General features: G+C 67.1%; 50 protein-coding genes (1 of these 50 running past the window's edge). 26 read left to right on the top strand and 24 right to left on the bottom strand.

All coding sequences use genetic code 11. The annotated features are described in order from the left end of the window. Both AB0L70_RS19815 and AB0L70_RS19810 read left to right on the top strand, forming a co-directional pair. On the top strand, positions 1-141 hold the end of the coding sequence (locus AB0L70_RS19815) for an MFS transporter (RefSeq protein ID WP_363686008.1). Its footprint begins 1,110 nt before the window's first position; only the last 141 of its 1,251 coding nucleotides appear in the window; the start codon falls outside the window, past its left edge; it ends in the stop codon at positions 139-141. Further along, on the top strand, positions 138-614 hold the full coding sequence (locus AB0L70_RS19810) for a helix-turn-helix domain-containing protein (RefSeq protein ID WP_363686006.1): 477 nt from the start codon (positions 138-140) through the stop codon (positions 612-614). The genes AB0L70_RS19815 and AB0L70_RS19810 overlap by 4 nt, the downstream gene beginning before the upstream one ends. 42 nt (positions 615-656) lie before the next feature. Here the strand turns inward: AB0L70_RS19810 and AB0L70_RS19805 are convergent, their stop codons facing one another. Beyond that, a complete protein-coding gene (locus tag AB0L70_RS19805; RefSeq protein ID WP_363686004.1) occupies positions 657-3,653 on the bottom strand; it encodes a S8 family serine peptidase in 2,997 nt (998 codons plus the stop codon). A 208-nt stretch (positions 3,654-3,861) separates the two neighbouring features. Between AB0L70_RS19805 and AB0L70_RS19800 the strand changes: the two genes are divergently transcribed. From AB0L70_RS19800 to AB0L70_RS19790, 3 genes are all read left to right on the top strand, one after another. Then, positions 3,862-5,616 carry a glycosyl hydrolase family 18 protein gene (locus tag AB0L70_RS19800; RefSeq protein WP_363686002.1) on the top strand — a complete coding sequence of 585 codons (1,755 nt, stop codon included), beginning with the start codon at positions 3,862-3,864 and terminating at the stop codon, positions 5,614-5,616. A gap of 102 nt (positions 5,617-5,718) precedes the next feature. After that, positions 5,719-7,380, top strand: coding sequence for an FAD-dependent oxidoreductase (locus tag AB0L70_RS19795; RefSeq protein WP_363685999.1), 1,662 nt, complete (start codon positions 5,719-5,721; stop codon positions 7,378-7,380). Then, positions 7,380-8,846: an ATP-binding protein gene (locus AB0L70_RS19790; RefSeq protein WP_363685997.1), complete on the top strand. Its 1,467-nt coding sequence runs from the start codon at positions 7,380-7,382 to the stop codon at positions 8,844-8,846. The genes AB0L70_RS19795 and AB0L70_RS19790 overlap by 1 nt, the downstream gene beginning before the upstream one ends. Here the strand turns inward: AB0L70_RS19790 and AB0L70_RS19785 are convergent. After that, positions 8,835-9,734 carry an alpha/beta fold hydrolase gene (locus AB0L70_RS19785; RefSeq protein WP_363685995.1) on the bottom strand — a complete coding sequence of 300 codons (900 nt, stop codon included), beginning with the start codon at positions 9,732-9,734 and terminating at the stop codon, positions 8,835-8,837. The genes AB0L70_RS19790 and AB0L70_RS19785 overlap by 12 nt on opposite strands. Positions 9,735-9,789: 55 nt before the next feature. On the opposite strand from AB0L70_RS19785, the gene AB0L70_RS19780 reads away from it, so the two are divergent. Continuing rightward, positions 9,790-10,323, top strand: a complete 534-nt coding sequence (locus AB0L70_RS19780) for a helix-turn-helix domain-containing protein (RefSeq protein ID WP_363685993.1) — start codon at positions 9,790-9,792, stop codon at positions 10,321-10,323. 65 nt (positions 10,324-10,388) lie between these two features. After that, on the top strand, positions 10,389-10,679 hold the full coding sequence (locus AB0L70_RS19775) for an antibiotic biosynthesis monooxygenase (RefSeq protein WP_363685991.1): 291 nt from the start codon (positions 10,389-10,391) through the stop codon (positions 10,677-10,679). Here AB0L70_RS19775 and AB0L70_RS19770 read toward each other — a convergent pair. From AB0L70_RS19770 to AB0L70_RS19740, 7 genes are all read right to left on the bottom strand, one after another. Beyond that, on the bottom strand, positions 10,676-11,389 hold the full coding sequence (locus AB0L70_RS19770) for a poly-gamma-glutamate hydrolase family protein (protein WP_363685989.1): 714 nt from the start codon (positions 11,387-11,389) through the stop codon (positions 10,676-10,678). The genes AB0L70_RS19775 and AB0L70_RS19770 overlap by 4 nt on opposite strands. A 146-nt stretch (positions 11,390-11,535) precedes the next feature. Then, the gene (locus tag AB0L70_RS19765) at positions 11,536-12,474 is read right to left on the bottom strand and encodes a sugar kinase (RefSeq protein WP_363685987.1); all 939 of its coding nucleotides are present in this window, start codon (positions 12,472-12,474) and stop codon (positions 11,536-11,538) included. 19 nt (positions 12,475-12,493) lie between these two features. Then, positions 12,494-13,114: a bifunctional 4-hydroxy-2-oxoglutarate aldolase/2-dehydro-3-deoxy-phosphogluconate aldolase gene (locus AB0L70_RS19760; RefSeq protein WP_363685985.1), complete on the bottom strand. Its 621-nt coding sequence runs from the start codon at positions 13,112-13,114 to the stop codon at positions 12,494-12,496. 25 nt (positions 13,115-13,139) lie between these two features. Next, complete coding sequence (locus AB0L70_RS19755) at positions 13,140-13,943, bottom strand: hypothetical protein (protein WP_363685983.1); 804 nt, start codon at positions 13,941-13,943, stop codon at positions 13,140-13,142. Further along, on the bottom strand, positions 13,937-15,082 hold the full coding sequence (gene dgoD, locus AB0L70_RS19750) for a galactonate dehydratase (RefSeq protein ID WP_363685981.1): 1,146 nt from the start codon (positions 15,080-15,082) through the stop codon (positions 13,937-13,939). Before dgoD ends, AB0L70_RS19755 begins: the two co-directional genes overlap by 7 nt. Beyond that, the gene (locus tag AB0L70_RS19745) at positions 15,079-15,813 is read right to left on the bottom strand and encodes a FadR/GntR family transcriptional regulator (protein ID WP_363685979.1); all 735 of its coding nucleotides are present in this window, start codon (positions 15,811-15,813) and stop codon (positions 15,079-15,081) included. The genes dgoD and AB0L70_RS19745 overlap by 4 nt, the downstream gene beginning before the upstream one ends. A gap of 13 nt (positions 15,814-15,826) precedes the next feature. Further along, the gene (locus AB0L70_RS19740; protein ID WP_363685977.1) at positions 15,827-16,597 is read right to left on the bottom strand and encodes an SDR family oxidoreductase; all 771 of its coding nucleotides are present in this window, start codon (positions 16,595-16,597) and stop codon (positions 15,827-15,829) included. Between the two features lie 183 nt (positions 16,598-16,780). On the opposite strand from AB0L70_RS19740, the gene AB0L70_RS19735 reads away from it, so the two are divergent. The 5 genes from AB0L70_RS19735 to AB0L70_RS19715 are packed head-to-tail and all read left to right on the top strand — an operon-like array spanning position 16,781 to position 23,875. Next, positions 16,781-18,064 carry a substrate-binding domain-containing protein gene (locus AB0L70_RS19735; RefSeq protein ID WP_363685975.1) on the top strand — a complete coding sequence of 428 codons (1,284 nt, stop codon included), beginning with the start codon at positions 16,781-16,783 and terminating at the stop codon, positions 18,062-18,064. Further along, positions 18,061-18,975 (top strand): sugar ABC transporter permease, encoded by a 915-nt coding sequence (locus AB0L70_RS19730; protein ID WP_363685973.1) that lies wholly within the window; start codon positions 18,061-18,063, stop codon positions 18,973-18,975. Before AB0L70_RS19735 ends, AB0L70_RS19730 begins: the two co-directional genes overlap by 4 nt. Further along, complete coding sequence (locus AB0L70_RS19725; RefSeq protein WP_363685970.1) at positions 18,972-19,793, top strand: carbohydrate ABC transporter permease; 822 nt, start codon at positions 18,972-18,974, stop codon at positions 19,791-19,793. Before AB0L70_RS19730 ends, AB0L70_RS19725 begins: the two co-directional genes overlap by 4 nt. Further along, positions 19,790-21,766: an alpha-galactosidase gene (locus AB0L70_RS19720; protein ID WP_363685968.1), complete on the top strand. Its 1,977-nt coding sequence runs from the start codon at positions 19,790-19,792 to the stop codon at positions 21,764-21,766. Before AB0L70_RS19725 ends, AB0L70_RS19720 begins: the two co-directional genes overlap by 4 nt. A 36-nt stretch (positions 21,767-21,802) precedes the next feature. Then, positions 21,803-23,875 carry an NPCBM/NEW2 domain-containing protein gene (locus AB0L70_RS19715; protein ID WP_363685966.1) on the top strand — a complete coding sequence of 691 codons (2,073 nt, stop codon included), beginning with the start codon at positions 21,803-21,805 and terminating at the stop codon, positions 23,873-23,875. Between the two features lie 34 nt (positions 23,876-23,909). Here AB0L70_RS19715 and AB0L70_RS19710 read toward each other — a convergent pair whose 3' ends face one another. After that, entirely contained in the window at positions 23,910-25,505 is a 1,596-nt protein-coding gene (locus AB0L70_RS19710; RefSeq protein ID WP_363685964.1) for a family 20 glycosylhydrolase, read from the bottom strand. A 114-nt stretch (positions 25,506-25,619) separates the two neighbouring features. On the opposite strand from AB0L70_RS19710, the gene AB0L70_RS19705 reads away from it, so the two are divergent. Further along, on the top strand, positions 25,620-26,120 hold the full coding sequence (locus AB0L70_RS19705) for a SigE family RNA polymerase sigma factor (protein ID WP_363685962.1): 501 nt from the start codon (positions 25,620-25,622) through the stop codon (positions 26,118-26,120). Then, on the top strand, positions 26,117-27,298 hold the full coding sequence (locus AB0L70_RS19700) for a hypothetical protein (RefSeq protein ID WP_363685960.1): 1,182 nt from the start codon (positions 26,117-26,119) through the stop codon (positions 27,296-27,298). The genes AB0L70_RS19705 and AB0L70_RS19700 overlap by 4 nt, the downstream gene beginning before the upstream one ends. On the opposite strand, the gene AB0L70_RS19695 is transcribed toward AB0L70_RS19700, so the two are convergent. From AB0L70_RS19695 to AB0L70_RS19665, 7 genes are all read right to left on the bottom strand, one after another. Then, positions 27,283-28,680, bottom strand: a complete 1,398-nt coding sequence (locus tag AB0L70_RS19695) for a GH1 family beta-glucosidase (protein ID WP_363685958.1) — start codon at positions 28,678-28,680, stop codon at positions 27,283-27,285. The genes AB0L70_RS19700 and AB0L70_RS19695 overlap by 16 nt on opposite strands. A 14-nt stretch (positions 28,681-28,694) precedes the next feature. Next, positions 28,695-29,699, bottom strand: coding sequence for an ABC transporter ATP-binding protein (locus AB0L70_RS19690; protein ID WP_363685956.1), 1,005 nt, complete (start codon positions 29,697-29,699; stop codon positions 28,695-28,697). Then, positions 29,696-30,727, bottom strand: a complete 1,032-nt coding sequence (locus AB0L70_RS19685; RefSeq protein WP_363685954.1) for an ABC transporter permease — start codon at positions 30,725-30,727, stop codon at positions 29,696-29,698. Before AB0L70_RS19685 ends, AB0L70_RS19690 begins: the two co-directional genes overlap by 4 nt. Before the next feature lie 3 nt (positions 30,728-30,730). Then, positions 30,731-31,711 carry an ABC transporter permease gene (locus tag AB0L70_RS19680; protein WP_363685952.1) on the bottom strand — a complete coding sequence of 327 codons (981 nt, stop codon included), beginning with the start codon at positions 31,709-31,711 and terminating at the stop codon, positions 30,731-30,733. Further along, positions 31,708-32,748, bottom strand: coding sequence for an ABC transporter ATP-binding protein (locus AB0L70_RS19675; protein ID WP_363685950.1), 1,041 nt, complete (start codon positions 32,746-32,748; stop codon positions 31,708-31,710). Before AB0L70_RS19675 ends, AB0L70_RS19680 begins: the two co-directional genes overlap by 4 nt. A gap of 92 nt (positions 32,749-32,840) precedes the next feature. After that, positions 32,841-34,532, bottom strand: coding sequence for an ABC transporter substrate-binding protein (locus AB0L70_RS19670; protein ID WP_363685948.1), 1,692 nt, complete (start codon positions 34,530-34,532; stop codon positions 32,841-32,843). A 165-nt stretch (positions 34,533-34,697) separates the two neighbouring features. Continuing rightward, complete coding sequence (locus AB0L70_RS19665; protein ID WP_363685946.1) at positions 34,698-35,741, bottom strand: LacI family DNA-binding transcriptional regulator; 1,044 nt, start codon at positions 35,739-35,741, stop codon at positions 34,698-34,700. A 282-nt stretch (positions 35,742-36,023) separates the two neighbouring features. On the opposite strand from AB0L70_RS19665, the gene AB0L70_RS19660 reads away from it, so the two are divergent. After that, complete coding sequence (locus AB0L70_RS19660; RefSeq protein WP_363685944.1) at positions 36,024-37,187, top strand: ROK family transcriptional regulator; 1,164 nt, start codon at positions 36,024-36,026, stop codon at positions 37,185-37,187. A 4-nt stretch (positions 37,188-37,191) separates the two neighbouring features. Here the strand turns inward: AB0L70_RS19660 and AB0L70_RS19655 are convergent, their stop codons facing one another. Next, a complete protein-coding gene (locus tag AB0L70_RS19655; protein WP_363685942.1) occupies positions 37,192-38,424 on the bottom strand; it encodes a family 16 glycosylhydrolase in 1,233 nt (410 codons plus the stop codon). A 235-nt stretch (positions 38,425-38,659) separates the two neighbouring features. Between AB0L70_RS19655 and AB0L70_RS19650 the strand changes: the two genes are divergently transcribed. From AB0L70_RS19650 to AB0L70_RS19635, 4 genes are all read left to right on the top strand, one after another. Then, positions 38,660-40,558, top strand: a complete 1,899-nt coding sequence (locus AB0L70_RS19650; RefSeq protein WP_363685940.1) for a ricin-type beta-trefoil lectin domain protein — start codon at positions 38,660-38,662, stop codon at positions 40,556-40,558. Further along, complete coding sequence (locus AB0L70_RS19645; protein WP_363685938.1) at positions 40,558-41,928, top strand: ricin-type beta-trefoil lectin domain protein; 1,371 nt, start codon at positions 40,558-40,560, stop codon at positions 41,926-41,928. The genes AB0L70_RS19650 and AB0L70_RS19645 overlap by 1 nt, the downstream gene beginning before the upstream one ends. Positions 41,929-42,077: 149 nt before the next feature. Then, positions 42,078-42,899 carry a MerR family transcriptional regulator gene (locus AB0L70_RS19640; RefSeq protein ID WP_363685936.1) on the top strand — a complete coding sequence of 274 codons (822 nt, stop codon included), beginning with the start codon at positions 42,078-42,080 and terminating at the stop codon, positions 42,897-42,899. 3 nt (positions 42,900-42,902) lie between these two features. Beyond that, positions 42,903-43,256, top strand: a complete 354-nt coding sequence (locus AB0L70_RS19635; RefSeq protein WP_363685934.1) for a VOC family protein — start codon at positions 42,903-42,905, stop codon at positions 43,254-43,256. Between the two features lie 316 nt (positions 43,257-43,572). On the opposite strand, the gene AB0L70_RS19630 is transcribed toward AB0L70_RS19635, so the two are convergent. Next, positions 43,573-43,878, bottom strand: coding sequence for a metalloregulator ArsR/SmtB family transcription factor (locus AB0L70_RS19630; RefSeq protein ID WP_363685932.1), 306 nt, complete (start codon positions 43,876-43,878; stop codon positions 43,573-43,575). Positions 43,879-43,900: 22 nt separating this feature from the next. After that, positions 43,901-44,476 (bottom strand): TetR family transcriptional regulator, encoded by a 576-nt coding sequence (locus AB0L70_RS19625; protein WP_363685930.1) that lies wholly within the window; start codon positions 44,474-44,476, stop codon positions 43,901-43,903. Between the two features lie 33 nt (positions 44,477-44,509). On the opposite strand from AB0L70_RS19625, the gene AB0L70_RS19620 reads away from it, so the two are divergent. The 3 genes from AB0L70_RS19620 (at position 44,510) to AB0L70_RS19610 (ending at position 46,710) form a co-directional block, all read left to right on the top strand. After that, entirely contained in the window at positions 44,510-45,259 is a 750-nt protein-coding gene (locus tag AB0L70_RS19620) for an SDR family oxidoreductase (RefSeq protein WP_363685928.1), read from the top strand. A 102-nt stretch (positions 45,260-45,361) separates the two neighbouring features. Continuing rightward, complete coding sequence (locus AB0L70_RS19615) at positions 45,362-46,036, top strand: DedA family protein (protein ID WP_363685926.1); 675 nt, start codon at positions 45,362-45,364, stop codon at positions 46,034-46,036. 59 nt (positions 46,037-46,095) lie between these two features. Continuing rightward, on the top strand, positions 46,096-46,710 hold the full coding sequence (locus AB0L70_RS19610) for an NAD(P)H-dependent oxidoreductase (RefSeq protein WP_363685924.1): 615 nt from the start codon (positions 46,096-46,098) through the stop codon (positions 46,708-46,710). Between the two features lie 6 nt (positions 46,711-46,716). Here AB0L70_RS19610 and AB0L70_RS19605 read toward each other — a convergent pair whose 3' ends face one another. From AB0L70_RS19605 to AB0L70_RS19595, 3 genes are all read right to left on the bottom strand, one after another. Continuing rightward, positions 46,717-49,197, bottom strand: a complete 2,481-nt coding sequence (locus AB0L70_RS19605; RefSeq protein ID WP_363685922.1) for an FtsX-like permease family protein — start codon at positions 49,195-49,197, stop codon at positions 46,717-46,719. Then, on the bottom strand, positions 49,194-49,991 hold the full coding sequence (locus AB0L70_RS19600) for an ABC transporter ATP-binding protein (protein ID WP_363685920.1): 798 nt from the start codon (positions 49,989-49,991) through the stop codon (positions 49,194-49,196). Before AB0L70_RS19600 ends, AB0L70_RS19605 begins: the two co-directional genes overlap by 4 nt. Positions 49,992-50,065: 74 nt before the next feature. Further along, a complete protein-coding gene (locus AB0L70_RS19595) occupies positions 50,066-50,662 on the bottom strand; it encodes a TetR/AcrR family transcriptional regulator (protein ID WP_363685918.1) in 597 nt (198 codons plus the stop codon). 103 nt (positions 50,663-50,765) lie between these two features. Between AB0L70_RS19595 and AB0L70_RS19590 the strand changes: the two genes are divergently transcribed. The 4 genes from AB0L70_RS19590 (at position 50,766) to AB0L70_RS19575 (ending at position 55,151) form a co-directional block, all read left to right on the top strand. Next, complete coding sequence (locus AB0L70_RS19590) at positions 50,766-51,785, top strand: hypothetical protein (protein WP_363685916.1); 1,020 nt, start codon at positions 50,766-50,768, stop codon at positions 51,783-51,785. Positions 51,786-51,968: 183 nt separating this feature from the next. Then, positions 51,969-53,357, top strand: a complete 1,389-nt coding sequence (locus tag AB0L70_RS19585) for an extracellular solute-binding protein (RefSeq protein ID WP_363685914.1) — start codon at positions 51,969-51,971, stop codon at positions 53,355-53,357. Positions 53,358-53,385: 28 nt separating this feature from the next. After that, a complete protein-coding gene (locus AB0L70_RS19580) occupies positions 53,386-54,327 on the top strand; it encodes a sugar ABC transporter permease (protein WP_363685912.1) in 942 nt (313 codons plus the stop codon). Beyond that, positions 54,324-55,151: a carbohydrate ABC transporter permease gene (locus tag AB0L70_RS19575; RefSeq protein ID WP_363685910.1), complete on the top strand. Its 828-nt coding sequence runs from the start codon at positions 54,324-54,326 to the stop codon at positions 55,149-55,151. Before AB0L70_RS19580 ends, AB0L70_RS19575 begins: the two co-directional genes overlap by 4 nt. 1,722 nt (positions 55,152-56,873) lie before the next feature. On the opposite strand, the gene AB0L70_RS19570 is transcribed toward AB0L70_RS19575, so the two are convergent. Further along, positions 56,874-57,671, bottom strand: a 798-nt coding sequence (locus AB0L70_RS19570; protein WP_363685908.1) for a DUF222 domain-containing protein, incomplete at its 5' end; no start/stop codon positions are given.

Raw genomic sequence — 57,671 nt, 5'->3', positions numbered from 1 at the left:
CTGGTCGCGACCGCCTCAGGACTCGGTACGGCGTTGCTGCTCGGCGTGATCGTGATCGGTAGCCTGGCGCTGCTCGTGATCGCAGCCGCGGGTGCGCTAGCCGTGCAGAGCGGCCGAGAGTTGGTGGAGGAGGCGCGATGACCACGCGTACGGCGAACCGGCCGAACTGCTCGATCGCCCGGACGCTCGAGCTGGTCGGCGACCGGTGGAGCTTTCTGATCCTGCGTGAGGCCCACCTCGGGACCACCCGGTTCGCCGACTTCCGCGACTACCTCCACATCGCGCCGAACATCCTGACGAACCGGCTGGCCGCGCTGATCGAGGCCGGCCTGCTGGAGAAGCGCGAGTACCACGAGGAGGGGCAGCGGACCCGGTCGTCGTACCACCTGACGGCGGCCGGTGTGGACCTGAAGCTCGTGCTCGCGGCCCTGCAGCAGTGGGGCGATGTGCACGTACCGCGTGCGGACGGTCCGACCGTGGTCCGGCGGAGCACTGCGTCCAGGGAGCTGGTCGACGTCGGCTTCGTCGACAAGGACGGCCACGTGGTCCCCGATGAGGACGTGGTCTTCGAGCCCGTTGCTGGTGGACCGGCCGACCGCAGTGTCTGGCGCTGAGAACGGCGGACCCGTTGAGGACGGGTCCGCCGTTTACTCGTCCTAGTTGATCGTCACCACTGTGCCCGCGCGGTTCGGGAACTCGACGAAGCCGGTGGAGCGCTGACCGGTCGGCAGCCCGGACCAGGACGCCGTGACCTGGAAGGGCGTGAATGCGGCCGGTGCGGTCGACGGGCTGACCTGCAGTGCGCCACCCGACGTGGACGTCACCACGTTGGTCTGCATCGTGTACTGCGTGGTGTCTGCACCCGGCGGGTTGGACAGGGTGATCGCGAGAACACCCCAGACCCCAGGAGCCGGTGCCGCAACGCTGGCCGACGCCTGGTTGGAGCCGTCACCGACGAACGACAGCAGCTGCATCTGGCCGTTCACGACCTTGTAGAGCACCAGCCAGATGCTGCCGGCCGGGTCCACGGTCTTGATGTTCCACTGCACCGCCTTGGAGTCCGCGGTGACAGTGACCGGGTAGTTCGGCAGGTCCGCATCCGCAGCACCAGCCGGTACGGCGCCCGGCACCAGCGGAGCCGAAACCACACCGTAGGAGCGGATCGGCGTACCCGCCTTCCCCGCGGTCGCTTCGAAGGACACCGAGCCGGTCGCACCGCTGCCCGACACCGCAGTCGGAGCGAGGACAGAGGTCGGTACGACGGCAATCGGGCTACGGACCGTCTTGCCTGCGCCCTGCCAGGTCAGCCAGCCGCTGGTGGTGTCACCCGACGGCGCGGTGTCCTGCGTGAGCTTCACCTTGAACGTCTTGGTCTGACCGGCCTCGGTGAAGTTGAGAATCGACGGCGTCACCACTGCCTTCATCCCAGGCACTGAAACGGTCGCCCGGTACAGCCCTGGCGTCACTGCGGTGACGCGACGGGTGATGGTCTGCGTTCCGAGCAGTTGGCCGACCGCGATCGACGGAGTGTTGTAGTCACTCGGGTCGATGGCGGGTGCGCCCGTACCGGTGTTGACTCCGCTGCCCTCGAGGTAGCCCAGCCAGTCAGCGTCACCGGAGTCGTAGACCAACCCCGGGTCGAGCATCTTGGCCGGTTGGACCTCGCCGGCGCCACGGTCGAACGGGTTGCTGTTCACTGCGCCCGTGGACGTGAGGACGTCGCCAGCTGTAGTCATGAGTGCCGACTTGACGGCCATGGGCGACCAGTCCGGGTGCTTGGCCAAGTACAGCGCCGCCAGACCGGCCACGTGCGGAGCGGCCATCGACGTACCCGAGTAGAACGCGTAGCTCTGGCCGGCGTTCGTCGGCGGAGCGACTGCGGCCAGTACGTTCACACCAGGTGCGGCGAGGTCCGGCTTCAGCAGGTCACCGTTGCTCGACACCGACGGTCCACGCGACGAGAAGTCGGCCATCTGCGGGTAGGGCTCGTTGACGCCAGTCTTGTTGCCGGGCAGGAGTTCTGCCGTCTCATTGCCCCCAGCCGCATACGCCTTGACGGTCAGAGCGTCGGGGACGTTCAGGTGCACAGTCGGTACGACGTGCGAGTCACCCAGCGCGTCCTGGTCGAACAGGTTCAGCAGCACCAGCCCAACGCCACCAGCACGCTTTACCTCGGCGGACTTGTCCACTCGGGCACCCACACCGCGCTCACACACCACGATCTTGCCGGCGGTCTTAGCCGGGTCGAGCGTGTCCGGCAGACAACCCAGTGCATCCGAGTCGCTAACGCCAGCAGCCTTCACAGCAGGCCCATTGACCAGAGCCTTGTTGCCGGTCGGCAGTGCGATGCTCGTGCTGATCCCGGCGTACTTCTGCCCGTTGCCAAGCACCACAGTCCCCGCGTACGGCGCTGTCGTGCTGGCGCCGACCGTGGTCACCCACGGCGAGGTGTTGTCGAGCGTGGACGCCTCCGGACCCGAGTTGCCACCGGCCGCGGACACGAAGATGCCGGCCGATGCCGCGGACAGGAACGCGAGCTGGACCGGGTCGGTGTGCGCGGACTCGAAGATCGAACCAACCGAGTAGTTGATGACGTCGACGCCATCGGCCACGGCCTGGTCGATCGCGGCCAGGATGTCCGAGGTGAAGCCGCCGGAGTTCACGCCGTCCTTGCCTTCCCAGAGTGCCTTGTAGACGGCGATCTTGGCGCCCGGCGCCACTCCGGACACAGCGCCGAAGTTGATGCCGCCCACTGCGACATCGACGCCGGCGTTGCCCGCGGCAGTCGAGGCGGTGTGGCTGCCGTGGCCTTCACCGTCACGTGGGGAGACGTAGTCGGCCCGCCCCTCCGGCGGGACGACGCTGAGCCAGCCGTCACCGAAGTACTTGGCGCTGATCAGCTTGGTGTTGCAGAGGTCCGCGGTGAACTGTTCACCAGCCTCACAGCTGCCGGTGAACGTGTCGCCGTCGGCCTTCTGCATAACGGTTTCGGTGCCGGAGCGGTACGGCCGGTACGGGTCCGCAGCAGTCGCTGGCTTGGTGCCGAGCTTGGGCCCGGAGAAGGATGCGCTCTCGGGCCAGATGCCGGTGTCGACGACGCCGACCACGACGCCCTTGCCAGCTGCCGCCGTACCGCCGAGTGCTTTCCAGACTCCGGTCTTGCCGGACAGCTTCAGGAAGTCGGTCGACTTGCGGTCATCCAATGCGACGCGCAGCTGGTCGGGGGCGACAGAGACCACGCCAGGCGTCTTGCTGAGCTCGTTGACCTGCTGGGAGGTCAATGAGGCAGTGAAGGCGTTCAGTGCGGTCGAGTAGTCGTGGGAGACCTTGGCGCCGACGCGGGACGCGACCTCTGCGTGCTTGCCGGCCAGGAAAGTGCTGTAGCGCTTGGCGTCGGTGCTGTTGACCTGCACCTTGCGGCCGGCGGCGGGCTTGGTCGCCTTGAGACCGCTCTGGCCACCTTGGTACGTCGCAACCGGGTTGTCGGCCAGAGTGACGACGTACCGGCCGGGTGCGAACTTCGGCAGCCCCATCGGGGTGGTTGCCGGTGCGGCGATGGTTTGTGCGGTGCCTGGTGGAGTCACCAGGGCGGTGGTGATCAGCACGGCGCCGGCGAGTAGAGCGGCGCGCCGGCGCAGGTTGGGATGGTTCACGAATTGCCTCCACGAGGGACGGGCGGGGTCGCGAAGAGCCTGCCAATCCACCGCAGCGACTACACCGTTTTGGCTTCAACTAGCCGCTGGCCAAAACCTGCCACTCACCGGAGGCGGGTTCCGGACAGGGTCGGGTATCCGACGGCGCCGACGCATTGACCCGGTAGTTATGGAGCATCTCTACTAAATGGACCCTCGAGGAGGTTCCATGCGTGCACGATGGCTTGCTGTTGTCGTTGGGCTCTTGCTGGCCGGCATCACGGTGCCTGCCCAGGCCGCGAACATCCTGACCAATCCCGGCTTCGAAACGGGCTCACTGAGTGGCTGGTCCTGCTCCGGCGGCTCGGTCGTCACCACTCCGACCCGGACCGGTGGCTATGCGCTCAACGGTGGCGTGACGAGCTCCGACCTCGCACAGTGCAGTCAGACGGTCGCCGTGCAGCCGAGTACGTCGTACACCTTGTCTGCTTGGGTCCGTGGCTCGTACGTCTACCTGGGCGTCACCGGTGGCACGTCCACCTGGACGCCATCGGCCGCGAGCTACACGCAGCTGAGTCTGTCCTTTACTACTGGTGCGAGTCAGACGTCCGCACAGATCTATGTGCACGGGTGGTACGGCCAACCGGCGTACCAGGCCGATGACTTCAGCTTGGACGGACCAGGAGGCACACCGGGTGCACCAAGCGCTCCCGGTACGCCGACAGTCACCAGTACGACGAACTCCGCCATCTCACTGAGTTGGCCGGCCGCTACCGGCACAGTCACCGGTTATCGGGTCTACGAAGGGACAAGCGTCGTACAGACCGGCACTGGAACCACAGCCACGATCACTGGGCTCTCGGCGTGCAGCAGTCACACGTACTCGGTGGCGGCGTACAACAGCGTCGGTGAATCAGCCAGGTCGGCCTTCACGTCAGGTACGACGGGAGGCTGCACGAGCACGGGATTGCCGAAGCACGCGCTGATCGGCTACCTGCATGCGAGCTTCGCGAACGGATCCGGGTACGTGCGGATGGCCGACGTACCGGCGGAGTGGAACATCATCAACCTCGCCTTCGGGGAACCGACGTCGGTGACGTCGGGCGACATCCGGTTCAACCGCTGCCCGGCGAGTGAGTGCCCGAACGTGGAGAGCGATGCGGACTTCATCGCGGCGATCCGGGCCAAGCAGGCCGCCGGGAAGAAGGTGCTGATCTCGATCGGCGGTGCGAACGGACAGGTCCAGCTGACCACTGCAGCGGCCCGGGACGCGTTCGTCAGTTCGGTCAGCTCGATCATCGACCGGTACGGGTTGGACGGGCTGGACATCGACTTCGAGGGGCACTCGCTGTACCTGAACGCCGGGGACACCGACTTCCGCAACCCGACGACTCCGGTGATCGTGAACCTGATCTCGGCGTTGAAGACGCTCAAGGCGAAGTACGGCGCGAAGTTCGTGCTGACGATGGCCCCGGAGACCTTCTTCGTGCAGGTCGGGTACCAGTTCTACGGCGGCGGGGGTGGCGGCGACAACCGCACCGGGTCGTACCTGCCGGTGATCCATGCGATGCGGGACGCCCTGACCGTGCTGCACGTCCAGGACTACAACTCGGGTCCGGTGATGGGGCTGGACAACCAGTACCACACCATGGGCGGCGCCGATTTCCACATCGCGATGACCGACATGATCAAGGCCGGATTCCCGGTGGCCAACACCGGCCAGACCTTCCCCGGACTCCGGGAGGACCAGATCGGGTTCGGGCTCCCGGCAGCAGTCAGCGCGGGCAACGGCTACACCGCCCCGGCAGCCGTGCACCAAGCGCTGGACTGCCTGGTGAAGGGCCAGAACTGCGGTGGATACAGCCTCCGCGGCGGCGCGTCCCCGGCGTTCCGCGGGCTGATGACGTGGTCGATCAACTGGGACCGCTACTACAACTGGGAGTTCCAGAACAGCCACGCGCCGTACCTCGCAGCACTGCCCTGAACCCGGCCGGCCGTGTCCGGTCCGCGCCCAGCCCCCGCGGACCGGATTCGGCCTGTGGATTAACGATCCCTGTTTGTAGGGTTCCGCTGGTATGAAGGACGCATGACAGCGTCAACGACCCGCCCGGTGATCCTCACCGTGGACGACGACCCCGGCGTATCCCGATCGATCGCCCGTGACCTCCGCCGTCGGTATGCCGAGGACAACCGCATCGTCCGGGCGGAGAGCCCGGCCCAGGCGCTGGACGCCCTGAAGGAGCTGAAGCTCCGCGGTGAGCCGGTGGCGCTGCTGCTGGCCGACTACCGGATGCCCCAGATGTCCGGCATCGAGTTCCTCGAGGCCGCGATGGACCTCTTCCCGCTCGCCCGCCGGGTCCTGCTGACGGCGTACGCCGACACCGACGCGGCGATCCAGGCCATCAACGTGGTCGACCTCGACCACTATCTGCTCAAGCCGTGGAATCCGCCGGAGGAGAAGCTCTACCCGGTGGTCGACGCGATGCTCGACCTGTGGAAGGAGACCCCGGAGCCGTCCACCGACGAGACCCGGGTGATCGGCCACCGCTGGTCAGCGCCGTCGTTCGCGGCCCGCGACTTCCTCGCCCGCAACGCCGTGCCGTACCGCTGGCTCAGCGTGGACGACGAGGAGAGCAAGCGGCTGCTCGACGCGGCCGAGGTCGACGGCTCGAGCCTCCCGGTCGTCATCACCCCGGACGGCACGGTCATGGTTGCGCCGTCGGAGGCCGATCTGGCGGACAAGGTCGGGCTGTCGACCTCGCCGGCCAAGGAGTTCTACGACCTGGTCGTGGTCGGCGGCGGTCCCGCGGGTCTTGGCGCCGCGGTGTACGGCGCCAGCGAGGGACTGCGGACAGTGTTGGTCGAGCAGTTGGCGACAGGCGGTCAGGCAGGTCAGTCGAGCCGGATCGAGAACTACCTGGGCTTCCCGGACGGGGTGTCCGGAGCACAGCTGACGGACCGGGCCCGGCGGCAGGCAGTCCGGTTCGGGGCCGAACTGCTGACCGCTCGCCAGGTGGTCGGCCTGGAGACGCTCGGAAACGCGCGCAAGCTGCAGTTCTCCGACGGCAGCGAGATCTCGGCGCACTCGGTGATCCTCGCGACCGGCGTCTCGTACCGGACCCTCGAGGCCCCCGGCGTCGGCGACCTCTGCGGCCGCGGCATCTACTACGGCTCGGCCACCACGGAGGGCCCCGCCTGCGCCGGTGCCGAGGTCTACATCATCGGCGGCGCGAACTCCGCGGGGCAGGCCGCGGTCTATTTCTCCAGGCATGCCAAGACCGTGCATATGCTGGTAAGAGGACCATCGCTCACCACGACGATGTCGTCGTACCTCATCGACCAGATCGACGGGATCGACAACATCGAGGTGCATACCTGCACGCAGGTCGTTTCCTGCAAGGGCTCGGAGCATCTGGAGCGAGTCATCCTGCAGAACAGTGCGACCGGTGAGAGTCGCGAGGTAGACACGGAGTGGATGTTCGTGTTCATCGGCGCGGCGCCGCGGACGGACTGGCTGCCGGGTGACCTGCAGCGCGACGAGCGTGGATTCGTCCTCACCGGTCCGGACCTGCACGGCAAACCGCCGGGCTGGGCCCTGGAGCGGGAGCCGTACCACCTGGAGACGAGCATGCCGGGCGTGTTCGCGGCCGGCGACGTACGGGCGGAGTCGGTCAAGCGGGTCGCCTCCGCGGTCGGCGACGGAGCGATGGCCGTGACTTTGGTGCACCGATACCTGGAGATGCTCTGATGACTGACCAAACAGTGGAGCCGCGGCGGCTGAGCCCCGACGAGCTGCGCACGCTGTTCCTGTTCGAGAGCCTGACCGAAGAGCAGCTGCAGTGGCTGTCCGACACCGGCCACGTCGAGACCTTGAACGACGGGACCGTGTTCAACGAGGGCGACGAGGCGACCTGCTGCTACGTCCTGCTCTCCGGCGGGATCCGGCTGTGCAAGCTCTCGCACGGTGAACTGGTCGAGATCAACCGGACCACGCAGCGCGGGGTCTACTCCGGTGCGTTCAACGCCTTCTTCGGTGCCGCCGACCACAAGTCCTACACGGCCACGATGCAGGTGACGGAGCCGTCGGAGTTCTACGTGATCGGCGCCGAGGCGATGGCGACGATGATGAACACCTGGTTCCCGATGGCCGTGCACCTGATCGAGGGCTTCGTGATGGGCATGCGGCGGACCAACGAGACGCTGGGGGAGCGCGAGCGATTGCTTGCCCTCGGCTCCTTGTCGGCCGGCCTCACCCACGAGCTAAACAACCCGGCCGCGGCGGCGGTCCGGGCCGCGGCGACCTTGCGGCAGCGGGTCTCCGGGATGCGGTCGAAGCTGGCGATGCTTGCCGACGGCACCCTCGACGCGACCAAGCTGCACAAGATCGTCGAACTGCAGGATGATGCGGTCGAGCGGCTGGAGAAGACCAAGGACAAGGACATCCCGCCGATGGAGTTGTCCGACGCCGAGGACACGCTGACCGACTGGCTGGACGACCACGACGTGCAGGCGAGCTGGGATGTCGCGCCGGTGCTCGCGGCGGCCGGTCTGGACGTGGACTGGATGGAGGACGTGCTGACCGCGGTCGGTCCGGCGTACCTCGAGGGCGCGGTGCGCTGGTTGATGTACACGATCGACACCGAGTCGCTGATGAACGAGATCGACGACTCCGTCACCCGGATCTCGACGCTGGTGGGTGCGGCCAAGCAGTACTCGCAGATCGACCGGGCGCCGTACCAGACCATCGATCTGCGCGAGCTGCTGAAGTCGACGCTGGTGATGATGTCCGGCAAGCTGCAGGGCCTCGAGATCGTGAAGGACTTCGATCCGGACCTGCCGGCGATCCCGGCGTACGCCGCCGAGCTCAACCAGGTGTGGACGAACATCATCGACAACGCGGTCAGCGCGATGGGTGGATCGGGCACGCTGACGATCCGCACCAAGCGGGACGGCGCCTACGCGGTCGTCGAGATCGGCGACACCGGCCCGGGCATCCCGGACGAGATCCGGCGCCGCATCTTCGAGCCGTTCTTCACCACGAAGCCGATCGGCGAGGGCACCGGCCTGGGTCTCGACATCTCCTGGCGGATCGTGGTGAAGAAGCACCACGGCGACCTGCGGGTGGAATCCGAGCCAGGCAACACCCGCTTCAAGATCATCCTGCCGTTGGATCCGGAGCGGGAGCTCGAGTCGGACCCGGCGCTACTGTCGTAGCAACCAACTGACGATGGTGGTCAGCGCCTCGGGATCCACATGCTGGGGCGCTTCGTAGTCGGCCATCGTCGAGGGTCCGGTGCCGGGGAAGAACAGGTGGTTGTCGGCCGCCAGGACCTCGACCGTGGCATCGGGAAGGCCGCGTTGCCACGCGGGCAGGTCGTCGGCGACGGTGACCTGGTAGTCGCGACCGCCCTGCAGGATGAGAATCGGCCGGTCGACCTTAGCGGCGGTGGCGACCGGGTCGTACTCGCGCAACTCCAGCCAGAACGATCCCGGTAGCCCGAACGGCAGCTCCTGTGCTGGTGTGTCGACGGCGAGCTCCGGACTGTCAACCACAGCAGCCTGCTGCGCGAACTGTTCGACGACCTCCGTTGGCACGCCGAGGTACCTCAACACTCGTACAGCGGCATGGTGCATGGGCTCCGTATCGCCGGCCATGATCACCAGCCCGGCAACCAACGGTTCCTCCGCCGCGATCCTCGGCGCCACCTTCCCGCCCATGCTGTGGCCCACCAGGAACACCTGGTCGACGTGCGGTTGGAGAGCGCGTACAGCGGCAATCGCATGCGGCACGTACTCCGCCGTCATGGTGTACCCGGGCTCGGTCATCGCCTCGGGCCGGTTCGCCGTGACCTTGTCGAAGCGCAGCACGGCGATACCTCGGCTGGCCAGACCCCACGCGAGATCCTTGAGCGGCTTGTTCGGCCCGGCGGTCTCGTCCCGATCGAACGGACCACCGCCGGCGAGCAGCACGACGCCGATGCGCGGGTGCTCTTTCGGCAGCGTGAGCGTTCCCGGCACCGTGCGGCCGTCCGCCTCGAGGGTGATGTCCTGCTCGACGAAGAGCGAAGGATCGGCGTACGGCGGTTGGGTCCAAGCGGTCATCGACTCACCTTTCTCGGAGATTGAGAAAGGTAGCATGACGTGAGATCGTTGCGCCATGGGTCCGTTGGAACTGCTGGGTCATCCCGTCCGGCTGCGCATCGTGCACGCACTGCGGGGTGGTCGGGAGCTGACGACCGGCGAGCTGGGTGTGCGGATCGCGGATGTCTCGAAGGCGACGCTGTACCGGCACGTCGAGTTGCTCGCCGGGGGCGGGATCCTCGAGGTTGCGGACGAACGCCGGGTGCGCGGCGCGGTCGAGCGGCGGTTCCGGCTGCGGGTGGAGCGGGCCTCGATCAGTGCCGAGCAGGTGGCGCAGCTGACCGCGGATGACCATCGGCACGGGTTCGCCGTGGCAATGGCTGCGTTGATCGCCGAGTTCAACTCCTACCTCGATCACGACGACGCTGATCCGATCGAGGACCTCGTCGGCTATCGGCAGCACGGGATCTGGCTCAGCCGGGAGGAGTTGGAGCAGCTGATCGAGGGGATGCGGGCGGCGATCCTGCCCGTGCTGGGGAATCAGGCCGCGCCGGACCGGTCGCGGTACCTGCTCAGCCCGATCCTGTTCCCGGTGGAGGAACAGGACTGAGGCCTGTCACATCTCCGTGCTCGGGTACGTCAGGACGACATAACCCCACAGAGCAGGAGAAGCTGATGAACGCAGTCGTACGGGTTCACACCTTCAAGGTGGAGCCTGAGAAGCTGGACGAGTTCCGCACCCGCCGCGCGGCCGTGATCGACCTGATCCGCTCGGCTCACCCCGGTCTGACCTCCACACGGTTGGTCCGCCTCGACGACGGCACCTACACCGACACCTGGCACTGGGAGTCGATGCAGGCGATGGCCGCGGCGTTCCCCCTGGCGCAAAGCCCCGAGGCTGCCGCAGCCTGGGAATTCACCTCGGACTCCACCGCTGTGAACGGTGAGGTCGTCGACGAACACTAGGCCTCGAGGTCGGCGACTGCGGCGCGGGCGGCGGAGGTGAAGGACCAGAAGAGCGGCAGGGTGGTGTTCTTGCGCTCGGCCCGAGTGTTGGTGCCGAACATCGCCAGGCGTAGCGGGGTGGTGAGTTCCAACTGGGCGCCGGTGGTGAGCAGGGTGCGGTTGGCGATGTTGGCGGGTTCCTCACCGGCCAGGTCGGGGATGGACGCGGCGTCGACGGCGTTCAGACCGGCAGCGCTGAGCCTGGTGAGAAGGTGAGACTTGAAGGTTGGGTTGCGGCCGCCGACGAGGACGGCCTGGGTGCCGTCGGGCAACTCGGCCTGCAACGTCGTACAGCCGTGCAGGCCGAGGGCGTTGAGTGAGCCGGCTGCCAACGCGCGGGCGACGTGGTCGTCGCAGCCCGTCGACGTGACGTGGAGCGCGCCGTTGCCGAGACGGCGCAGGCCCTCGAACATCCAGTAGTCGTGGAGCGGTCCGTCGGCTGGGGTCGGGGTGAGATCAGCTGGGTGGTAGCCCGCGATCGCAAGACAGAGTTCCGACGTACCGGTCTCGATGCCGCCGCCGTGCGGGGCCAGGATCACGGTGCGCTGGACGGCGTACTGCTGGGAGAGGTCGTCGTCGAACCACTCGTGCCGCCGGTACCGCCGCGAGTAGTCGACACCTTCGGTCAGCGCGGGGTCGGCGTACAGGGCCGTGTTGCAGGGGTACGCCATCCCTCCACTTTGCGCCTGCTGGGTGGGATGAGCCACGGTTCGGCGTACGTAAGGACAGGTAGTAGTGCCGATCCGCACGTAGATCTGGTCGAGCTCACGCTCAGCCGGGGGTATGCGTAGACGACTACGTCCTGTTCTTCGGTACGTCAGCGCAGGGCGGTGCCGTGGGTGTGGGTGAGGAGGTGGAGATCGTCGCGGGTGGGGAGGGATTCCCAGTCGCCGAGGGCGGTGACGCAGAAGGCGCCGGAGGTGGTGGCGCGGTCGAGGCGGGCCTCGGGGGAGAGGTTGTCGAGGGCGGCGGAGAGGTAGCCGGAGACGAACGCGTCGCCTGCGCCGATGCTGTCGACGACCGTCACCGGGAGGGCGGGCCGGTGGATGGTGCCGTCGGACGAGTGTGCCCAGGCACCCTTGCCGCCGGCCGTGACAACGACCTGGTCGATGGTGTCGTGGGCGAGGAGGTCGGTGGCTGCGTCGGGGGAGTCGGTCAGGAGATCGAGTTCGTCGTCGGAGGCGAAGACGGTGTGGACGTGGGGGAGGAGTTCGCGCAGCGCGGTCGCGGCGTCGGCGCGGGACCAGAGCCGGCCGCGGTAGTTGACATCCAACGAGACCCGGATCCCCGCCGCAGAAGCCGTGCGTACGGCGGCCAACGTCGCGGCGCGAGTGGTATCCGACAAAGCCGGGGTGATGCCGGTGACGTGAAGCAGACTGGGTCGAGTCGCTTCGAGGGCGGCGACCACTTCGTCCGGATTGAGGGTTGAGCCGGCCGAGCCGCGGCGGTGGTAGCTGACCCGGGTGATGTCGTGCGACGGCTGGTCGAATGCGATGAACCCGGTGAACGAGTCCTCGGAGAACCGCAACCGGCTGGTGTCGACGCCTTCGGCGCGCAGGGTCCGCTGGATCAGCCGGCCGGGCTCATCGTTGCCCACGGCACCTACCCAGACGGCCTGATGGCCGAGCCGGGACAGCCCGATCGCCACATTGGTCTCGGAGCCGGCGATCGACAGGTGCGCGTCCCCGCCCAGTCGCATCGGCCGGGCGGTCCGCAGCGAGACCATGGTCTCGCCGAGGGTGAGGAGATCGGTCATCTCAGACTCCGAGGTGAGGTCAGATACCCAGGGTGGTGCGGAAGGCGGCCGCACGGGCGGCCAGGTCTGCTTGCGGACCGCCGGTCCCGGCGTCGCCGAGCAGAGGGGAGCCGACTCCGACCGCGAGTGCTCCGGCGGCCAGGTACTCAGGGGCCGACTTCGCGTCCACGCCGCCGACCGCGATGAGCGGAGCGTCGGGGAAGGGCGCTCGGAGTTCCTTGAAGTAGCCCGGTCCGTGAAGCTTCGCGGGGAAGATCTTGACCGCAGTGGCGCCCAGGTCGAGGGCCGCGACCAGCTCGGTGGGCGTGAGGGCTCCACACAGGACGGGCAGGCCCAACTGAATGCTGCGGTGGGTGCCTTGGGTGATGGCCGGCGTGACCACGAAACCGGCCCGGGCTGCGGCGACCTCGTCGGCCTGGGCCGGGGTGATGACCGTGCCGGCGCCGATCAGGATGGACGGGTCGTACTCGGACCGCGCCTTGGCGATCGCCTCCATCGCGCCTGGCGTGGTCAGCGAGACCTCGAGCGCGGTGATCCCGGCCTCGACCAGGGTGCGGATGCAGTCCAGGGCGCGGTCGGGTCCGTCGGCGCGGATGATCGCGAGCATCTTGCGGTTCCGGAGTTCGGCAAGCAGATCCATGGGATTCCTCCTGGGGTCCAACCTATTAGATCGACGCGGCGGAGAGAGTCAGCCGCCAGGTCAGCTCACCACTCGCCGGTACGACTGCGGCATCGTCCGGACCCGCCGTGGCCAGGTCGAACACGCGACCGAGCATCGGCTCCACCCCCAGACTCCGGTACGGCGTCCCGTCCGGGAACCCGGCCAGGTTGCGCCACACCGCCGTCGAGACCGGTTGCCCAGGGCAACTCAAGGTCAGGGTGAGCTCGGCGCCACGATCGCGGACCGAGACGGTCGGGCAGTCCACTAGCACCCCGCCGACCGCCGTCCCGTCCGACGGCCCATAGGTGGTCAGATCGAGCCGGGTCGGCCACGCATCCGCCACCCAAGGAGCCTCGACCGGCCACGGGTCGGGAAGCAACGACGCTGCCTCCGGGTAGAGCCGGCACTCGGTGCCGACGGGCGCCCAGACGAACGCCCCGACGGCACAATCCAGTAGGGCGTGAGCCGCCCAGATGAAGCGATACCCCGGTGGCGCCTGCAGGCGATAGTCGACCACAACCGTGTCCGTGCCCGCGGTGAACGCGCGCGTCAGGGTGGCATCGCCGTACGTGACCGAGTTGTCCCACGGCTGGTTCCACAGACCACCGTGATCGGGCGTACCGCGGACGGTCGGGAAGCACTCGTCCAACCCGCCGGCGTCGGTGAAGAGCTCGTCGCCGGTGCGCGGGCCGGACAGCAAACCCGGTCCGGCCCAGAGCCATTCGCGTCCGGCCAGCCACAACGAGGTCCAGCGACCGCCGTCCTTGGGGTCGACCGCCACCTGGCGCCCAGCCGCTGGGGTCACCATTCGGCGAACGACCCGTCTTCGTGGGTCCACACCGGGTTGCGCCAGGCATGACCGATCTTGTCGGCGGCGCGTACGGCGTCCTCGTCGATCGTGATCCCCAAGCCTGGCAAGGGATTCCACTCGGCGTGCCCGTTGACCCAGGTGTACGGCGTGGGATCGACGACGTACGACGTCAGGTCACTCGCCACGTTGTAATGGATGCCGCGGCTCTGCTCCTGGATCAGGAAGTTCGGCGTCGCGAACGACACCTGCAGGCTCGCCGCCAGCGAGATCGGACCGAGCGGACAGTGCGGGGCCAGCATCGCGCCATGGGTATCAGCTAGTACGGCGATCCGCCGCAGCTCGGAGATCCCGCCCGCGTGCGATACATCGGGCTGGAGCACCGCGACACCGGCGTTCAGTGGACCGACGAAATCGGCGCGATGGTAGAGCCGCTCGCCCAGCGCGACCGGAACGGTCGAGGCGCTGACCACGTCGGCCAGGTGGGCCATGTGCTCCGGCAGCACCGGCTCCTCGACGAAGAGCGGCTGCAGCTCCTCGACAGCGTGCAGAATCCGCCGCGCTCCGGCGACACCGACACGGCCGTGCAGGTCGATGGCGACGTCGCGAGAATCGCCAAGCACTGACCGGGCCGCACCCAGTCGCGCGACGATGTCGTTGATCTCGGCAACCGAGGGTGACGTCTGGATCCGCCCGCTGCCGTTCATCTTCACCGCGGTCATGCCCGCCGCGACCTGTTCGGCCACGGAGTCGGCCACCTCGGCCGGCTCGTCGCCGCCGACCCAGGCGTACACGCGGACCCGATCGCGGACCCGTCCGCCGAGCAGTGCCGAGACAGGAGCGCCGTACACCTTGCCGGCGATGTCCCAGAGGGCGTGGTCGAGTCCGGCGACCGCACTGCTCAGCACCGGACCGCCGCGGTAGAAGCCACCCTTGGTGAGCACCTGCCAGTGCCGCTCGATCTGCAGTGGGTCCTGGCCGATCAGGTACTCCGACAGGACGTCGATCGCGGCCCGAACGACTTCCGCCCGTCCCTCGACCACGGGTTCACCCCAGCCGACGACGCCGTCGCTCGTCTCGATCCGGCAGAACAGCCAGCGCGGTGGGACCAGGAACGTTTCGATCCGCTCGATCTTCACTTGCGCCGCCCACGCGTGGATCCGCGGACCTCGGTCAGGTCCTCGGCCGCCTTCGCCAGCAGTTCCCGCATCGCGAGCTCGGCCGCGGCCGGATCGTGCGCCCGTACGGCGTCGACCACGCGCTGGTGACTCGGGATCGGATCGTCGGACGGCTTCACCTTGTGCACCAGTCGGTCACGACCGGCGAGCCCGGTCTCCATGATCACTTCCATCTTCGTGAGCAGTTCGTTCCCCGTTGCTGCGAGCAACGCCCGGTGGAACGCAAGGTCCGCGTCGACCGCGGCCACATCGTTGGTGGCCGACGCCATCCCGGCCAGCGCTACGTCCAGCGCCTCGACATGCGCGTCGGAAGCTCGCAACGCGGCCAACCGCGCGGCGGCCGGCTCGACGATGCCGCGAACCTCATGCAGTTCCTCGAGCAATTCCGGGCGTACGTCGTCGTCGAAATGCCAGCGGATCATGTCCGCGTCGAGCAGGTTCCAGTCCGACCGTGGCCGGACGAACGTGCCGCGCTTCTGCCGCGCGTCGATCAAACCCTTCGTGGTCAGCACCTTCAACGCCTCCCGGACCGCGGTCAGGCTGACGCCGAGGTCGGCCTGCAGGTCGGGCACGTTGATGGTCGCGCCCTCCGGGATCTGCCCGGACAGGATGCGCTGTGCCATCACCTCCACGATCTGACCGTGCAAGCCCCGACTGACTCCGCGCTGGATCCCCGTCACGCTGATCTCCATCTCATGCCGAGACTCATGCTGAATCCTTCACCGCGGACCATCCGCCGTCGACCACCAGGCTGGCGGCGGTCACGTACGACGCCTCCGCCGACAACAGGAACGCCACCACCTGAGCCACCTCGTCCGGCTGCCCGAGCCGCCCGACCGCCGTCGCCTGCGCACTGCGCTCCCGGCCCTCGGCGTCGACGCGGTCCCACATGGCGGTCTCGATCGGCCCCGGAAGCACAGTGTTCACCCGGATCGATCCGCCGTACTCGACCGCGAGTTGCCGGCCGAGTGCGACCAGTGCGCCTTTGGTTGCCGCATACGCCGGATGTCCGGGGAGCCCGACCAGTGCGTGCACCGAGGACATCAGTACGACGGATCCCTGGCCGGCCGCGAGATCGTCGTACAAGGCCTGGAAGCCGAGGAACGCTGCGGTCAGGTTCACATCGAGCTGCCGTTGCCAGGACGACGGGGACAGCTCGTGGGCCGGTTTGACGTCTGGGAAGGCCGCGTTGCTGACGAGTCCATCGATAGGGCCCAGCTCGTCGCGACCGCGCGACCGAACCTCGGTCCAGGTGTCCGGCGCGGCGACATCACCCAGTACGGCGATCGCCTTGCCTGGCACCTCCGGACACGCGTTGATGTCGACCTGGATCACCGAGGCACCCTCGTCGAGGCAACGCCGCACACAGGCCGCGCCGATCCCCGACGCGGCCCCGGTCACCACGACCACCCGCCCACCCAGCCGCACCCGCGCCTCCTTCAGCCCCTGCACCAGACCACGCCGCCACTCAAGCACGCCGGGCCGACCGTTCCAACGATGAACCGCGATCAGTTGACCGTGACGCCGCTGTCAGGTCAAGCGAATTGCTCGTAATTTACGAATTAATATTGACACTCGGGGCCGCTCGCCGCAAGATCGTCGGCAACAAGGACCACTCACTCGACTGGCATGACCGTCGAGGCGATCTCAGGAGTAGGCATGACGGGTCTGGCAGCAGATCGACGGACTTTCCTCAAGGGACTCGGACTGCTCGGGGCGGCAACGCTCGTGCCCGGGTGTGCGACCTCGACCAAGAGTCCCGGCAGCGGCAGCGCGGCCACTGGTGAGCTCGCGCTGCAGTCGAACCTCTCCAGTGAGCAGGCGAAAGCCGCGATGGAGAAGATTGTTGCTGCGTACAACAAGACCGGTGGATCCCAGGTCAAGCTGAACACGGTGGCGTCGGAGATCTTCCGGACCCAGCTGCCGACGTACCTGACCTCGGCCAACCCGCCGGACGTCTACACCTGGTACGCCGGCTCGGTCGCGGACTCGTACGCGAAGAAGGACCTGTTGCTCGACGTGTCGAGCGTGTGGGACAGCATGGGCAACTACCCGAAGTCGATGCAGACGCTGTCCACCAGCAGCGCCGGGCAGAAGATCTTCGTGCCGACCAGTTACTACTGGTGGGGCATGTTCTACCGGAAGTCGAACTTCGCCAAGTGGGGCGTGACACCGCCGAAGACCTGGGACGAGTTCGTTGCCGTCTGCAAGACCATCCAGAGCAAGGGCATCCCGCCGATCGGGATCGGCCTCGGCGACACCCCGTGGGTCGCGTCGGCCTGGTTCGACTACCTGAACATCCGGATCAACGGCGCGCCGTTCCACCGCCAGCTGCTCGCCGGACAAGGCAACTTCACCGACCCGAAGGTGAAGGCGGTCTTCACCAAGTGGCGCGAGGTCCTCCCGTACTTCGACCCGAAGGGCAAGTCGTTCCCGTTCCAGGAGGCGACGTCGGCGCTGCTGGCCGGCAAGACCGGGATGTTCCTGATCGGCACGTTCTTCGCGGACTCGGCGCCGAAGGACGCATTGGACGACATCGACTTCTTCCAGTTCCCGATCATCGATCCCGCCGTACCGGTCGCCGAAGAAGCACCGACCGATGGCTACTTCGCCTCGAAGAAGGCGAAGGACCCCGACGGCGTGAAGAAGTTCCTGACCTGGCTGGCGACGCCGGAGGCGCAGGAGATCTACGTGCAAAGCTCTTCCGGTACGGCGATCCCGGCGAACCCGGACGGGAAGTCGGCCGACACCGCGCTGGTCAAGAAGGGCAAGGCGATGATCGAGAGCGCGGCGGAGCTGACCCAGTTCTTCAACCGTGACTCCAGTGACGCGCTGCAGCCGACCGCGGACGCGGCCCTGACCAAGTTCCTGGACAAGCCGGACCAGATCGACCAGATCCTGACGACCTGGCAAGCGGCGGCCGAGAAGGTCTTCAAGGCGTGACCGCGACAGCTATCCAGACGAGAACCCGCGCGCGGACGGAGAAGCGTCCGTGGCGGGTGTCTCCGCTGATCCTCGCGTTCGTCTTCATCCCGTTCGCGATCGAGGCCGTCTGGGTGTTCTGGCCGGCCCTGCAGGGGTTCTGGTTGTCGCTGACGAACTGGGACGGCCTGTCGGCACCGCGGTTCATCGGGTTCGGCAACTTCGGCGACATGGTCTCGGATCCGATCTTCCGGACCGCGTTGAAGAACACCGCGATCTGGCTGGTGCTGTTCGGTGGGCTGAGTGTGCTCGGCGGCTTCGGGATGGCGTTGCTGCTCCAACGGGAGCGGCGTGGCGTCGGCATCTACCGGGCCGCGCTGTTCACCCCGGTCGTCTTCTCGCTGGTCGTCACTGCGCTGATCTGGCGGGTGTTCTACCAGCCGGATGGACTTGTCGACACGGTGTTCCGATCCGTTGGCCTGGGCAACTTCGTCCGGCCGTGGCTGGCTGATCCGGACACCGCGCTGTACGCCGTGATCGTGCCGGCGCTCTGGCGTCAGATCGGGTACGTGATGGTGCTGTACCTGGCCGGCCTGAAGGCAGTCGATCCGGCGCTGTACGAAGCCGCGAAGGTGGACGGTGCTTCGGCGTGGCAACGGACGCGGTACGTCACAATTCCACAGCTCAAGGGCGTCAATTCCGTCGTACTGTCGGTGATCGTGATCGACTCGCTGCGATCCTTCGACATCGTCTGGTCGATGACGAAGGGCGGTCCGTACCACTCGTCCGAGCTGCTGAGCACGTACATGTACTCGACCGCGTTCCAGTCCATCCAGCTCGGGTACGCGTCCGCGCTGGCCGTGGTGATCTTCCTGCTCGCCCTGGCCGTGATCCTCGGCTACCTGATCCGCGCCTTCCGGGAGGAGACATGAACCGCCTGAGGGCGTCGGGATACCACGTTGCGATGGGCATCGTCTCGTTCCTGTGGATCGCGCCGATCCTGTGGGTGATCGTGATCTCGTTCCGCAGCTTCGACGATGTCGCGGCGAACGGGCTCGGATCGTTGCCACACTCGTTCACGTTCTCGACGTACAAGTCGGCGTGGGAGGACGCGGACGAGTTCCGGGCCTTGGTCAACAGTCTGCTGGTGACGATCCCGGCGGTGCTGCTGAGCCTCGGGCTGGCGTCGATCGCGGCGTACGGGCTGGCGCGGTACAACATCCCGTTCCGCCGGACCGTGTTGCTGCTCATGCTGATGGGGAACCTGCTGCCACCGCAGATCCTGCTGATTCCGATCTCGCGGTTCGTGGAGCTGATCGGGTACTACGACACCCTGATCGCACTGATCGCCGTCCATGTCGGCTTCGGGCTGGGGTTCTACACGTTCGTACTGCATGGGTTCATGCGCGACCTGCCGCGGGAGATCCAGGAAGCGGCGACGATCGACGGGGCGGGCCCGGGGAAGATCTACGCGAGTGTGATCCTGCCGCTGACGCGACCTGCGCTGGCCGCGCTCGGTGCACTGTCGTTCACCTGGATCTTCAATGATCTGCTCTGGTCGATCACGGTCATCCGCACCGGCGAGAAGATGCCGGTCACCCCGGCGTTGCTCGGTCTCCAGGGTTTGTTCGTCTCCTCCTGGAACGTGATCGCGGCCGGCACGGTGATCGCTGCGGTGCCCACCGTCGCGGTGTTCCTGCGCTTCCAGAAGCACTTCGTTGGTGGTCTCGCCATCGGAGCGGTCAAGTGAAGACGTGGACGTTGCGCGGCGCAACCACGTCGTACATCGTGGGTGTGCCGGACCACGGTCAGTGGGCCCAGTTGGTTGCCTGGGGCCCGCACGACGGCCTTTCGCCGGTTGAGGTTGTCGGCACCGAACACTTCCTTCCGCGTGCTGACGTGGAGCCGTTGGAGTACGCCGTTCGCGGGGTCCGCTACGCAGCGCCGGTGGATCTGGTGGTCAGCGGCCCGGATGGGACAGATGAGCTGCGCCCGCTCTTCACCGGCGCCACAGCTGAAGACGAGTCGTTGGAGTTGAGCTTCACCGATGGAGCTCTTGGGCTTCGTCTCCACTACCGCGTCCTGGGTGATGTGGTCGAGCGGTGGGTCTCGGTGCACAACGACGGGACCGACGAGCTCACCCTGCATCGGCACGACTCGGCTGGGTTCGTCGTGCCGAACGGGACCCTGAAGTACTTGTGGGGTGAGTGGAACAGCGAGTTCCAGCAAGCCGACGTGTCGCTGGACCGCGGTCGGTTCACGATCGGGAGCGCGCAGGGGATCACCGGTCACTCGTATTCGCCGTACCTGGTGGTCGACGGCGACGTGGCGTACGGCGTACAGCTCGCGTGGTCCGGATCCTGGGAGATGTCGGCCGACGTGGACACCACCGGACTGATGCGAATCCAGGCCGGCCGGACCTCGTCGAGTCTTGGGATCAAGCTGGGTTCCGGCGAGACCTGGGTGTCGCCCAAGGCCGTTGGTGCGTGCAGTGCGGAGGGCGTTGATGGGCTCGCGCGGGTGTTTCACGCGTACGAGCGTTCGACCTCGAGGAAACGCACTCCGAAGGTGCTGTACAACTCGTGGTTCGCGACCGAGTTCGACATCCGGGCCGACCACCAGCTCGAGCTGGCGCGGCGGGCGGCGAGTATCGGGGTCGAGACCTTCGTCGTCGACGACGGCTGGTTCGTCGGCCGCTCGGACGACACCGGCGGCCTGGGAGACTGGGACGTCGATCCGGCCAAGTTCCCGGACGGACTCGGCGCCTTCATCGGGCAGCTGAAGGAGATCGGCCTCGACTTCGGCCTGTGGGTCGAGCCGGAATCGGTGAGCCCTTCCTCTGACCTGGCCAAGCAGCATCCCGAGTGGATCCTCCGGACTCCTGGCCGCGATCCCGTCCTGATTCGCAATCAGCTGCTGCTCGATCTGAGCCGGGACGACGTCGCCGAGTTCGTGTGGACCACGCTCGATCGGCTGCTGTCGTCGTACGACATCAAGTACCTGAAGTGGGACGCCAACCGGCCGCGGCTCGACTCCGGCGACCAGCGCCGCGATCTGGACGGCCGGGTGGTGGCCAACCTGTATGGCGTTCTGGACAAGATCCGCAGCGCGCATCCGGACGTGTACGTCGAGGGCTGTGCCGGCGGCGGTGCCCGGGTCGACCTCGGGACGGCCGCGCGGGTCGACACGCTCTGGCCGAGCGACAACACGGCCCCGCTGGATCGGCTCGGGATCCAGCGGGGTTTCCGGACCGGGTTCGCGCCGCACCTGATGAGCTCCTGGGTGACCGATGCCGTCGGCACGCATGACGGCCGCGAGCGGTCGCTCGATTTCCGCTTCCATGTGGCGATGGCCGGCGTACTCGGTATCGGTGCCGACCTGTCGCGCTGGAACGACGAGCAGCTCAAGACCGCGACCTGGCATATCGAGCAGTACAAGGGCATCCGTGAACTGGTTGCTGACAGCAAGGTCTACGGACTGTCGGCCGGCGTGCAGTACGTCGGTACGACGCGGTCCGTGGTGTTCCTGTGGGAGACCGGTGACGGCAACGTGCGAGGGACGCTGCCGACCCGTCCGCGGCGGGTGCCGCTGGCGGGGCTGGATCCCCGGAAGAACTACCGGGTGGGCGATGAGGTCCACCCGGGCAGCTACCTGCTGCAGGTCGGCGTCGCTTTCGACGGTCCGGCCGACTCCGCCTGTCTGGTCGTCGAACCCGTCGACTGACCGGCAGCCGTCCCTTCAAGGCAAAGGAAGACGACTGTGCGAAGACTCTCCGCCCTGATCAGCGCCGCGGTCCTGGTGACCGCCGCCCTGGTCAGCACCACAAGCCCCGCCGCGGCGGCACCAACTACGACCACGGCGGCTCCCGTCCTCAGCCCGACGCCGTACATGGGCTGGAACACCTACTACGGACTCGGCGGCGACTTCACCGAGGACACGATCAAGTCGGTCGCCGACTCGCTGGTGAGCCGCGGCCTGGCGAAGGCCGGCTACGACATCGTCTGGCTGGACGGTGGCTGGCAGGCCGATCAGTCCCGGAGCGAGTCCGGTGACCTGGTGCCGAACCCGGCCAAGTTCCCGAACGGGCTGAAGCCGCTCGTCGACTACATCCACAGCAAGGGGCTGAAGGCCGGCATCTACACCGACGCCGGTCCGTACATCCCGGGCAAGTGCGGTCTGGGCAGCGGTGGCCACTACCAGCACGACGCGGACCAGTTCGCGGCCTGGGGCTTCGACGCCGTCAAGGTCGACTACCTGTGCGGGATCGCGGCGAACCTCGACCCGAAGACCGTGTTCACCGAGTTTGCCCAGGCACTGCGGAACAACGCGAGCCACCGGCCGATGATCTTCAATCTGTGCAACCCGGTGACCTCGCCGGACTGGGGCAACTACCCGGAATCGCAGCAGTCGATCTTCTCCTGGTCCTACGCACCGGGGATCGCGCAGTCGTGGCGGACGTACACCGATGTCGGCTTCCAGGGCGACATCAAGTTCAAGGACGTACTGCGCAACTACGACGCGAACGCCCGTCACCCAGAGGTCGTCAAGCCGGGTGCGTTCGGCGACCCTGACTACCTGGCGCCTGAGCTCGGGATGTCGGACGAGGAGTTCCGGACCCAGCTCACGCTGTGGGCCGTCGCGGCTGCTCCGCTCGTGGTGGGTAGCGACGTGCGCAAGCTCAGTACGACGACCATCGGCATGCTGACGGATCCCGACGTACTGGCGATCAACCAAGACCGGGCTGCGGTTCAGGCTGTCCGGGTGGGTACCGCCGGTACGACGGAGACCTGGGTGAAGCGGCTGGCCGACGGGAGTCGTGCGGTCGTGCTGCTCAACCGCGGCGACAGCGCGAAGACGCTCACCACGACGGCGGCCGCGATCGGTCTGCACGGTGCCCGTTTCACGCTGAAGAACGCGTGGACCAACAAGGTCACCGAGAGCGCGGGCGTCATCAGCGCAGCAGTTCCGGCCCACGGTACGGCGCTCTTCCGGGTCGCGCCGGCCCGTGGTGTGCCGGGGATCCCACACGTCACTGCGGGCATTCCGCAGGTGACGAAGGTCGGCACCGACGTGCAGCCCGAGGGTGTCGCGCCGGTGGTTGCCGGGGGCGACGAGCTGACGGTGCAGGTTGCCGTTCGCAACGATGGTCTGCTGCCGGTGCTGCAGCCGACCGTGACGGTTGCCGGTGGCACCGGCTGGACCGTCAAGCCGTTGACCAAGGCTCCGCTCGTCCTGGCCGGCGGCAAGCAGGCGACGTTCAGCTTCACTATGAAGCTCCCGGCCGGCGCACCTGCCGGAACCGCGAGCGTCACCGCGGCGACGACATACCAAACGGTATTGTATGGCGTCCAGAAGCAGTCGACTGTGCTGTCGCCGGTGGTGATTGCGCCGGCGCCACCGACGGGCACGGTGCCGTTGTCGCACCACGACTGGATCACCGCGACCAGCGGCTGGATGTCGCCGACCGTGGACGAGAGCGTTGGCGGAGGTAACCCGATCAAGCTCGTCGGGCAGACGTACCCGACCGGCATCGGCGTCGCCTCGCCGTCGCTGATCCGGTACTACCTGGGGAAGTCGTGCTCGCGGCTGACCGGGACGGTTGGGATCGATGATGTGGTGAGCAACGTCGGGCCCGATGGCGGGACGTCGACGTTCCAGGTGGTTGGTGACGGCAAGGTGTTGTTCGACAGCGGTGTCGTCGACCGATTCACGCCTAAGCAGGTCGACGTGGATCTGACCGGCGTACGCGTGCTTGATCTAATTGTTGGCGATGCAGGCGACGGCGGGTACAACGACCGCGCCGACTGGGCGGCACCGACCGCCACCTGCTGAGGTCGGAGGGGCAGGCCGGGACCCGGCCTGCCCCTTAGGTCCAGTCGATCTCGACCGACTTGAACCAGGTCCAGTCGCGGCTGCGCCAGGCCGAGGACTGGTGGGACAGGCGGGTGGCGTAGTCGGGCCAGTCGGTGGGGGTTCGGGACCAGGCTTTCTCGGCGGCGCCGGGAAGGCGGGGGAGGAGCATGAACTCCAGGTCCTCCTGGCTGGTGATGGTCTCGCACCAGATGGCGGCTTCCACACCGGCGATCTGGGTGTCGGAGTCGACCTGCGGAGTGACGTCGAGCGGATCCCAGTCGATGCCGCCGCGGATCGACACCGGCGTGTAGAAGGGGAGGCCGACCCGCTTGCGCAGTTCTTCCTGGGCGGGATCCGAGGACGGCTCGGCGTGCGGGCAGTCGAAGTACAGGCGACTGGTCGGCGACATGATCAGCCGAGATCCATGCGCAAGTGCCCGCGGGACGTCTTGCTCAGCCTTCTTCATGTGCTCGACCAGGACGGGCAACAGATCCGGCGGCACCGCGGAGGCGGCGTCGCTGTCCAGCGAATCGATCTGCCGCGGCTCCAGCCAGTACTGGACGACGTCGTCGGAGCTGATGGCAGCGCGGGCGATCTCCTGCCAGCCGACCACCAGCTTCCCGCGGTCACGAACCAGCTCGGCGCACCGCTCCACGAACGCGGCGTGCGCCTCATCCGCCATCCCCCACGCCTCGTCCCCACCGATGTGCACATACGCGCTCTGCGGGAACTGGGGGATGACCCCATCCAGCACATCCTCGACGAACGCCCAGATCTCCGGCCGCTCCGGATCGAGGGTGTTGAGCGGGATGCTGGTTCCGTTGCCGAGATCAACCGTTCGCAACTCGGCCGGCGCCAGCTCGGAGTACGAGCTGAACACGGCGGTCGTGTGCCCGGGCATGTCGATCTCCGGGACCACGGTCACGAACCGGTCGGCGGCGTACGCAACGAGCTCGGCCAGCTCGTCCCGCGTGTAGTAGCCGCCGGGCCGGTCACCCATCGCGCCCTTCGAGCCGACATCGGTCAGCATCGGCCGCGACGGCACCTCGACCCGCCAGCCTTGGTCGTCGGTCAGGTGCAGGTGCAGCACGTTCAGCTTGTACAGCGACAACATGTCGATGACCCGGCGTACAGCCTCAGGGGCGTGGAACGTCCGTACGACGTCCAACGACAACCCCCGCCAGCCGAACCGAGGCCCGTCAACGATCCGGGTTGCGGGGAGCGCCGCCACACCATCCCGCAGATGAGCCGTAATGAGCTGCCGCAGCGTGGTCAACCCGCGATGGACGCCCTCCGCCGTGGCAGCCCAGACCCGTACGCCATCACCCGCAACCTCGAGCCCGTACCGCTCGTCAGCCAACGCATCGCCATCGGCACGAACCCCAGCGGCGACCACAACCTCATCCAGTCCGGTCGCGTCGATCGACACCGCGATCCCGGACTCCCCGGCCAGCGTGAACCCCACGTCACCCTGCACGTCCGCGACAAACCGGTCGGCAATCTCCAACAGCTCGGCCGCGACCGCCTCGATACCGACTTCGGCGCGAACCACGAACGTCGCGTCCTGGCTGGTTTGGACAGCGGGCGCAGGAATCACGGGAACTGTCATGAGCAGATTCTGCGGCACCGGCGGGCACTCTGGACAGAGTCATGCGGAAAGGTTGACAACACTTTCGGCCCTCGCTCCGTACTTATCGGTGACGGAGCGAGTGAGGGGACCTGGATGAGGGACAAGGAGTTCAGCGAGTACGTCGCCCAGCGGCGTACTCAACTCCGGCGGATCGCCTACCTGGTCTGCGGCGACGTGCACAAGGCGGAGGACCTGGTCCAGACCGCGCTGATGAAGTTGTACGTCGCCTGGACCAAGGTGCAGCGCGGCGGGAACGTCGACGCCTACGTACGGCGGATCATCGTCAACTCGGCCATCGACGAGAGCCGCCGGCCGTGGCGCCGCGAGGATGCCGGACTGGAGGGCCTCGACCCGATGGCCGCGGAGGGCCTCGCGGTCGAGGACCGGCGCGCGTTGATGGAGGCGCTCGCCACCCTGCCGCTCGGGCAGCGCCGGGTCGTCGTGCTGCGGTACTTCGTCGGCCTGACCATCGAGGAGACGGCCGCCGACCTGAACTGCAGTACCGGCACGGTCAAGAGCCAGAGCAACCGCGCCCTCACCCGCCTGAACGACCTGCTGACAGCTGAGTTCGGCGCCCTAGGAGGACACCGATGATCGACGAGATGACCCTGCACGAGCGGTTGACGGACGCCGCGTCGGCACAGGACGGCGTACTGGTACGTGCGCTCGAGGACGACCTGACCGCGGGCCGCCGCCGGCTCTTCCGGCGCCGCCTCCTGACCGGCGCGTCATCGGCCGTCGCGGTCGCCGGCGTGGCGGTTGCGGCGGTCGGCCTCGGCGGAGGGTTGCGGACCGCGGCCGACGACGAGGCTCCGGCAGCCAAGCAGGAGACGAACACAACGGTGCAGACGACGGCCGCGCCCGCGGTGAAGCCGCCTGTCGACGTGAACAAGCTGATCACAGGCCTGCTCGTCAAGCATCTGGATCCGACCGGGAAGCATCTCGACTTCAGCACGGGCCCGTTCGCCTTCGAGCCCGGTGGCGCGACGATCGGCCTGCAGAACAAGGTCGGTTGGAAGGTGCCGGGCGATCCGGGCGAGGGGATGCTGGAGATCGGTCTCACCCGCCCCGGCCAGCGGGGCGACTCCTGCGGCACGCTGCTCGACGGCGCCACCTGTCAGCGCGTCACGCTGCCGAACGGCCGCTCGGCGACGATCGGCCACCAGGGCGGGTCGGTCGAGCTCAGCTACGTCCAGCCCGACGGAGAGACGGCGTACGTCGCGATGAACCCACTGTTCGCCAACAACACCAAGACCCCGCTGCGATCCATGCCGGTCACCGACGCTCAACTGATTGCCTTCGTCACCGATCCTGCCCTCAGCCTGCCGCCGATCACCACCGCCGACCGGGAACAAGCCGTGCGACTGGCAAGCCTCGCGCCGTACCGCACACTCGAGGAACGCTCGTACGCCGAGATGCTCACCAAGCAACTGGAGAGCCAGCGAGCGAGTGGCGCGCGGGAACTGCGCACGATCGCTAAGATCGCCACCACCTCGGGCCGCTTCCAGCTCGAACTGACGATCAACCCGCTGGGCGGATGCGCAACGGGCCTACCCTGCAAACCCGTCACGCTCCCAGACACCACCAAGGGCCAGTACGCCGAGGGCATCACCAACGGCAAGTACATCCGCACCGCCTTCAACCCCAACCACAACGGCCACCAGGTCCTGGTCCGAGCCGTCTACCCCACCACCAAGCCGTCCGGCGGCCCGACCAAGGCCGAACTACTAATGCTGGCCTGCGACCCACTCTTCGACTACCTGGTGCGGTAGGTCTCGGCTAGGTGTTTGAGGTGGAGGGCGCTGGCTTTGGGGGTGCGGGTTTGGGTTTTGTAGTCGACTCGGGTTATGCCGAAGCGTTTGGCGTAGCCGTAGGCCCATTCGAAGTTGTCCATCAGGGACCAGGCCAGGTAGCCGCGGATGTCTGCGCCTTGGTGGATGGCGTTGGCTACCGCGGTCAGGTGGGTGGTGAAGTAGGCGGTGCGGTCGGTGTCGTCGACGAAGCCGTTCTCGTCGGGCGTGTCTTCGAAGGCGGAGCCGTTCTCGGTGATGACCATCGGGAGGTTGGGGTAGTCGCGGGCGATGCTGAGGAGGAGGTCGGTGAAGCCTTCGGGGACGATCTCCCAGTCCATCGCGGTGCGCGGCTTGCCCAGCGGGACGGTCCGGCTGACCGGCAGGCCGGACTCGTCGACGGTGCTGCCGTCCTCGGCGTACCCGGTGAACTTCTGGCTGAAGTAGTAGTTCACCCCGAGTACGTCGATCGGCGCGGAGATGATCTCGAGATCGCCGTCCTGCACCGGCAGCTCGACCCCCTCGGCGGCGAGGTCCGCGACGACGTCGGCGGGGTAGTGCCCGTGCGCCAACGGGTCGAGGTAGATCCGCCGCCCCATCCCATCCGCGCGCCGAGCCGCATCCACATCAGGCTGAGCATCCGAAGCCGGGTACGCCGTCGCGACGTTCAGCGTGATCCCGATGTCCAACCGACGCGGTGCCGCCTCGCGCATCCGGGTGGTCGCAAGCCCGTGCCCGAGCAGTAGGTGATGGACAGCCGCCAGCGCCGCCGGGTACTCGCGTCGCCCGGGTGCATGAGCGCCGTACGCGTAACCGAGCATCGCCGAGCACCAAGGCTCGTTCAGCGTGGTCCAAGTGTCGACCCGGTCCTTCAGCGCGTCGAACACCAGCATCGAGTAGTCCGCGAAGCGGTACGCCGTGTCCCGCACCGGCCAGCCGCCCGCGTCCTCGAGCTCCTGCGGGAGATCCCAGTGGTACAGCGTCACCCACGGGTCGATGCCCTGGGCAAGCAGTTCGTCGACGAGCCGGTCGTAGAACCCGATCCCGGCCGGGTTGACCTGACCCTTGCCGCGCGGCTGCACCCGCGGCCACGCCACCGAGAACCGGTACGTGTCCAGCCCGAGGTCCTTGATCAAGGCAACATCGGCGGGCATCCGGTGGTAGTGGTCACAGGCGATGTCGCCGGTGTCGCCGTTGTCGATCGCACCCGGCACCCGGCAGTAGGTGTCCCAGATCGACGGCGTCCGGCCGTCGGCGTCGATCGCGCCCTCGATCTGGTACGCCGAGGTCGCCACCCCCCACCGGAATCCGGTCGGAAACCCCGCGACCAACTCGGCCGCTCCCGAAACAGACGTTGTGCTCATATTCACCCTTCAGATCAAGAGACGGGAACGCGGCCGGGCAGCCAGCAGGCGACGGATCGGCTGGGATCGTTGCGCGCCGACGGCATGCCCAGCAAGGGAATCTCCGCCGAGCACCGGTCGAACGCATGTGGGCAGCGCGGATGGAACGAACACCCCGACGGCATCCCGCGCAGGTCAGGCGGCGAACCGGGGATCCCGGCCAGCTCCTTGCGTGCACCGCGCAACGCCGGGAAGGATTTCAGCAGACCTTCGCTGTAGGGATGCAGCGAGTCCTTGTACAGATCCGCGGACTTGGCCTCCTCGACGATCCGGCCGCCGTACATGATCGCGATCCGGTCGGAGAACTCGACCAGCAACGACAGGTCGTGCGTGATGAACAGCACCGAGAACCCGAGCCGCTCCCGCAGTTCGACCAGTTGAGCCAGGATCTGCCGCTGCATCACCACGTCGAGCGCGGTGGTCGGCTCGTCCATGATCACGACCTGTGGCTCGAGTACGAGCGCCATCCCGATCATCACGCGCTGCCGCATCCCGCCGGACAGCTGATGCGGATAGGCATCCATCCGGTCGGCCGAGATCCCGACGAGCTTGAGCATCTCCTGTGCCCGGGCGACCCGGGCGGACGGAGAAAGCTGCGGCTCGTGGGCCTTGATCACGTCGAGCATCTGGGTCGAAATCTTGTGCACCGGGTTCAGCGAGTTCATCGCGCCCTGGAACACGATCGACGTCTCGGCCCAGCGGAACTTGCGCAACTCCGAGTCCGTCAGCGTCATCACGTCGTACGCGTCCCCGCCCGGCGGGTGGTAGACGACCGATCCACCACTGATCACACCAGGCGGCGGGAGCAGTCGCGTCACGCCGTACGCGAGCGTCGACTTCCCACTACCGCTCTCGCCGGCCAGGCCGAGCACTTCACCGCGGTGCAGCGTCAGCGTGACATCGCGGACTGCCTGCACAGCCTGGTCACCGAGGCCGTAGTCGACGTGGAAGTTCTTGATCTCCAGCACCGGCTCTTTCATGCGACCTCCTCCTCACGACGGGGTACGACGGGAGTCACCGGCTCGGCCTTCGACGACAGCACGGGCGTGAAGCCGACCCGCATCCGGACCGAGTGACCATCCTTGGTCTTCACCCGGGTGTGACCGCTGCTGCGCAACCGCGGGCTGACGAACTCGTCGATCCCGAAGTTGATCAGCGACAACGCCGTACCGAGGATCGCGATGGCCAGGCCGGCCGGGACGAACCACCACCAGGCTCCCTGAGCCAGGGCCTGCTGGCTCTGCGCCCAGAACAGGATCGTGCCCCAGTTCCACTCGGAGATCGTCGAGATACCGATGAAGGCCAGCGTGATCTCGGACATCACCGCGAAGATCACCGTGCCGACGAAACCGGAGGCGATGATCGCGGTCAGGTTCGGCATGATCTCGGCGGTGATGATCCGCCAGGTGCTCTCGCCGGTCGCCCGCGCGGCCTCGACGTAGTCACGCCGTCGCAGCGACAGCGTCTGCGCCCGCAGTACTCGCGCACCCCAGGCCCACGACGTGAAACCGATGACCAGGGCAACCATGAGGTCACCGGCCGACGGGATGGTCGAGGCAACGATGATGATCAACGGCAACGCCGGGATCACCAGGAACACGTTCGACAGTGCGGACAGACCCTCGTCCGCGGCGCCGCCGAGGAAGCCGGCGCTGACGCCGATCAGGATCGACAACGTGGTCGCGACGATGCCGGCCAGCAGGCCGACGAACATCACGCCGCGAGTTCCGACCAGGACCTGGCTGAAGATGTCCTGCCCGAGGTGAGTGGTCCCGAACCAGTGCTTACCGGACGGCGCCTGGATCAGATCGCTACTGCGGGCGGACGGGTCGTACGGCGCGATCCACGGACCGATGATCGCGATCAGGCAGAAGAACGCCAGTACGACGAGACCGGTCGCGGCCTTCGGGTTGGCGACGAACCGCAACCGGCGCCGCTTGGCCGGGGCGACCGCGACCTCCGGTCCGCCGGGCGTGACCGCGGTGATGGTGCTGGCAGGTGCGGACACGGGTCAGCCCTCCTTGCGGGTGCGCGGGTCGAGGAGCAGGTACGCGATATCGGCCATCAGGTTCGCGACCAGTACCGACAGCGTGATCACCAGGAACACGCCCTGCATGAGCGGATAGTCCTTCGAGCCGACAGCCTGGAAGAGGTTGTAACCGATGCCCGGGTAGGAGAAGACGATCTCCACCAGCAGCGTGCCGCCGACGATGAAACCGAGCGACAACGCGAAACCGGACACGTTCGGGAGCAACGCGTTCCGGGCCGCGTAGCTGACCATCACCCGGCGCTCGGGCAGACCCTTGGCATGGGCAACGGTGATGTAGTCCTCGGACGCGACCGTCACCATCATGTTCCGCATGCTGAGGATCCAGCCGCTGACCGAAGAGATCAGGATGGTTACCGCGGGCAACAGACTGTGCTGGATCGCGCTCCCGATGAACGTGCCGTCCCAGGCGGGAACCAACCCCGGTTCGTACCCGCCGGACGACGGGAAGATGCTGCCCGGGCCGGCCAGCAGCGTGATCGCCAGCAGGCCGAGCCAGAAGTACGGGATCGACGACAGGAACGTTGTCACCGGCAACAGACCGTCCAGCCAGGAGCCACGCCGCCAGCCCGCCAGTACGCCGAGCGACGTACCGATCATGAAGCTCGCGAACGTGGTGATGCCGACCAGCGCGATCGTCCAGGGCAGGCTCTGCTTGAGGATCTCCGAGACTGGCGTGGGGAAGAACGTGAACGACAACCCGAGGTCGCCGTGGAACACCTGCCCCCAGTAGTCGACGTACTGACTCCAGAGCGACGCGTTCTTGTCCAGGCCGAACAGCACGTACAGCGAGTTGATCGCCTCGGTGCTCATCTGGCCCTGGAACTTGTTGATCAGCGACGTGACCGGGTCGCCCGGGATCAGCCGGGGGATGAAGAAGTTGATCGTGAGCGCGGCCCACGCGGTGAAGAGGTAGAACGCGATTCGCTGCAGCAGGAACTTCACTTCGCGGCCTCCTGTTCTGAAGGCTTGGCCTCGTAGAGCCAGCACGCGGCCCAATGACCGGGCTTGGTCGGCAGGTCGAACCGGGGCGGAAGCTCGGTCTCGCATTTCGGCATCGCGTGCACGCAGCGCGGGTGGAAACGGCAACCGCTCGGCGGTGCGATCAGGCTCGGCGGCTCACCACTGCCCTGGTCTTCCGGAGCGCGCAGGTCGCCGACGCGGTCGAGCCGATCGGGGTCAGGTGCACTCTCGATCAGCAAGCGGGTGTAGGGATGCGCGGGGTTCTGTGTGACGGTCTCGGAGTCGCCGCCCTCGACCAGCCGACCGGCGTACATCACCAAGGTCTCATCGGCGAAATAGCGGGCCGACGCGATGTCGTGGGTGATGTAGAGAATGCCCAGGTTGAGCCGTTCCTTCAGATCCCGCAGCAGATTGAGTACGCCGAGCCGGATCGACACGTCGAGCATCGACACGGGCTCGTCGGCCAGCAGCGCTTCAGGATCGGCGCCGAGGGCGCGGGCGATCGAGACGCGCTGGCGCTGACCGCCGGACAGTTCGTGCGGGAACTTGTCGAGATAGCGCTCCGGCGGGGTGAGCTGTACCTGGACCAGCAGATCGCGGAGGTTCGCCTCGAGATCGCCTGCTCTGCCGTGGATTTTCAACGAGCGGGTCAGGTGGTACCGCACGGTGTGCGTCGGGTTCAGCGAGGCGAACGGGTCCTGGAAGATCATCTGCACCCGGCGGCAGTACGCGCGGAACTTGCGTCCACCGCGGACGGCGACGGTCTCGCCGTGCAGCCGGATGTCACCGGACGTCCGCCCGTACAACTGGGCGAGCAGCCGGGCGACGGTCGACTTGCCGGAACCGGATTCGCCGACCAGGGCGGTCACGCGGCCCCGGCGCAGCGTGAGCCGGATGTCGTCCACCGCATGGACGACCTTGCGATCCCGGGTGAGCAGATCGCGGATGCCTCGTCGTACCGGGAAGTGTTTGGTGAGGCCCTCGGCCTCGAGAACCACCTCGGTGTCGGTCACCGTCATGGTGTTCGAACTCCTAACGAGGCGCCGCGGCGCCGGACCGGCCGGGTACAGCCTGGCCTGGCGCCGCGGTTCCGAGCCTCAGGTTCTGAGCCTTACTGGCTGCCGGCGGGCTTCAGGTTCAGGATGATCTGCAGAGCGTTCTGCTGGGTCGGCTGGGCCGGCCCGTACTGGTTCTGCTCGTCCGGCCAGCCGACCCAGTTCTTCGTGCTGTACAGACCGCCGACGTTGGACGCCGACGTGGGGATCACCGGCATCTGCTCGACCATGATCTTCTGCAGCGTGTTCAGCGCCGTGCTGCGCGCCGAGTCGTCGGCGGCGTTCGCGTACTCGTCCAGCGCCTTGGTCGCCTCCGGGCTGTTGAACCGGCCGTAGTTGCCGCTCACGCCACCCTTGCCGACCGGCTTCAGGATCTTGCCGTCCATGATGTTCTGGTAGATGTCGAACGGCGTCGCGCCGCCGTTGGTCCAGTGCATCGCGGCGTCGAAGTTGCCCTCGTCGACGTTCTTGAACCACGCGTCCTGGTTGGCCTTGTCGACGGTCGCCTTGATCCCGATCGTCGACAGGTTGTCCTTGATGATCTCCAGGTCGGTGATGTAGTCCGACCAGCCGGCCGGGTCGGTCAGCGTGATCGTCACGGGCTTGCCGGTCGGGTCCTTCAGTACGTCGCCCTCGAGCTTGAAGCCCGCGTCGGTCAGCTCCTTCTTGGCGCCGTCGACGTCGACCGAGTGCTTCTTGTCCTTGTAGTCCGGCGCGATGAACGACTCACCGGCCGGGGTCGGGATACCGGTGACGGATTCGACCTTCGGGTAGAAGTAGCCGGCCTCACCCTGCATGAAGATGTCGTCACGGTTGATCACCTTGTCCATCGCGCGACGCAACGCCGGGTTGTCGAAGGGCTTGCGGGTGGTGTTGATCCACAGGCCGTGGATGCCGAGGTTGGCCGGGAACCACAGCTTGTGGTTCTTCGGGTCCTTGTCCTGGTAGACGGCCTTCACGTTCGGGACGAAGACGAAGCTCCACTCCGAGGCGCCGTTGGCCAGCGCGGTGGTCTGCGCGTTGTTGTCGTTGTACGACGTGTACCGCAGCTCCTTCACCTTCGGCAGGTCCTGCCAGTACGAGTCGCGCAACGTCAGCGTGGTCGTCTGCGGGGTGAACGACTTCACCGTGTACGGACCGGTGCCGATCGGGCTCTTCAGCACGTCCTGGGTCGGGTCCTTCAGCGTCGACCACTGGTGCTTCGGTACGACGAACACCGTCAGGACCTTGTTCTGGTTGGTGAACTGGGACCGGGTGAAGGTCAGGTCCACCTTGTTGCCGGACGCGGTGATCGTGCCGTACGGGATCGCGTCCTGGTTCAGGCCCTCGTGGTCCTTGCGCAGCTGGAACGAGTAGGCCACGTCCTCGGCCGTCATCGGCTGACCGTCGGACCACTTCACCCCGTCGCGGATCGTGAACGAGAGCTTGGTGAAGTTCGCGTCCCACTTCCACTCGGTGGCCAGCCACGGCTTGCCGGGCTCGGTGGGTTTGATGCCGTTGATCATCACCAGCGGCTCGAAGATCATCCAGCGGTAACCCAGTGAGGCGCCCGAGGAGGAGCCGAGGAACGGGTTGTGGTTCTCGGTCTGCGGACCGTTCGGCATCCCGATGTTCAGGACGGTCGCGGCGTTGGCGTTCCCGTTGCCGCTGCCGGCGTTCTTGTTCCCGTCCCCGTTACTACAGGCAGCCAGCGTGGCTGCCGCGAGCAGACCCGTGAGGGCCAGCGCGACAGTGCGTCGTGCTCGCATCGGTTCCTCCTGTGTATCTGTTGGCGGATTGACCCACCCTGAGCCGGTGGGCCAGTGCATCGTGGCGTGAGAACGCTCTCATGGGAAGAGCAGACGCCTTAACGGATCGATATAGGGGTGTTCGCCGGCGGCGGAGCAGGGGCAGCTGCCCCGCCGCCGGAGTTTTCAGCGGGACCTGGTCTTCGGGGCGGGGTGGGTCCTCGTGAGGGCGTTCGGAGCGGTTGAGTTGCGGACGATCAACGTCGTCGGCAGCACTTGTGGAACGTCCGGCAGCGGGGTGCCGCCGAAGTACCCCATCAGCATCCGGGCCGCGGCCTGACCCATCTGGCGCATCGGCTGATGCACTGTGGTCAGGGGTGGCTCGGTGTGTTCGGCGTACGGGATGTCGTCGAACCCGACCACCGACACGTCGTTCGGCACGTTCCGCCCGGTCTCCCGGACGGCCTGGATGGCGCCGCCGGCGGAGAGGTCGTTGTGGGCGAAGATCGCGTCGAACCCGAGTCGCTGGTCGAGTGCGTACTGGACGCCGCGGCGTCCGGACTCATGGGTGAAATCGCCTTCGAACACGAGTCTCGGGTCGAGCTCGTAGCCGGCTTCGGCGTAGGTGTCGCGGAAGCCGTCCAGGCGTTCGTGGGTGCACCCGAACCGTTCGACGCCGGTGATCACCAGTGGCCGGCGGCGGCCGAGTTCGAGCAGGTGCCGGGCCGCGGACTCGCCGCCGGCCCGGTTCGTGGTGGCGACGGACGGGAACTGCGGGCGCCGGGCCCGGTCGTCGATCAGTACGACGGGTAGGCCACGGGCATGGAGTTGCTCGATGTAGGTGAGCGTGCCCTCGGGCTCGATCACCAGCAGGCCGTCGAACGACTGGGACGAGACCTGGGATGCGAACTGGTGCATCGACTCCTCACCGCGGTTGGCGGTGAACAGCAGCAGTCCGTAGCCCTCGCTCTCGACCACGTCGACGGCGCCCTGCAGCACCTCGCCCATCCAGGGCCAGGTGAGCGACGGGACCAGCATGCCGACGATCCGGGTCCTGCCCCTGGCCAGTCCGACCGCGCGGGCGCTCGGGACGTACCCGAGCTCGGCGATCACCTGGCGGACCCGTTCGGCGGTGCGCAGATCGAGCTCACCCTTGCCGTTGAGCACGCGCGACACGGTCGTCTTGCTGACCCCGGCACGCGCCGCGACATCGGCGATGGTGATCGACACTGCTCTGCTCCCCTCGGGCGGGTGGGGGATCCGGCTGGGCGCCGGAACCGGTTTCGGAAGCGGTTCCGTGTAGTGAAGCCGAGGTGGCAATGTGTCGTCAATCACGGAGCGGTAACGAATCGCCACTTAATTCATGCCTTGGAGGAAGGTGGCCCTTCCGGACCGCCGGACGACGTGATGGACTCGGGGTCGAGCGGCCTGCAGGGGGCCGGAGCGGGTAGGGGCGGATGCATGGACGTACGGCGGACAACTGTGCGCGACATGCGGCGGTCCAATCGATCCGTGATCCTGTCTGGCATCTATCGCGACGGTCCGTTGAGCCGCCAGGAGCTGAGCGTCCGGACGTCGTTGAGCGCCGCAAGTGTGAGCAACCTGGTCGGCGAACTCATCGCCGAAGGTGTCGTCGAGGAGGCCGGCTCGGTCGAGTCCGAAGGCGGCCGGCCGCGCGTTTTGTTGCGGGTGGCACCAACGTTCCGGTACGTGGTCGGCGCCGAGGTCGGCGAGACCCGGGTCCGGGTCGAGCTGTTCGACCTGGCCATGAACGTGCTCGCCACCGTCGATCACCCGGTCGTCGAGCCGCAGCCGTCGGTGGTCGTGAAGCACGTACTGGAAGGGCTTGCGACCGTTGTCGCGTCGTCCGGTGTGCAGTCCGACGCCATCCTCGGCCTGGGCGTCGCGGTCTCCGGCGTGGTCGAGGGGAACGCCGTCGTCGATGCGCAGACGCTCGGGTGGGACGCCGTACCGCTCGGGCAGATGCTTGCCGAAGGCACCGATATCCCGATCCACGTGGACAACGGTGCGAACATGCTCGGCCAGGCGGAGATGTGGTTCGGCGCGGGCCGTGGCGCGACGGACGCGGTGATAGCGCTGGTCGGCTCCGGCGTCGGATCCGCACTGATCGCCGGTGGATCCGGATACCGCGGAACCCGCAGCAGCGCAGGCGAATGGGGCCACATGACGATCGCGTACGGCGGTCGCCGCTGCCGGTGTGGAGCCGACGGCTGCCTCGAGGCGTACGTCGGCGCCGAGGCTGTCCTCGACCGCTACCGCGAGGCCGGCGGATCCCTCGCCGCCGTCGACGAGGAGGCCGCGTTCGTCGAGCTCCTCGAGGCAGCCCGTACGTCGGAGCTCGCGGCAACGATCGTGGACGAGACCATCGGCTACCTGGCCGCCGGTTTCGCGAACCTGGTCAACCTGGTGAATCCGGAGCGGATCGTGCTCGGCGGCTGGGCCGGGCTGATGCTGGGGGAGCGCTACCTACCTGAGCTTCGGGAGGCCGTCGGCACGCATGCGCTGCGCCTGCCGTACTCACAGGTCTCCATCGAGTTGTGCGAACTCGGCCGGGATGCCGTGGCCCTGGGCGCGGCAACCCTGCCGGTACTGCGGTTGCTGCGCGACGGTGGCGCCCTGCCGTTGCTGTCGCCACCGTCGCGCAGCCCGCGTTAGGTTCCTAGACGTTCCACTTCTGGTTCGCGCCGCCGCCGCAGGTCCAGATCTGCGTCGGTGTGAAGTTGGCGGAATTGTTGCCGGTGACATCGAGGCACTTGTTCGCCTGTGGGTTCACCAGATCTCGCGCTGCTGTGTAGGTCCATTGCTGGGCCGCGTTGCCGTTGCAGGTCGCGATCTGAACCCTGGTGCCATCGGCGACCCCGGCGTTCGCCACGTCCAGGCACTTGCCCAGGGCACGGATCGTGCCGTCACCGGGACGGCTCCACTTCTGGGCGTTCGTGCCGTTGCACTCGTACAGCTGGACCGCCGTGCCGTCGGCCGCGTTGGCGCCGTTCACGTCCAGGCACTTGCCGGCCAGGCCGGTGATCTGGGAACCCCCGGAGCTGGCGCCAAGGCTGGAGACGCGGACGTAGTCGACCGTCATCGTCTGCGGCATCTGGGTCGAGCCGTCGGGGTAACCAGGCCAGTAGCCGCCGACCGCGACGTTCATGATCATGAAGAACGGGTGGTTGTAGACCCAGGTCTTGCCGTTCAGGTCGGCCGGCGTACGGCGCTGGTACTGGACGCCGTCGACGGACCAGGTGATCGAGTCCGGCGCCCAGTCGACCGCGAAGGTGTGGAAGTCGTCGGCGAACGACCAGCCGTTCGGATGGTTGTACGCGGCACCGATCCCGTCGGCGCCGGAGTAGCCCGGGCCGTGGATCGTGCCGTGCACGGTCGCGGGCTCACGGCCGATGTTCTCCATGATGTCGATCTCGCCGTCGGTCGGCCAGTTGCCGCCGCCGAGCATCCAGAACGCGGGCCAGATCCCTTGCCCGCGGGGAATCTTGATCCGCGCCTCGAACCGGCCGTACGTCTGGGTGAAGGTCTGGGCGGTGAGCAATCGGGCCGATGTGTACTGGCACGGGCCGTAGTGACACTGGAAGCCGCCGTTCTCCTGGCGGGCGGTGATCACCAGGTTTCCCTGCCCGTCGAGCGCGGAGTTGCGGGTGCTGTTCGTGTAGTACTGCCGCTCGTCGTTGCCCCAGCCGGAGCCACCGATGTCGTAGCGCCATTTGCCGGGGTCGGGGGCCTGGCCGGACGGGCCGTCGAAGTTGTCCTCCCAGATGGTTGCCGCCGTCGCGTCGGTCGCGTTCGTGGTTTCCTGCTGGGCCTGGGCTGGTGCTTGTAGGAGCGTGGTGCCGATCACCGCGGCACCGATCGCGACGATTGCCGCGACGCGGGAACGCCTCATGATTGCCTCATTTCTCACGGGGGGCGTCGGGAGACAGGGCTCGGCCGCAGCATGCTGTGAGAACGCTCCCACGTCAAGGCGGGGACTAAATAAAAGACTTGAAAAAAGTCCCGTCCCGGCGTTGACACGGCGATTCACCGATGGTTACCTCATGATGACCACCGGTTGCGGCGCGGGCAGACGCCGACAACGTCCCGATGTCCCCAGAACCCTTTAGAACAAGGGAGATCCGCCCATGCCCGGACTTCGTCGCGCCCGCCCCCAGACCAGGCGACGACGCTTCCTCCCGGTCGCGATCGCCGCCTTGTGCGTGGCCGCCGCCGGACTCGGTTTCGGTACCGCCCCACCCGCCCAGGCCGCCGGTGAGCAGGTCAACATCTGGCTCACCACCACGAACGATTCGGCCGGTCAGAATGTGACCCGGGGCCTGCAGCAGCAGACCCCGGTCAACTTCGGCCCGGCCGGCGGTTCGGCCAACCAGACGATCACGGTCAACGAGAACACGACGTACCAGTCCTTCGAAGGCGGTGGCGCGTCGTTCGCCGACAGTTCGGCCTGGCTGCTGAACAGCAGCAACACGATCTCGGCCGCGACCCGCAACCAGGTGATGAAGGACCTGTTCGACCCGGTCAACGGGATCGGCCTGGCCTTCATCCGCAACCCGATGGGTGCCTCGGACCTGGCCCGCTTCAATTACTCCTACGACGACACCTGCTGCAACCTGAACGACTTCACCATCAATCACGACCTGGCCGACGTCGTACCGCTGACCAAGCAGGCGCGGCAGCTCAACCCGGCGGTCAAGGTGATGGGATCGCCGTGGAGTGCGCCGGCCTGGATGAAGGACAACAACGACTTCGTCCACCGCGGCTGGCTGAAGGCCGAGTACTACCCGATGTACGCCCAGTACTTCGTCAAGTACCTCCAGCAGAACGAGGCCCAGGGCAACCACATCGACTACATCTCGGTGCAGAACGAGCCGACCTGCTGCGGTAACGACAACACCGGCTACGCGTCGATGAACTGGAACGGGTCCGGCCTGCTCGAGTTCACCAAGAACAACCTGTTCCCGGCGCTGCACGCGGCCGGCCTCAGCACGAAGGTGCTGATCCTCGACTACAACTGGGGCAACTACAACGACCTCGGGTCGGTCCCGATCGCGGACGCCACCCTGCGCAACGACCCGAACTTCGGCGGCATCGCCTGGCACGGGTACGGCGGCGACGTGAACCTGCAGACGCAGATCCACAACCAGTACCCGAACGTGAACGCGTACATGACCGAGCACTCGGGCGGCACCTGGATCCCGAACCAGCAGGTCGAGGACATGAACAACCTGATCGACTACACCCGCAACTACGACAAGTCGTGGGTGAAGTGGGGCATCGCGCTCGACGAGAACCATCTGCCGTTCGTCGGTGCCGGCTGCAACGTCTGCACCGGGCTGGTCACCGTGCACCGCAACGACAGTCAGCGCGGGCAGGTCACCAAGACCGTCGAGTACTACACGATGGGCCACCTGACCAAGTTCGTGAAGCCGGGTGCGCTGCGGATCGACTCGGGCGCGAACGCCTCGGTGAAGAACGTGGCGTGGAAGAACCCGGACGGGTCGAAGGCGCTGATCGCGTTCAACACCACCGGTAGCTCGCAGTCGGTGCGGGTGAACTGGGGATCGCAGTCGTTCACCTACACCCTGCCGACCAAGACGTCCGCGACCTTCACCTGGTCCGGCACGCAGGGCGGTGGCGGTGGTGGTGGCGGTGGTGCGATCACCGGGCTGGCCGGGAAGTGCATCGACGTTGCCGGTGCCAACAGTGCGGACGGGACCGGCGTACAGCTGTACGACTGCAACGGCTCGACCGCACAGCAGTGGAGCCGGCCGGGCGACGGCACGATCCGCGCCCTGGGCAAGTGCCTTGATGTGAACGCCGGCTCGGTGGCCGACGGTGCGCGGGTGCAGCTGTACTCCTGCAACGGGAGCGCGGCCCAACAATGGACTTATACGAGTGGGAGAGATCTGGTGAATCCGCAGGCGAACAAGTGTCTTGATGTCACCGGCAACAACTCCGCGAACGCGACTCCGTTGCAGCTCTGGACCTGCACCGGCGCGGCGAACCAGAAGTGGACCGTCTGATGCGCCGGCTGGCGGCAGCGGCCGCGGCTCTGGTGCTTGGTGCGGGACTGCTGATGACGGCGTCGCCCGCACAGGCGGCGACCGGGACGATTACCGGGTTGGGCGGTAAGTGTGCGGACGTGGCCGCGGCCAACTCGGCGGACGGCACGCAGGTGCAGCTGTACGACTGCAACGGCTCCGGTGCGCAGCAGTGGACGCGGTCGAGTGATGGCACGGTCCGTGCCTTGGGCAAGTGTCTTGATGTGAACGCCGGATCGGTTGCCAATGGCGCCAAGGTCCAGCTCTGGACCTGCAACGGCTCTGCTGCTCAGCAGTGGACCTACTCGTCCGGTCGGGACCTGGTGAACCCGCAGGCGAACAAGTGCCTCGATGTCACCGGCAACAACTCCGCCAATGCGACCCCGCTGCAGACCTGGACCTGCACCGGTGCCGCGAACCAGAAGTGGAACGCCCCGGCCGCCGACGGTGGACCGCCGCCGGCCGGTGGTGCGCCGATGGCGGCAGCGCCGTACCTCTACCAGGGCTGGGGGAGCCCGCCGAGCCCGGCGACCGTGATGAACGCGACCGGGGTCAAGTGGTTCACGATGGCGTTCATCCTGTCCAACGGGTACTGCAACCCGATGTGGGACGGCGGCCGTCCGCTCACCGGTGGTGTCGACCAGCAGGCGCTGAGTGCGATCCGCGCCAACGGCGGTGACGCCGTGGTGTCGATCGGTGGCTGGTCGGGCAACAAGCTCGGGCAGAGCTGCAACAGTGCGAGCGAGCTGGCCGGTGCGTACCAGAAGGTGATCAACGCGCTGTCGCTGAAGGCGATCGACATCGACATCGAGGACCAGGAGTTCGCGCAGGCGAACGTGCGGCAGAAGGTCATCGACGCGCTGAAGATCATCGAGCAGAACAACCCGGGCATCGTCACCTACCTGACCTTCGGTACGACGACCTCCGGGCCGGACGGGAACGGGCAGGACCTGATCCGGCGCGGTGCGGCCTCCGGGCTGAACCTCGACGGCTGGGTGATCATGCCGTTCGACTTCGGCGGTGGCTCGAACAACATGGGCACGCTGACCCGGCAGGCTGCTGACGGACTGAAGAACCAGGTCAAGTCGGCGTACGGTCTGAGCGACGACGCGGCGTACCGGAAGATCGGTATCTCGTCGATGAACGGGATCACCGATGTGGCCGGTGAGCGGGTCAACGTGTCCGACTTCGAGTCGATGCTGTCGTACGCCTCGGAGCACCACCTGGCCCGCTTCACGTTCTGGTCGGTCAACCGCGACCGCCCCTGCACCGGCGGCCCCGCCGACTCCTGCAGCGGAGTGGGTCAAGCCAACTGGGACTACACCAAGGTAATAGGCCGCTACCGCGGCTGAGGTGGCTGCCTCCTGAAAGAACACTCGCCCGCCCCGGCCTCCGGCCGGGGCGGGCGAGTTAGTAAGTAGGAGGCGAGCGAAGCACCTGTCTGGTGGTTGCTGCAGGTGTCTGTTGACCCTCCGGTTACCGGAGGGTGGAAGCTTGTCGCATGACGGCGACGGTGACGGTGGGCGAGTTTTCGCGTTTGACCCATCTGAGTGTGAAGACGCTGCACCACTACCACGAGATCGGCCTGCTCGCGCCGGACTCGATCGACCCCTCGTCCGGCTACCGGCGGTACAACACCACGCAGGTGGAGACGGCCCAACTCATCCGGCGGCTGCGTGAGCTGCGGATGCCACTGCCTGAGGTCCAGGCGGTGGTGGAGGCGGCCGACGGTCCCACCCGCGAGGAGACCCTCCGATCCCACCTGGACCGGATGGAGCAGGAGCTCACCCACACCCGCGAGGTGGTCGCCTCACTGCGGCAGATGCTCACGCTCACCCCGGCCGACCTCTCGGTGGACTACCGGTTCATCCCCGCGTTCCGTGCGTACGGCATCACCGATCGGGTTGAACGCGCCGACATCGGCCCGTGGTGTGAGGACGTCTTCGGGCGGCTCGACGCCGTCGCAACCGCCGCGGGCATCTCCGCGACCGCGGGAGCGACGTACGGCGACGAGTTCTTCACCGAGGACGCCGGTCAGGTCGTGGCGTTCGTCCCGGTCGCGCCGGACCAGGCGCCGGCCGACGGGGTCGAACTGGTCGATCTGCCCGGTGGGTTCTTCGCGATCGCCGTCCACGCCGGACCAATGGCGGACTTCGACCGCAGCTACGGCGCGCTCGGCTCGCACGTCGCCGAGTACTGCGAGGTCGCACCGGGCCCGATCCGCGAGCTGTACGTCGTCAGCCCGGGGGACACCCCCGACGCGAGCACCTACCGAACCGAGATCTGCTGGCCGATCCAGCGAATCCCTGCCCTGAAAGGCTGATCTATGTCCGTCCACCTTGAGAACATCACCTTCGACTGCACGGACGCAACCGCGCTCGCCGCGTTCTGGGCCGAGGTGTTGTCCCAGGAAGTCGATGCTGATGGCAACGAGTTCTTCACCAGCGTGAACCGCACCGGCGACGGTCCGGCGCTGTTCTTCATCCAGGTCCCCGAGCCACGCAATGGTAAGAACCGCCTGCACGTCGACCTCGCCACCACCGACTGGTCAGCAGAACTCGACCGCCTGATCGGCCTTGGCGCCAAGCGTCTCGACGAGCACGACGAGTACGGCACCCACTGGATCACCCTCGCCGACCCCGAAGGCAACGTCTTCGACCTCGCGGAGATCCGCAGCTAGTACCTCGGCATGGAACGTTGCCCATTGACCTAGTGGGTTGCCCATCGTGATTCTGAAGAGGCAACCCCCTATGTCACGGGGCAACCCCCGAGGTGAAGGGCGACCCCCGAGGTGAAGGGCAACCCCATGACCTGGCTGCATTCGCGGCTTACGCGTCGAGCGGTGGGTGATGCCCCGCCCGGGTCTTTGGTGGAGGCTGGGGAGGATTGTGCTCCGGATCGGGCGGGTAATCCTCCCCACCCGCCGCGCGTCGCCCGTGGCGCGCCGCAGCTTGTGTGCGGGGGGCATTGCGACAGCACGTTTTCTGACTCCGCAGCTAGTCCATTGTGTTGAGGTGCGCCTCGAGAGCATCGAGGCGTCCCCGCCAGAGATCCCGGTAGGGCGCCAGCCACGCGTCGATCTCGGCGAGTGGGGCCGGGCTGAGGCGGTACCACCGGCGTTGGGCGTCGTGGCGAACCTCCACCAGCCCGGCGTCGCGCAGGACCCGGAGGTGCTTGGAGACGGCCGGTTGGCTCAGCTCGAGTTCGTCGACGAGCTCGCCGACCGGCCGCTCGCCGCCGCGGAGCAGATCCAGAATCTCCCGCCGCCGCACCTCAGCCAGAACCTCGAACGTACTTGCCATATGAGGAATATACGTCGCCTGGTCAGAGCTTGTGGCCGAATGTGGCCTGGAAGGCGTCGCGGAAGAGGTCGGGGAGGTTGGTTTCGCCGTTCTCGGCGGCCCAGCGGAGGAGGGCGATGTGGACGATGCCGAGGCAGGCGCTGGCAGCGGCTCGGGCTTGATACTCGAGTGCCGGGTCCGTGGTGTCGGCGCAGACCGCGGCGACGACGGCCTCTTGAGTGGCGTACTGGCTGTCCAGGTGTCGAGCACGGAGGGCTTGGGTCGAGATCATCAGGCGCAGCCGTGCGAGCAGGAATTCCTTGTCGTGCGCTGACGCCAGCTCGAGTGTCTGCAGGACCGTCTGGCCGATCCGGTCGACGAGCGGCTCGATCGCGGGGAGTTTGCTGATCGTTTCCGCGGCCAGCTGGTCGAGTTCGTCGTACAGGACGAGGTCTTCCTTGGTGGGGAAGTGGCGGTAGACGGTCATCGCGGAGACGCCGGCGGCGACCGCGACGTCGTTGACCGTGGTCGTGTCGTACCCGCGGTCCTCGAACAGCCGGATCGCCTGGCGCTGGACCCGCCGCCGCGTCTCGGCTCTCTGGCGGTCCTTCAGGTTCATGTGGTAGATACTAACATCATGATAGTTTCTAACATGAACGAGAAGGTTGCCCTGGTCACGGGCGCCTCGCGCGGGATCGGGCGGGCGATCGCGGAACGGCTGGCCGCGGACGGCGCCGAGGTCGCCGTGCACTACAACAGCGACAAGGCGGGAGCCGAGGAGACGCTCGCCCGGATCGGCGGTCGAGGGTTCCTGGTCGGTGCCGAGCTCGGCGTACCGGGTGATGCCGACGAGGTGTTCCGGCAGCTGTCGGAGGGGTTGTCCGGCCGGTCGCTGGACGTCCTGGTCAACAACGCCGCGGCGCTACCGGCCGGTCCGATCGAGACCGACACGGTGGAGAGCTTCGATCGCATGTTCGCGGTCAACGTGCGAGCGCCGTACTTCCTGATTCAGCGACTGCTGCCGATCCTGAGCGACGGCGGTCGGATCATCTCGCTCTCGTCCGGGGCGGCCCGGTTCGCGGCGCCGGTGCAGACGTCGTTCGCGATGACGAAGGGTGCGGTGGAGACGATGAGCATGACGCTCGCGCAGGAGCTCGGCCCGCGGGGCATCACCGTCAACGCAGTGTCTCCGGGTGCGACGCGGACCGAGGCGAACGGCGCGGTCTTCGAGGTCCCGGGGCTCGTCGATTTCATGACCGGAAACACCGCCCTCGGCCGGCTCGGTCGTGGCGAGGATGTCGCGGACGTGGTCGCGTTCCTGGCGTCGGACCAGGCTCGGTGGATCACCGGTCAGACCGTGGATGCGAGTGGCGGGTTGTTCCTCGGGCCCCGGATCGCCTGACAGGGTTGGGTTTTCCCCCGGTCGGTACGGTGGACAGCCCAACCCGAAGACGGCGGTTGGCCTCAGTGTTTGAGTGGTGCCTGCGGGCCTAGCGTCGTCGGCATGTTCACGACGAATCAGGTGATGATGACCGCGGCGCAGGCGACACAGGAACCGACCGGAGTGGCCGGCTGGGCCATCGAGCTGATGGAGCGACTGGGGGCGCCGGGTGCGGGCCTCGCGGTCGCGCTGGAGAACCTGTTCCCGCCACTGCCCAGCGAGGTGATCCTCCCGCTGGCCGGCTTCGCCGCCGCTCGCGGTGATCTCGGGCTGGTCAGCGCGATCCTGTTCACCACCCTCGGGTCGATCGTCGGCGCCCTTGCCTTGTACGGCGTAGGCGCCGGGCTGGGTCGTGATCGGACCAGGGCCCTCGCCGAGAGGCTGCCACTGGTCAAGCTCAAGGATGTCGACAAGGCCGAGGACTGGTTCAACCGCCACGGGCCGAAGGCGGTGTTGATCGGGCGGCTGGTTCCCGTCGTACGGAGTCTCATCTCAGTGCCGGCGGGGGTGGAGCGGATGTCGGTGCCGTTGTTCCTGGCGTTGACCGCGGTCGGCAGCCTGGTCTGGAACTCGTTGCTGATCGTTGCCGGCTATCAGCTCGGTGAGCGGTGGCATGTGGTCGAGTCGTCGGTCGGCGTCTTCCAGAAGGTCGTGATCGCGGCCGCGGTGGCGGCGGTGGTGTGGTTCGTAGTCGTCAAGATCCGGTCGCGGCGTTCGGATTCTGAGAATGTCAAGTAGGACGCTCGACTTTGACTACGCTCGGGACATCACTGAACCGAGCTCAGGAGTTGGGTCCTATGCCTTCAATCGCGTTCGAACCGCAGGTTGTGCCGGATCCGCCGGTCTGGCCGCAGTCTGTCGTCACCGTGGTCGGCAATCCACGGGCCGGGTCGAGGACAGCCGCCGCGGCCGCGTCCGTGGCGGAGTTGCTCGCCTCTGAGCTCGGTACGCCGTACCGGATCGACGAGCTGGTGGACCTCATCACGTTCGCGCCGGCGATCTTCCAGGGCGAGCGGGCCGCGGACGAGGAGCGGGCCGCACTGGAGAGTGCGGTCGATCTGGTCTCGTCGGCCTCGGTGATCGTGATCGCGACGCCTGTTTACAAGGGCAGCTACACGGGCTTGCTGAAGAGCTTCCTGGATGTGCTGAAGCCGCAGGCGCTGGCGGGTGCGGTGGTCGTACCGGTAACGGTGTCCAGAGCTCCCAGCCACAAGCTGCTGGCGGATCAGCATCTGCGTCCGGTGCTGGCTGAGCTCGGTGCGAGTGTGCCGGTGCCCGGGGTTGTGTTGGAGGAGCGGGATCTCGAGGACCTGCAAGTGGTGCTGTCAGGCTGGCTCCGCGACAACGCTGGGATCATTCAGGCGACCACTATCGCCTTGCAGCCTGTCGCGGAGCCCACGCCTGCGCACTGATTCAGGTCAATCTGAGTGGGTCGGTTGGGTAGGGGAGTGTCGGAGGGTCGTGGTGGCCGGGACGAGCGTCGAGCCGAAGGTGAGGAGTGCAGCGGCTGCGACGATGACCAGGTAGATCCACAGCGGCCCCGTCGGCATGGAGCTGGTCGAGACAGCGCCCGAGAACGGGACCAGGCAGGCCAGCGCCACCAACGTGCCGAGCGTGACGCCGGCCAACGTGACCAGCGTGCTCTCCGTCCACAGCATGCGGAGGACCTGACCACGAGTGGAGCCGGTGAGGCGCTGGAGAGCGAACTCCCGGCGGCGCCGCAATGTGGTCGAGACCAGCGTGTTGACGACCGAGACCGCGGTGTAGGCGATCAGCATGCCGACGAGCATGTAGTTCACCCACGCCTGGGTCTGCAGGTCTTCCGCGTTCGCCGCGACCAGACTGTCGCGATCGGCCACCTGCACGCCGGGATGTGCAGCAGCCAGCTTGGCCAATCCAGGTCGTACGTCGGCACCCGGTGCGGACCGGATCAGAATCTGCTTTGTCAGACCGTCCGTGGTGTGAGCGGCGACCAGGGACGCCGGCAGGATCAGGCTTTCGTAGCCACGTTCGGCCGCGAACGTCGCAACCACCTTGAGATCGACCGAGGTGCCGTCGCCCAGCGTCATCGTGATCGTCGAACCGACCCCGCGATCCATCTTCCCGGCGACGTAGTCCGGCAGGGCCACGGTCGATCCGGACAGATCGGTGAGTGATCCGTGCGTCAACCGGACCGGCGCCGTACCGTCCTTGCCTTGGGCATCTACTCCGATCACGGGGGCGCCGTCCTCATCGAAGGGCGCGTTGCGTGGCTCGTCGATCGTGCCCATGCTGCGGACGAACGCCGAGGCACTCGTCACCCCCGGAACCTCGCGAGCCTGGTCCAGCACCGTCGGCGACAGACCGGCGTCGGAGACCAGTACGGCGTCAGCCCGCAGATCCCGTGTGAACGCCTTGGAGGCCGCGCTGACCTGCGTGGTCTGCATGTAGAGGTTGGCGGTCGAGATGCCGACAGCCAGCATCACCGGCATCACCGCGGCGGACATCGCCACCGAACGTGCGGTGACATTGCGGATCGCGAGCCGGCCGTTGACCCGGGTCAGCAACTGTATCGGCCAGCGCCAGATGACGAGAACCGCCTTGGTCCAGAACGGGCCGAGCAGTGCGACACCGATCGCCCAGCAGAGCACGGAGGGGCCAGCGGTCGCGCCGGCGAGCGCACCGGTCATCACCGTCGCGGTCACGATCAGCAGCGCGAGTCCGCCGCCGAGGAAGGCCAGACCGAAGAACAGCCGAACCCAGCCGAACCACTTCCGCTGCAGTGAGGCCTCCATCAGCGCCTCGACCGGACGGATCTTCGCCGACTTGCGCGCCGCGATCAGGGCGGCGCCGATGGCTGCGAGGACGGCGGCACCCGCACCGGCAGCGAACGGGATCAGCCCCTGCGAGAACGCGACGACCGGGGACGCGACACCATGCGAACCAAGCTGGTCGAACAGGAACCGGCCGAGGAAAGTCCCCGGTACGGCGCCCACTGCGACCGCCGGGATCGAGACGAGCATCGCCTCGCCGAGGATCATCCGGCGCACCTGACCAGGCGTCGTACCGATGCCACGCAGCAGGGCGAACTCGCGCTCGCGGTGCTGGGCGGACAGCGCCAGCGTGGACGCGACCACGAACATCATCGTCATCGCCGCGATCCCGCCGAACGATCCGGCGATCGAGATCAGCGCGGTCCGGTGCGACTCGACTCCCGGCTGCTCGGCCAGGCCACGATCGATCCCGGTCCGGACGGCGACGCCAGTACCGAGCCCCTCGATCCGGTCCTTCACGGCGTCGATACTGGTGCCCGGGGCAACCAGTACGCCGACATCAGCGAAGCGGGTCGTGTTACCGGACAGCTCAGCGGCTTCGCGATCGGCGAAGAAGACGTGACCCGGTGGTCCGGCCACCGATCCACTCACCGTGAAGGTCTTCGGATCGCCGCCGATCAGCAAGGTGGCCTGGCTGCCGACCTTGGCGCCCGCCATGGCCACCTGGCCGGCTCGCGGAGCGTGACCGGACGTCAGGGTGTACGGCGCCAGCTCGGTCGATGACCAGTTGTGGCCTTCGGCAACCGTCAGGCCGTGCCCACCGAGCACGGAAGCCGGGAACGTGATGTCGCCGATCACCTTCGAAACGCCTTGTACAGAACGGAGCTTCTCGACCATGTCGGCAGGGACGCCGACGCGCTCGGGGAGCGCGGTCGCGTCCTCCTGTCCGGGCCGCAGATGAGATTGGTTGCCGGTCACAACGAGCGACGCGGCGGCGAGACGAGTGGGCTCGACGTTGGACCGTATGCCGGTCTCCATCAGACCACCGCAGGCCATCACGATCGCCGTACCGAAGACCACCGCGACGAAGGTCGCGATGAAGCCGCCCTTGCGGAAGCGCAAGGTGCGGACCGCCAGGCGCATCATCGGGTCACCGCCATTGTCATTCTGGAGCGGGCACCGAGGTGGGTCATCCGGTCGGCGACCTGTTCGGCCGTCGGCGCGTTGAGGCTGCCGGCCAGTACGCCGTCGGCCAGGAAGACGACCTGGTCGGCGTACGAGGCGGCGACCGGGTCGTGCGTCACCATCACGACGGTCTGGCCCTGGGTGCGGACCGGTTCACGGAGAAGCTCGAGGACGTCGGCCGCGGTCTGGGTGTCGAGGGCGCCGGTGGGCTCGTCGGCGAAGATCACGGCCGGACGCGCGACCAGCGCGCGGGCGATCGCGACGCGCTGCTGCTGACCGCCGGACAGTTCGCCGGGGCGGCTCTTGTGCTTGCCGCCGAGGCCGACGCGGTCGAGAACCTGGCGGACCGCGTTACGGTTCACCCGGCGACCGTCGAGCTCCTGCGGCAGGGTGACGTTCTGCCACACCGTCAGCGCGGGCAGCAGGTTGAACGACTGGAACACGAACCCGATCCGCTCCCGGCGCAGCTCGGTGAGCTTGCGTTCGCTCAGGCCGGCCAGCGGCTGCCCGTCGATGTACACACTCCCGGACGTCGGCCGGTCGAGCCCGGCCGCGCAGTGCAGGAACGTGCTCTTACCGGACCCGGATGGGCCCATCACCGCGGTGAACGTGCCGGGGGCGAAGCTCATGCTGATGCCGTTGAGGGCGTTGACCGTGTTCGAGCCACGCCCGTAGACCCGTCGTACCTCATGCAGGACGACCGAGTACTCGGTCCCGTCGAATGCTTCCTGCAAGCGTCGCGTCTTCTTCTTCATGCGCTTGACGCTACGGAGCGCAGGCTGCCGCCCCCAGGGTGCTGGACCGCCGCTGGGGGTGGATGAAACTCCACCTATTGCCGGAGCAGAGCGCGCATCCCGGCCGTGTACGACTCCAGTGTGACGTCCCCGATCAACAGCCGCTGCAGGACGAAGCCGGGCACCAGGCCGAACATGACCTGGGCGATGTAGCGAGGATCGACGTCCGGGTCGACGGTGCCGTCGGCCTGGGCGCGGCGCGCGACGGCCTCGAAGTTCGTCCGGAGCTGGGTGTACTTGCCCGACGCGGTCGCCATGATCTCGGGGTTGCGCAGCGCCTCGGCCCAGGCCTGGACGGCGATCCGGGTGACGTCGCCGTCGGGACGCTCGGCGACCTCGAAGACATGGGTCAGTGCCGTCTCCAGCGCCATCAGGGGAGTCAGCGTCTCCTCGGTGGCGAGGATCTTCTGGAACACCTCGTCCACGGTGCTGAGCGCGTCCTCGGCGATCGCCGCGACGATCTCCTCCTTGCTCTTGAAGTAGCCGTACACCGCGCCCGCGGACAGGCCGGACTCGCGGATCACGTCGGCCATCGTCGTCTTGTGGAAGCCCTCGACCAGGACGCAGTGGCGGGCGGCCGCCACGATCTGCGTACGCCGGGCCAGGCGGTGTTCGTCGGTGACCTTTGGCATGTCCGGAACATAAAACGAATGTCCGTTCTTGACAAGTCGCCGCTCATGAATCAGGCTCGGAAGTAATAAAGAACGGTCATTCGGTTTTGAAGGAGTAGCTCTCATGTCCGCTGATGCGACCGGGCACGCGCCCGAACACGCTGCCGCCCCCGGTCGGCGGCCTCCGCTGATCGCGGTCATCACACTGTTGACCGCGCTGCTCACGGTCCTGCTGATCGCGTTCGCCTGGCCGGCGGCTCGGTCCGAGCCTCGCGATCTACCGCTCGTCGTGGCCGGTCCCGCACCGGCGGTCCAGCAGGTCACGGCCGGGCTCGAGCAGGCGATGCCCGGTGGCTTCGACGTCACCGCCGTACCGGATCGGGCTGCCGCCGTACAGAAGATCCAGGACCGGGACGCGTACGGCGCGATCGTCCTCGACTCGGCTCAGCCTGAGGTACTCACGGCCTCCGCCGGCGGTCCCGTGGTCGCGCAGATGCTGGCGCAGATGTCGTCGAAACTGTCGCCGCAGGCCCCGCCGAAGGTGACGGACATCGTGCCGCTGCCGACGGACGACCCGCGGGGTGCCGGTCTGGCCGCCGGTGCGTTGCCGCTTGTGCTCGGTGGCATCATCGCGGCCGGTGCGCTGACGCAGCTCGTGCGTTCGGGGTCCAAGCGGATGATCGGTGCGGTTGCCTTCGCGATCACGGGTGGGCTCGCGCTGGCCGCCGTACTGCAGTACTGGCTGGGCTCGTTCGAGGGCAGCTACCTGGGGAACGCGGGCGTGATCGCGATGTCGATCGCGGCGATCAGCCTGACGCTGCTCGGGCTGGAGTGGCTGCTTGGTACGGCGGGTCTCGCGCTCGGCGGCGCGGTCATGATGCTGCTCGGCAACCCGCTGTCCGGCATGACGAGCGCACCCGAGATGCTGCCGTCCGGCTGGGGCACGCTGGGGCAGTTGCTGCCGCCGGGAGCGGCCGGTACGGCGCTGCGTTCGGTGAGCTTCTTCGACGGCGCCGGAGCGGCCCGCCCACTCGTCGTACTGACCTGCTGGCTGCTGGCCGGTCTAGGCCTCTGTGCACTCGGATCTCTCCGGGCTCAGCGGGTCGTACAGCCCCGCCACGAGGCAAAAGCCGCTACCGTCTGAATGTCATGACATCGCGGTGATCGGATTGTTACCTTCCGGTCACCGCGTTAGCGCGCCCCAGCGGGGACAACGTTGTCTGTCAAGCATTGACTTCGGCCGCCTGAGACTCCTACGGTCGCGGGAAAGCCCGCTGGGTTTGGGCCGTGGTACCGGGATGACAACGATTGCCCGAAGGTGGACCTGATGGTGACAAGGAAACGTTTCAAAGCAGCGGCCGTCGTGAGTGCGCTGCTGCTGGCGGTCTCGGCCTGCAGCCAGGGCTCGACGACCAAGCAGCCGGACGCGGGTGGCTCGCAGAGCGCCGGTCCCGCGCACATCAAGATCGCCTACCAGCAGTGGGGTCCGGGCGTCGTGATGAAGAACTTCCTCACCGGCGTGAAGTCGGAGTACGAGGCGGCCAACCCTGGTTCGACGGTCGAGATCCTGCCGATCGTTGCCAGTGAGAACGACTACTACACCAAGCTCCAGCTGATGATGCGCTCGCCGAACACGGCGCCGGACGTGGTGTACGAGGACACGTTCCTGATCAACTCCGACATCACCGCGGGCTACCTGCGGCCGCTCGACGAGTACATCAACAAGTGGGACCAGTGGAGCCAGTTCCAGGACACGGCCAAGGGTGCGGCCAAGGCGCTGGACGGCAAGACCTACGGCGTTCCGGATGGCACCGACACTCGGGCCCTCTGGTACAACAAGCAAATTTTCGCGAAGGCCGGCCTGCCCGCGGACTGGCAGCCGAAGACGTGGGACGACGTACTGTCCGCGGCCCGCGCGATCAAGCAGAAGGTCCCCGGCGTCATCCCGATGAACGTGTACTCGGGCAAGCCGATGGGTGAGGCCTCGGCCATGCAGGGCTTCGAGATGCTGCTGTACGGCACGAAGGACACGCTGTACAACAACGACCAGCAGAAGTGGGTCGTCGGCAGCCAGGGCTTCAAGGACGCGCTGAACTTCGTCAAGACCGTCTACGGCGAAGGCCTCGGCCCGTCGCCGAAGCAGGCGCTCGACCCGAACATGGGTAGCAAGGTCGGCACCGAACTGCTGCCGGGCGGCAAGCTGGGCATCGCGCTCGACGGCTCCTGGATCTACGGCAACTGGCAGAAGACCGGTGCGAAGCCGTGGCCGCAGTGGACCGAGGTGCTCGGTCAGACCGCGATGCCGACCAAGGACGGCAGCGGCAAGGGCAAGGTCAGCCTCTCCGGTGGCTGGACCTGGGCGATCCCGGCCAAGTCGAAGAACCCCGACGCGGCCTGGAACCTGATCAAGACCCTGCAGACGCAGAAGAACGCGGCCAAGTACGCGACCGACGGTGCGCAGATCGCGGTCCGCAAGGACGTCGCCGACGACGCCACCTACAAGAGCTCCTCGAAGAGCACGCAGTTCTTCACCGACCTCGTCTCGGTCACCGTGTACCGGCCGGCGTACGCCGAGTACCCGAAGGTCTCGAACGAGATCATCACCGCGATGGAGGCGGTGATGACCGGACAGTCCGATATCGACAAGGCTGCGAAGAACTACGACGAAGCGGTCGAAGGCATCGTCGGTAAGGACAAGACGACGTCCGGCCAGTAGTCCTGCCCCCGGCGAAGGAATCTCCCCTGTGACGACGACAGTCGCTCCCACCGCGGCCAAGCCCGCTCGCTCCGGTAAGTCCTCCGGAGGGAGCGGGAAGCCGCGGGCCGCCAAGGTCCTGAAGATGTTGCCGTTGGCACCGGCGATCGGGTTGATGCTGGTCTTCCTGGCCGGCCCGATCATCTACTGCCTGTACGCCGCGTTCACGAACATGGCGCTCACCGGCACCGGTGCGGCGAACGTGAAGTTCGTTGGTGTCGACAACTTCCGCAAGGCGTTCGGCAGCAGCGCGTTCACAAACGCGATCTGGCTGACCCTGGTGTTCACGCTGATCTCCGCGATCATCGGCCAGAACACCCTCGGGCTCGGCCTGTCCCTGCTGATGCGCCGGTCCACGCGAGTGGTCCGCAACTTCGTCGGTACGGCGGTCATCGGTGCGTGGGTGCTGCCGGAAGTAGTCGCGGCGTACCTGCTCAGTGCGTTCTTCAACGACGAGGGCACGCTGAACGTGATGCTGCACTGGGTCGGCCTGCCCGGCCAGGATTGGTTGTACGCGGCACCTATCATCGCGGTGTCGCTGGCCAACATCTGGCGCGGTACGGCGTTCTCGATGCTGGTGTACTCCGCCGCACTCAGCGAAGTACCGAAGGAGATCGAGGAGTCGGCCGAGATGGACGGCGCGGCCGGCTTCCGGCGGTTGTGGTTCGTCACGCTGCCGATGATCAGCCGGGCGATCATGACCAACCTGATGCTGATCACGCTGCAGACGCTGAGCGTGTTCGGCCTGATCTTCGCGATGACCCGTGGCGGCCCCGGGACCAAGAGTCAGACGTTGCCGCTGTACATGTACGAGCAGGCGTTCAGCTTCTCCCAGATCGGCTACGGTACGGCGATCGCCCTCGTGATGCTCGCGATCGGCGCGGTCTTCTCGCTGATCTACCTACGTGGACTCAACTCGGAGGCAGCGTGATTGCGCGGGACCGGATCAGCAAACTAGCCGCGAACCTGGTGCTGCTGGCCATCGGCATATTGTTCGTGCTGCCGCTGCTATGGGTGCTGTTCGCGTCGATCAACCGGACCGCGGGACTGCGGGTCGAGTTCCCGACGCATGCCACGCTGGGGAACTTCAAGGCGGTGCTGAACACCAACACGACGTACCGGCCGGTGCTGAACGGCATCGTGCTCTGCGGTGGGTCGGCCTTGCTGACGATGGTCTGTGCGGTGCTGGCGGCCTATCCGTTGTCGCGCTTCAAGTCGAAGTTCAACCGGCCGTTCCTGCTGACCGTGTTGTTCTGCACAGGGTTGCCGATCACGGCGGTCATGGTGCCGGTGTACGGCCTGTTCGTGCAGCTGAACCTGGTCGATACGCTCGGCGGCACGATCATGTTCATGGGGACAGCCTCGCTGCCGTTCGCGATCTGGCTGACCAAGACGTTCATGGACGGCGTACCGATCTCCCTCGAGGAGGCCGCATGGGTCGATGGTGCCAGCAACATGCAGGCACTGGCGCGGATCGTGCTGCCGTTGATGTGGCCGGGGATCGCGGTCGTGCTGATCTTCACGTTCATCGGCATGTGGGGGAACTTCTTCGTCCCGTTCATGCTGCTGCTGTCACCTGAGCGACTGCCGGCGTCGGTAAGCATCTTCACCTTCTTCGGCCAGTACGGCGAGCCGAACTACGGGCAGCTCGCGGCGTACTCCCTCATCTACACCATGCCCGTCCTCCTCCTATACCTCCTCCTAAGCAAAAAGCTCGGCGGCGCCTTCGCCCTCGGCGGCGCAATCAAGGGCTAAGAGGACACCCCTCGGCGGCGGCTGCTTATCGGCAGCCCCCGGCGGCGTACCCCGTGTGCTGTGGTGCGGCGCGTGCCGTGGTGCGGCGCGGGCTGTGGTGCGGGGAGATGTGGTGCGGATGGCACGCTCTGCGCGGTGACTGTTCTGGGGCTGCCTTTCGGCGGCATACCCGGGTGCTGTGGTTCGAGAAGGCTGGGTGTGGTGAGCCTTCGGGAGCTGGGTGTGCCGTGGATGCGGCTGGGGCTGTGGTTCCAGGGAGATGTGGTGCACAGAACCCCCTCTGCACGGTGGCTGTTCTGGTAGCTGCTTCCGGCGGTGTGCTCGGGTGCTGTGGTCGCGGGAGCGGGCTGTCCCGGGTGCCCACGTGAGAGCACGAGATGCGCGTGTGCCAGCTGGGGCTGAGGATCCGGGGGATGTGGTGGGTGGCGTCGTCGTCTCGGTGGCGTGATCACGGACTGAAGAGGAACACCGTTGCGCGGCGGCTGTTCTGGTGGTCGCCTCCGGCGACGTACCTCGTGTGCCGTGGGATGCGGCTGGGCTGTGGTTCCGGGGAGATGTGGTGCAAAGGACGCCCGCTGGGCGGTGCCTGGTCTGTGCGCTGCCCCGGCGGTGTGTTGCGGGTGCTGTGATTGCGGGAGTGGGTTGTAGTCCCGGGGTGCCGCGTGAGTGCACGAGGCGCGTGGATGCGGGCGGGCTGTGGTTCCGGGGAGATGTGGTGCAAAGGACCCGCGCTGCGCGGTGGCTGTTCTGCTAGCTGCCTTCGGCGATGTGGTGCGGGTGCGGTGGATGTGGGAGTGGGTTGTGGTCCCAGGGGGCGGCGTGAGACAGCACGGGGCTTGCGGATGCGGCTGGGGCTGTGGTCCGGGGGAGGTGGTTGGGTGGCGCGGTCGTACTAGGGGCGCGATTGCGGGCTGAAGAGGAACACCGTTGCGCGGCGGCTGTTGGTGGTCGCCTTCGGCGGCGTCGCTCATGTGCCGTGATGCGGCTGAGGCTGTAGTGCGGGGAGACGTGGTGTAGAGGACGCCGGTGTGCGGCGGCTGTTTCTGTTGACTGCCCCCCGGCGTGTGTTGGGGAGTGCTCTGGTCGCGGGAGCGGTTGTGGTCCCGGGTGCCAGCGTGAGAGCACGAAGCCCGTGGACGCGGCTGGGGCTGTGGGTCCAGGGAGGTGTGGTGACAGGACGCCCGCCGCGATGGCTCTTCTGGTAGTTGCCTTCGGCGGTGTGGTGCGGGCGCGATGGTTGTGGGAGTGGGGTCGGGTGCTCGCGTGAGGGCGCGAGGTCGGTGGATGTTTCGGGGCTGGGGGCCACGGAGATGTGGGTTGGGTGGCGCGGTCGTGCTGGTGGGGCGATTGCGGGTGAAGGGGACGGGGCTTCGTGGTGGCTGTTCTGGTGGTCGTCTTTGGGGGCAGGCCCGGGTGCTGTAGTTGCGGGGGTGGGGCTGGGGCGGCGTGGTGAGGGCTCGCTGCGTGCTACCTGGGTTGCTTCGGGATGTGCTAGGCGGGCTGGTTCGTCTGACCGTGGTTCGCGGGGGTGCGGGTCGCGTGAGCGTGAGTGTCGTGGGTGCGGTTGGGGTTGGGGCGCCGGGACGTGGGTGGACGTCGGTGGGAGGTTTGTTGTTCGGTCCTGGGATGCCGACCCGACAGGCGGTGGGCAGGTGGTTGTGTTCGGTGGGGAGGTGATGGGCTGGTCCCATCCGACGGGTGGTGTGGTGGGTTGTGAGGGGGTTACGGGGCTTGGGGTTGGTGTTGGGGGGTTGGGTGGGTGCCCCAGGCGGCGAACTGGGTGGCTTGGTGCATGGCGGTTTCGTCGGCGGACCAGCGGCTGGGGCGCGGGTTGCGGGTTGTGGGCCTTGTGGGGGTAGGGGTGGGTGGGGTTGGGGTGGGGAGGGGTTTTAGGAGGGAGGTAATGGGGGGTTTGGGGTGGGGTGGTGGGGTTGCCCAGGGTGGGCGGGTTACTTGGGGGTGGCCGTTGGTGATGGTGATGGTCCAGTGGCCGTTGTGGAGGGCTACGTGGTGGCGGCGGCAGAGGAGGGCGAGGTTGTTGGTTGCGGTTTCGCCGCCGTCCAGCCAGGACTTGAGGTGGTGGGCGTCGCAGGTGATGGGTGGGGCACCGCAGATTACGCAGCCGTTGTCGCGGGCGTTCAGGGCTCGGCGCATCGCTCGGGTGACCAGGCGTTCGGCTCGTCCTATGTCCAAGGGTTCGGAGTTGGAGCCCAGTACTAGCGGGATGATCTTTGCGTCGCACGCCAATCGGCGAATCGTGGCGGCGGAGAGGTTGTCGCCGTACACGAGATTGCCAGTTGCGGTGGCGGCCTTCAGGTCTTCGTAGTCGATGGTGACGGTGATGGTTGCCTTCGCGCCGAACCCAGGCACGGTATCGCTGGTGGTAGCAACGTCGGCGGCTGCGGCGGCGATCGTCAAGGTGGACGTTAGGGCGTCGGCTTGGCGCTTTTCGCGGGAGCGGGGGTCGAGTTCGCCGTCGACGGTCTTGTGGGGGCGGGCGCCGGCGTGGATGCGGGAGCG

The sequence above is a fragment of the Kribbella sp. NPDC051952 genome (assembly GCF_040680855.1).
Taxonomy (GTDB): Bacteria; Actinomycetota; Actinomycetes; order Propionibacteriales; family Kribbellaceae; genus Kribbella.
The sequence above is the reverse complement of the archived record's forward strand: the minus strand, read 5'-3'. Positions and strand labels throughout refer to the sequence as shown.

Coding starts and splice junctions, on each gene's coding strand:
- AB0L70_RS19810 (WP_363686006.1), top strand. CDS start 138: ATGACCACGCGTACGGCGAACCGGCCGAACTGCTCGATCGCCCGGACG.
- AB0L70_RS19800 (WP_363686002.1), top strand. CDS start 3,862: ATGCGTGCACGATGGCTTGCTGTTGTCGTTGGGCTCTTGCTGGCCGGC.
- AB0L70_RS19795 (WP_363685999.1), top strand. CDS start 5,719: ATGACAGCGTCAACGACCCGCCCGGTGATCCTCACCGTGGACGACGAC.
- AB0L70_RS19790 (WP_363685997.1), top strand. CDS start 7,380: ATGACTGACCAAACAGTGGAGCCGCGGCGGCTGAGCCCCGACGAGCTG.
- AB0L70_RS19785 (WP_363685995.1), bottom strand. CDS start 9,734: ATGACCGCTTGGACCCAACCGCCGTACGCCGATCCTTCGCTCTTCGTC.
- AB0L70_RS19780 (WP_363685993.1), top strand. CDS start 9,790: ATGGGTCCGTTGGAACTGCTGGGTCATCCCGTCCGGCTGCGCATCGTG.
- AB0L70_RS19775 (WP_363685991.1), top strand. CDS start 10,389: ATGAACGCAGTCGTACGGGTTCACACCTTCAAGGTGGAGCCTGAGAAG.
- AB0L70_RS19770 (WP_363685989.1), bottom strand. CDS start 11,389: ATGGCGTACCCCTGCAACACGGCCCTGTACGCCGACCCCGCGCTGACC.
- AB0L70_RS19765 (WP_363685987.1), bottom strand. CDS start 12,474: ATGACCGATCTCCTCACCCTCGGCGAGACCATGGTCTCGCTGCGGACC.
- AB0L70_RS19760 (WP_363685985.1), bottom strand. CDS start 13,114: ATGGATCTGCTTGCCGAACTCCGGAACCGCAAGATGCTCGCGATCATC.
- AB0L70_RS19755 (WP_363685983.1), bottom strand. CDS start 13,943: ATGGTGACCCCAGCGGCTGGGCGCCAGGTGGCGGTCGACCCCAAGGAC.
- AB0L70_RS19745 (WP_363685979.1), bottom strand. CDS start 15,813: ATGGAGATCAGCGTGACGGGGATCCAGCGCGGAGTCAGTCGGGGCTTG.
- AB0L70_RS19735 (WP_363685975.1), top strand. CDS start 16,781: ATGACGGGTCTGGCAGCAGATCGACGGACTTTCCTCAAGGGACTCGGA.
- AB0L70_RS19725 (WP_363685970.1), top strand. CDS start 18,972: ATGAACCGCCTGAGGGCGTCGGGATACCACGTTGCGATGGGCATCGTC.
- AB0L70_RS19710 (WP_363685964.1), bottom strand. CDS start 25,505: ATGACAGTTCCCGTGATTCCTGCGCCCGCTGTCCAAACCAGCCAGGAC.
- AB0L70_RS19705 (WP_363685962.1), top strand. CDS start 25,620: ATGAGGGACAAGGAGTTCAGCGAGTACGTCGCCCAGCGGCGTACTCAA.
- AB0L70_RS19700 (WP_363685960.1), top strand. CDS start 26,117: ATGATCGACGAGATGACCCTGCACGAGCGGTTGACGGACGCCGCGTCG.
- AB0L70_RS19695 (WP_363685958.1), bottom strand. CDS start 28,680: ATGAGCACAACGTCTGTTTCGGGAGCGGCCGAGTTGGTCGCGGGGTTT.
- AB0L70_RS19690 (WP_363685956.1), bottom strand. CDS start 29,699: ATGAAAGAGCCGGTGCTGGAGATCAAGAACTTCCACGTCGACTACGGC.
- AB0L70_RS19675 (WP_363685950.1), bottom strand. CDS start 32,748: ATGACGGTGACCGACACCGAGGTGGTTCTCGAGGCCGAGGGCCTCACC.
- AB0L70_RS19670 (WP_363685948.1), bottom strand. CDS start 34,532: ATGCGAGCACGACGCACTGTCGCGCTGGCCCTCACGGGTCTGCTCGCG.
- AB0L70_RS19655 (WP_363685942.1), bottom strand. CDS start 38,424: ATGAGGCGTTCCCGCGTCGCGGCAATCGTCGCGATCGGTGCCGCGGTG.
- AB0L70_RS19650 (WP_363685940.1), top strand. CDS start 38,660: ATGCCCGGACTTCGTCGCGCCCGCCCCCAGACCAGGCGACGACGCTTC.
- AB0L70_RS19645 (WP_363685938.1), top strand. CDS start 40,558: ATGCGCCGGCTGGCGGCAGCGGCCGCGGCTCTGGTGCTTGGTGCGGGA.
- AB0L70_RS19640 (WP_363685936.1), top strand. CDS start 42,078: ATGACGGCGACGGTGACGGTGGGCGAGTTTTCGCGTTTGACCCATCTG.
- AB0L70_RS19635 (WP_363685934.1), top strand. CDS start 42,903: ATGTCCGTCCACCTTGAGAACATCACCTTCGACTGCACGGACGCAACC.
- AB0L70_RS19630 (WP_363685932.1), bottom strand. CDS start 43,878: ATGGCAAGTACGTTCGAGGTTCTGGCTGAGGTGCGGCGGCGGGAGATT.
- AB0L70_RS19625 (WP_363685930.1), bottom strand. CDS start 44,476: ATGAACCTGAAGGACCGCCAGAGAGCCGAGACGCGGCGGCGGGTCCAG.
- AB0L70_RS19620 (WP_363685928.1), top strand. CDS start 44,510: ATGAACGAGAAGGTTGCCCTGGTCACGGGCGCCTCGCGCGGGATCGGG.
- AB0L70_RS19615 (WP_363685926.1), top strand. CDS start 45,362: ATGTTCACGACGAATCAGGTGATGATGACCGCGGCGCAGGCGACACAG.
- AB0L70_RS19610 (WP_363685924.1), top strand. CDS start 46,096: ATGCCTTCAATCGCGTTCGAACCGCAGGTTGTGCCGGATCCGCCGGTC.
- AB0L70_RS19605 (WP_363685922.1), bottom strand. CDS start 49,197: ATGATGCGCCTGGCGGTCCGCACCTTGCGCTTCCGCAAGGGCGGCTTC.
- AB0L70_RS19600 (WP_363685920.1), bottom strand. CDS start 49,991: ATGAAGAAGAAGACGCGACGCTTGCAGGAAGCATTCGACGGGACCGAG.
- AB0L70_RS19595 (WP_363685918.1), bottom strand. CDS start 50,662: ATGCCAAAGGTCACCGACGAACACCGCCTGGCCCGGCGTACGCAGATC.
- AB0L70_RS19590 (WP_363685916.1), top strand. CDS start 50,766: ATGTCCGCTGATGCGACCGGGCACGCGCCCGAACACGCTGCCGCCCCC.
- AB0L70_RS19585 (WP_363685914.1), top strand. CDS start 51,969: ATGGTGACAAGGAAACGTTTCAAAGCAGCGGCCGTCGTGAGTGCGCTG.